Annotated in this window: 31 protein-coding genes; 12 read left to right on the top strand and 19 right to left on the bottom strand. The window is 70.2% G+C overall.

From position 1 onward, the window contains the following. Positions 1-11: 11 nt before the first annotated feature. The 10 genes from ACTIGN_RS27225 to ACTIGN_RS27180 all read right to left on the bottom strand — a co-directional run bounded on the left by ACTIGN_RS27225 (position 12) and on the right by ACTIGN_RS27180 (position 13,846). The gene (locus ACTIGN_RS27225) at positions 12-863 is read right to left on the bottom strand and encodes a site-2 protease family protein (protein ID WP_439629817.1); all 852 of its coding nucleotides are present in this window, start codon (positions 861-863) and stop codon (positions 12-14) included. Positions 864-1,012: 149 nt separating this feature from the next. Beyond that, the gene (gene mgtE / locus ACTIGN_RS27220; RefSeq protein WP_439629815.1) at positions 1,013-2,419 is read right to left on the bottom strand and encodes a magnesium transporter; all 1,407 of its coding nucleotides are present in this window, start codon (positions 2,417-2,419) and stop codon (positions 1,013-1,015) included. 94 nt (positions 2,420-2,513) lie between these two features. Further along, positions 2,514-3,362 (bottom strand): pantoate--beta-alanine ligase, encoded by an 849-nt coding sequence (panC, locus tag ACTIGN_RS27215; RefSeq protein ID WP_439629813.1) that lies wholly within the window; start codon positions 3,360-3,362, stop codon positions 2,514-2,516. A 105-nt stretch (positions 3,363-3,467) separates the two neighbouring features. Further along, positions 3,468-4,679 (bottom strand): hypothetical protein, encoded by a 1,212-nt coding sequence (locus ACTIGN_RS27210; protein ID WP_439629811.1) that lies wholly within the window; start codon positions 4,677-4,679, stop codon positions 3,468-3,470. A 71-nt stretch (positions 4,680-4,750) separates the two neighbouring features. Continuing rightward, positions 4,751-5,803, bottom strand: coding sequence for an ATP-binding protein (locus ACTIGN_RS27205; protein WP_439629809.1), 1,053 nt, complete (start codon positions 5,801-5,803; stop codon positions 4,751-4,753). A 9-nt stretch (positions 5,804-5,812) separates the two neighbouring features. Next, entirely contained in the window at positions 5,813-7,039 is a 1,227-nt protein-coding gene (locus tag ACTIGN_RS27200; RefSeq protein WP_439629807.1) for a cation:proton antiporter, read from the bottom strand. Positions 7,040-7,283: 244 nt separating this feature from the next. Beyond that, a complete protein-coding gene (locus ACTIGN_RS27195; protein WP_439629805.1) occupies positions 7,284-8,051 on the bottom strand; it encodes an AAA family ATPase in 768 nt (255 codons plus the stop codon). A 22-nt stretch (positions 8,052-8,073) separates the two neighbouring features. After that, positions 8,074-9,108: a hypothetical protein gene (locus ACTIGN_RS27190; RefSeq protein ID WP_439629803.1), complete on the bottom strand. Its 1,035-nt coding sequence runs from the start codon at positions 9,106-9,108 to the stop codon at positions 8,074-8,076. A gap of 77 nt (positions 9,109-9,185) precedes the next feature. After that, positions 9,186-11,333 (bottom strand): DUF1549 domain-containing protein, encoded by a 2,148-nt coding sequence (locus ACTIGN_RS27185; RefSeq protein WP_439629801.1) that lies wholly within the window; start codon positions 11,331-11,333, stop codon positions 9,186-9,188. Positions 11,334-11,431: 98 nt separating this feature from the next. Then, the gene (locus tag ACTIGN_RS27180) at positions 11,432-13,846 is read right to left on the bottom strand and encodes a hypothetical protein (RefSeq protein WP_439629799.1); all 2,415 of its coding nucleotides are present in this window, start codon (positions 13,844-13,846) and stop codon (positions 11,432-11,434) included. Positions 13,847-14,073: 227 nt separating this feature from the next. On the opposite strand from ACTIGN_RS27180, the gene ACTIGN_RS27175 reads away from it, so the two are divergent. The 4 genes from ACTIGN_RS27175 to ACTIGN_RS27160 all read left to right on the top strand — a co-directional run bounded on the left by ACTIGN_RS27175 (position 14,074) and on the right by ACTIGN_RS27160 (position 18,518). Then, on the top strand, positions 14,074-15,453 hold the full coding sequence (locus ACTIGN_RS27175; protein WP_439629797.1) for a DUF1501 domain-containing protein: 1,380 nt from the start codon (positions 14,074-14,076) through the stop codon (positions 15,451-15,453). A gap of 269 nt (positions 15,454-15,722) precedes the next feature. Further along, on the top strand, positions 15,723-16,742 hold the full coding sequence (locus ACTIGN_RS27170; protein WP_439629795.1) for a DUF1559 domain-containing protein: 1,020 nt from the start codon (positions 15,723-15,725) through the stop codon (positions 16,740-16,742). A 178-nt stretch (positions 16,743-16,920) separates the two neighbouring features. Continuing rightward, entirely contained in the window at positions 16,921-17,898 is a 978-nt protein-coding gene (locus ACTIGN_RS27165; protein WP_439629793.1) for a WD40 repeat domain-containing protein, read from the top strand. Positions 17,899-17,990: 92 nt separating this feature from the next. Then, a complete protein-coding gene (locus tag ACTIGN_RS27160) occupies positions 17,991-18,518 on the top strand; it encodes a hypothetical protein (RefSeq protein WP_439629791.1) in 528 nt (175 codons plus the stop codon). A gap of 151 nt (positions 18,519-18,669) precedes the next feature. On the opposite strand, the gene ACTIGN_RS27155 is transcribed toward ACTIGN_RS27160, so the two are convergent. From ACTIGN_RS27155 to asnS, 3 genes are all read right to left on the bottom strand, one after another. Next, positions 18,670-19,056: a hypothetical protein gene (locus ACTIGN_RS27155; RefSeq protein ID WP_439629789.1), complete on the bottom strand. Its 387-nt coding sequence runs from the start codon at positions 19,054-19,056 to the stop codon at positions 18,670-18,672. Between the two features lies 1 nt (position 19,057). Beyond that, positions 19,058-20,023, bottom strand: coding sequence for a DUF1559 domain-containing protein (locus ACTIGN_RS27150; protein WP_439629787.1), 966 nt, complete (start codon positions 20,021-20,023; stop codon positions 19,058-19,060). A gap of 461 nt (positions 20,024-20,484) precedes the next feature. Further along, positions 20,485-21,876, bottom strand: a complete 1,392-nt coding sequence (gene asnS, locus ACTIGN_RS27145; protein WP_439629785.1) for an asparagine--tRNA ligase — start codon at positions 21,874-21,876, stop codon at positions 20,485-20,487. A 236-nt stretch (positions 21,877-22,112) separates the two neighbouring features. On the opposite strand from asnS, the gene ACTIGN_RS27140 reads away from it, so the two are divergent. Continuing rightward, positions 22,113-23,201, top strand: coding sequence for a WD40 repeat domain-containing protein (locus tag ACTIGN_RS27140; RefSeq protein WP_439629783.1), 1,089 nt, complete (start codon positions 22,113-22,115; stop codon positions 23,199-23,201). 43 nt (positions 23,202-23,244) lie between these two features. On the opposite strand, the gene ltaE is transcribed toward ACTIGN_RS27140, so the two are convergent. Both ltaE and ACTIGN_RS27130 read right to left on the bottom strand, forming a co-directional pair. Next, positions 23,245-24,270 (bottom strand): low-specificity L-threonine aldolase, encoded by a 1,026-nt coding sequence (gene ltaE / locus ACTIGN_RS27135; protein WP_439629781.1) that lies wholly within the window; start codon positions 24,268-24,270, stop codon positions 23,245-23,247. Between the two features lie 193 nt (positions 24,271-24,463). Continuing rightward, the gene (locus ACTIGN_RS27130; RefSeq protein ID WP_439629779.1) at positions 24,464-25,120 is read right to left on the bottom strand and encodes a hypothetical protein; all 657 of its coding nucleotides are present in this window, start codon (positions 25,118-25,120) and stop codon (positions 24,464-24,466) included. 43 nt (positions 25,121-25,163) lie between these two features. Between ACTIGN_RS27130 and aroC the strand changes: the two genes are divergently transcribed. The 6 genes from aroC (at position 25,164) to ACTIGN_RS27100 (ending at position 34,684) form a co-directional block, all read left to right on the top strand. Beyond that, entirely contained in the window at positions 25,164-26,333 is a 1,170-nt protein-coding gene (aroC, locus tag ACTIGN_RS27125; RefSeq protein ID WP_439629777.1) for a chorismate synthase, read from the top strand. A gap of 36 nt (positions 26,334-26,369) precedes the next feature. Continuing rightward, a complete protein-coding gene (locus ACTIGN_RS27120; protein ID WP_439629776.1) occupies positions 26,370-26,897 on the top strand; it encodes a hypothetical protein in 528 nt (175 codons plus the stop codon). A 446-nt stretch (positions 26,898-27,343) separates the two neighbouring features. Then, positions 27,344-28,165 (top strand): hypothetical protein, encoded by an 822-nt coding sequence (locus ACTIGN_RS27115; RefSeq protein ID WP_439629774.1) that lies wholly within the window; start codon positions 27,344-27,346, stop codon positions 28,163-28,165. A 48-nt stretch (positions 28,166-28,213) separates the two neighbouring features. Further along, entirely contained in the window at positions 28,214-30,748 is a 2,535-nt protein-coding gene (locus tag ACTIGN_RS27110; RefSeq protein ID WP_439629772.1) for a hypothetical protein, read from the top strand. Between the two features lie 118 nt (positions 30,749-30,866). After that, positions 30,867-32,192 (top strand): bifunctional folylpolyglutamate synthase/dihydrofolate synthase, encoded by a 1,326-nt coding sequence (locus ACTIGN_RS27105; protein ID WP_439629770.1) that lies wholly within the window; start codon positions 30,867-30,869, stop codon positions 32,190-32,192. 182 nt (positions 32,193-32,374) lie between these two features. Beyond that, on the top strand, positions 32,375-34,684 hold the full coding sequence (locus tag ACTIGN_RS27100) for an FG-GAP-like repeat-containing protein (RefSeq protein WP_439629767.1): 2,310 nt from the start codon (positions 32,375-32,377) through the stop codon (positions 34,682-34,684). Positions 34,685-34,723: 39 nt separating this feature from the next. On the opposite strand, the gene ACTIGN_RS27095 is transcribed toward ACTIGN_RS27100, so the two are convergent. The 4 genes from ACTIGN_RS27095 to ACTIGN_RS27080 all read right to left on the bottom strand — a co-directional run bounded on the left by ACTIGN_RS27095 (position 34,724) and on the right by ACTIGN_RS27080 (position 41,593). Further along, positions 34,724-35,536, bottom strand: coding sequence for a sugar phosphate isomerase/epimerase family protein (locus ACTIGN_RS27095; RefSeq protein WP_439629765.1), 813 nt, complete (start codon positions 35,534-35,536; stop codon positions 34,724-34,726). A 5-nt stretch (positions 35,537-35,541) separates the two neighbouring features. Then, positions 35,542-36,999: a serine/threonine-protein kinase gene (locus tag ACTIGN_RS27090; RefSeq protein ID WP_439629763.1), complete on the bottom strand. Its 1,458-nt coding sequence runs from the start codon at positions 36,997-36,999 to the stop codon at positions 35,542-35,544. 187 nt (positions 37,000-37,186) lie between these two features. Continuing rightward, entirely contained in the window at positions 37,187-40,558 is a 3,372-nt protein-coding gene (locus tag ACTIGN_RS27085; protein ID WP_439629761.1) for a hypothetical protein, read from the bottom strand. A gap of 177 nt (positions 40,559-40,735) precedes the next feature. Continuing rightward, on the bottom strand, positions 40,736-41,593 hold the full coding sequence (locus ACTIGN_RS27080; protein WP_439629759.1) for a sugar phosphate isomerase/epimerase family protein: 858 nt from the start codon (positions 41,591-41,593) through the stop codon (positions 40,736-40,738). Between the two features lie 97 nt (positions 41,594-41,690). Here ACTIGN_RS27080 and ACTIGN_RS27075 point away from each other — a divergent pair, with 97 nt between their 5' ends. Continuing rightward, on the top strand, positions 41,691-42,293 hold the full coding sequence (locus tag ACTIGN_RS27075) for a hypothetical protein (RefSeq protein ID WP_439629757.1): 603 nt from the start codon (positions 41,691-41,693) through the stop codon (positions 42,291-42,293). The last annotated feature ends 19 nt before the right edge of the window (positions 42,294-42,312 follow it).

Genomic DNA, 42,312 nt, shown 5'->3' with positions numbered 1-42,312 from the left:
CTGAGGACTCGTTATCCCTCGATCACCCGCACGGCGCGACCCCGGTCGTACTGCACCCACACGCGGCGGGCGTCGTCCCACGCGAGGCCGGTGAAGTCGCGGGCGGGCGTTCCGCCCGTTGGCGGTCCCTCGAACCAATCCGCCACCCGCTCCTGCACCTCGCGGGCACGCGCCCGCATCCGCACCGCGGCGAGTTCGCCCTGGCCCAGCAGCCAGACCATCACCGCGACCGCGATCAACCCGAAGTGGCCGTTGAGCAACCCCAGCAGGATGAACACGCCGGCGACGACCGAGCCGACCCCGACGGCGATCTCCGTCGCCCGGACGCGGCTCATCCGGCTGGCGAGCAAGGCCCGCAGCACGCGGCCCCCGTCCATCGGGAAGCACGGGAGCAGGTTGAACGCCGCGAGCACGACGTTCGCCACGAGCAATCGCGCCAGGAACACGTCGAGGCCGCCGGTCGGGCCGGCCAGTGACAGCGGGGCGATCAGCGACGCGCCGAGCAGGCCCGAGAACAGCGACAGCGCGATGCCGATGTTCACCGCCGGGCCGGCGAGCGCGATGGCGATCTCGCGGCCGGGCCGCTCGGGCATGCGTTCCAGCGACGCGATGCCGCCGAGCGCGTAGAGGGTGATGTCGCGGGTGCCGATGCCGTAGTACCGGGCCGCGAGCGCGTGGCCGAGTTCGTGCAGGGCGATGCACCCGAAGACCGCGAACACGAAGGCGAGGCCCGTCCCCGCTTCCGCGAGCCCGGCCCCGGCCGACAGGTCGCTGAACAAGACGAACAGCGGCAGCAGCCAGAACGTCCCGTGGACGTACAGGTCGATGCCGAACACCTTTCCGAGTTTGAGCGAGCCGAACATGGTGAACACCTTTCCGGGGCGGTTGCGCACTGCCCCATACCAGTATTCGATACCGGACGCGGCGTATTGGATTCTCGCAATGCCTGGCGCGCGAAGCCGCAAGCGGCCCGGACCAGGGGCAAGCCGCTTCGGGCTTCGCGGCACCCAACTCAGAAGAAGAACATCGCTACGAATTTGAAGAAGATGACGATGCCGAGTACGTCCGACAGGGTGGCAATGAACGGCGCCGACATCAAGGCCGGGTCCTTGCCGACCGCCTTGATAAGCAGCGGCAGCATGGACCCGATCACCGCCCCGCACAGGCAGATGCCCATGACGGCGAACGTCACCGCCCAGTTCAAGTTCCAGAAGAAGCCGTCCGGCAACTTCACCAGCACGGTCTCGGGCGTAGCCAGGTAGGTCCGGACCACCGAGAGCACCCCGAGCCCGCCGGCCAGCGCGACGGCCATGAGCAACTCCCGGCGGAACACGAGTAGCCAGTCTCGGGTGCGGATCTCGCCCAGGGCCAGGGCGCGGATGACGAGCGTCGAGGCCTGTGAGCCGGCGTTCCCTCCGACCGACAGGCACAGCGGCACGAACACCATCAGGTACGCGACCCGCTCCAGTTGCGACTCGTAGTGGGCCATCGCGTTGATCGTGAACATCTGGAAGAAGAACAGGATGGCGAGCCACTTCCCGCGGCTCCACCACACCTGCCAGAACCCCGCGTCCAGGTACGCCCCCTCGATCGGCCCGACGCCGGCCTGCCGCTGCAGGTCCTCGGTCGCCTCGCGCTGCACGAGGTCGAGCACGTCGTCGTGGGTGACGATGCCGAGCAGGCCGAAGTTGTCGTCCACGACCGGGGCGGCGATGAAGTCGTACCGGGCGAAGAGCTGCGCCACCGCCTCCTTGTCCTGGTCGTACCGGAGGGTGGCGAGGTCCGTCTCCATCAGGTCGCGGACGATCGCGTGCCGCGGGGCGAGGATCAGGTCGCGGAGCGAGATCACGCCGAGGAGCCGCCGCGGGGCCAGGCTCCCGTCGCCGCGGCGGGCCGCGTCGTCCACCACGTAGATGTAGTAGATGGTCTCCTTGTCCGGGGCCTGGGCGCGGAGCTGGTCGACCGCCTCCGCCGCCGTCGCGGCGGCCGGGAGCCAGGCGTAGTCGGTCGTCATGATCGACCCGACCGTGTTCTCCCCGTAGCTGAACAGCGTCGCGATGTCCTTGCGGTCGGCCTCGTCGACGAGCCGCATCACCGACTCGGTCACCCGCCCCGGGAGCCGCTTGAGCAGGTCCACGCGGTCGTCGTGCGACATCTTCGTGAGGAGCTGGCCCATCTGCGGCCGGGCCTTCTCGGCCATTTCGACCTGAGCGGCCGGCGGGAGGTACTCGAACACCGCCGCCTGCGTGCGGATCTCGGCCTGGCTGATGACCTCCCAGAGCTGCTCGGGGGTGAAGTCGTCGTCGAGCGCCTCGGCGACCGTGGCCGGGTGCAGCGACTCGCAGAACTCGCGGAGCCCCGGCGCGTTCTCCTCCGCGAGCATCATCCGGACTTCGGGGCTGAACAGCGGGTGGGGCATGGGAAATCCGAAATTCGAAGCACGAAACTCGAAATGAAATCCGCGGTCCCTCGGGCCGTTTCGGTTTCGGATTTCGTGCTTCGAATTTCGAGTTTTAGTCGATCACGACGTTGTCGATGAGTCGCGTGGTGCCGAGGAACACCGCGACGGCGACCAGCGCCTCGCGGTCGAGCCGCGAAAGGGGCTGGAGCGTGTTCGCGTCGAGGACGCGGGCGTAGTCCACCCGTGCGCCGGGGACCGCGGCGAGTTCCGCGGCGAGGGCCGACTCCAGCCGGGCCACGTCGATCTCGCCGGCCGCGGCACGCGCCTGAGTGTTCCGGAGCGCCCGGTAGATCGCCGGGGCCAGTGCCCGTTCCGCGGGGGAGAGGTAGCGGTTCCGGGAACTCATCGCCAGCCCGTCGGGCTCGCGCACCGTGGGCTCGACCCGCACGGCGACCGGCACGTTAAGGTCGCGGACCATCTGGCGGACGATGCGGGCCTGCTGCGCGTCCTTCGCCCCGAAGTGCGCCGCGTCGGGCTGCACGATGTTGAACAGCTTCAGCACCACCGTGCAGACACCGCGGAAGTGGCCGGGCCGCGCCGGGCCGTCGAGTTCCGCGTCGAGTTCCTTGACCTCCACGAACGTAACGGACCGCTCGGGGTACATCTCCGCGGCGCTCGGTGCGAAGATCAGGTGCGCGCCGGATTCGCTGCACAGCTTCTGATCGGCTTCCAGCGTCCGCGGGTATTTGGCGAAGTCTTCTTTTGGCCCGAATTGCGTCGGGTTCACGAACACCGACACGACCACGAACTGCGACGCCGCGGCCGCCGCCCGCACGAGCGAGGCGTGCCCCTCGTGGAGCGCGCCCATCGTCGGCACGAAGCCGATCGTCTTCCCCGCACGCCGTGCGGCGGCGACGGCCTCGCGGACTTCGGCGACGGTGGTGACGACCGGGGCGAGCATGCGGGACTTCGTGGTTTCTGCACGGTGGCACAGGCCCCTGGCCTGTGGAAACAGCAGCACAGGCCAGAGGCCTGTGCCACCAAACGGAACACGCGGCCAACCGTCTCAGCGGACCGGTTCGAGCTTCACGTCGGGCTTGCCGGCCGCGTCGAACTGGATCTGACCCTTAAACTTCGGCTCGGGCGCCGCGCCGGTCTTGGACGCGACCTTCACGTCGTCGCCGACCTTCTTGTTCGCGGGGACGAACCCGAGCACGAGCGACACGAACAGGTTCTTCTCGTCGCCCCTGAGTGGGTACGCGGTGACCTCCGCGAGCGCCAGGAACGGCACCTTGCCGTTGATCTGCGGCCCGAGCTTCGAGAGGTCCGGGAGGTTCTCGGCCGGGAGCCGCTTCATCAACTCGCGGTCCACCGCCCCGCCGACGAGGTCGAGCAGCGCGTTGAGCTGGATCACGCGGGCGACGTCGAGCCGCGGGAACCCGACGAGCGGCGCGGTCGGGTCGATCCACACCTTGCTCGCGCCCTCCTTGAGCTCGAGCTTCCCGGCCTCGCTCCACACCAGGTCCTTCGTGACGCGGACGCGGAACGTGACCTCGCGGACGCTCCCTGGTTGGGACTTGCTGTCGCTGTGGAACCCGGCCGCGACCTCGCAGGTGAGCGTGTTGCCGGTGACGGCCACGTCGAGCGACTGGATGTCCACCACGTAGATCATGTCGCCGCCCTCGACGATCCGCTCGACGGCGTTCTGCACCACGGGCCGCTCGGCGATCCGTTCGAGGAGCGGGCGGGGGTCCTGCGGGCGGCGGTTGAAGAGCCGCGGGCGGCCGGCCGGCGGCCCCGGCTCGGGGACCTCGCGGACGTCGGGCACCGGGACCGGTTGCGGAAGGGGTTGCGGCACCGGCTTCGCAGCCGGCAGCGGCACGGGCAGTTGACCCTCAACGGGCCTGACCTCGGGGGCCTTCGCGGGCAGAGCCGGTGGCGGCGCGAGCCGCGGGTCGTTGGTCTTCACGATCAGCGGCAGCACCGGCTCGACCTTGGGGTCGGCGTTCGGGTTCGCCTTCAGCGCGATGCCGCGGATCATCTGCTTCTTGAGGTCGGCGAGCGAGACGGTGAGTTCGACGGGGATGAGCGTGACCGGGACCGGGGCGGGCGGCGGCTGGAGCGCGGGCACCTTGCCGGGGGGCGGAACGGGCAACTTACCCGGCGGCGGGAGTTGCGGCAGATCGGCGGGCGGCGCGGCCAGTGCCAGGCACGAGGCGATCAGGCACGCGAGGGCCGCCAACCCGAACACACTGGGTCGAACGCTGGTCCGCGACATCCCGTACCTCCTGTTGAACCGGCGGTGCTTCCCCGAACGCACGAATTATACTCGCGAACGCCGTACCGGTCTCAACTTGCCCCGGGCCGCAAACTTTCCGGCAGCCCGGTCACGGTCCGCAGCGTCCGCAACATCAGGTCGCTCGCCCCGAGTTCGGCCCACTTCTCGACGAGGTCGAGGACGAGCGCGAACCGGTACTCCTCCCCAACGGCCGTGAGAAATGCGTTGACCTTCTCGTGCGGCGTTCCGCTCAACTCGCCGCCGGCGACGGCGCTGCGGGTGCGGGACACGAGGAACCACAGCGCCGTTTCTGTTCTCGGCAGTCGGGCTGCGTCTTCGACGTAGTCCGCCACCGGCCGCAGGTCGCCGAGTCCCTCCTCGCACAGGGCGCAGAACAGCGCCGCGTCGTGCGCCGTGACGCGGCCGAACGCGAGCGCCCGGCGCTCCTCGGCCGATAGCTCGCCGCGGGCCTCCGCGAGGTCGAGGTCGCGCGAGAGCAGCGCCCACGACCGCGGCGTCGAGAACGGCACCGGGTCGGCCGGCACCGGGCGCTGCAGGGCGGTCGGGACGAACTTCACGAACCCGCGCACGTCCGCCCGCACGCCGCTCGCCTCCGCCCACGCGAACCACTCCGCGGCGTCCACGCGAACCGGCAGCACGAACACGCGGTTCACGAGTGCGCTCGAAAGAGTGCGAACGATCGCGCGGTCGACGCCTCGATTTCCGGCCGCGACCACCCACGTGCCCGGCGGCAGCCGGTACTCGCCGATGCGGCGCTCGAGGAGCAGCGAGTAGAACGCCTTCTGCACGTCGGGCGGGGCGGCCGGGAGTTCGTCGAGGAACAGGCAGAACGGCTTCCCGTCGTCGGGAAGGAGCAGCCGCGGCGGGCAGAACACGGCGCGATCGCCGATCACCTTCGGCACGCCCGACACGTCCTCGGGTGCGATCTGCGTTCCGAGGAGGGACCGCACGACGAGCCCGGCGTCGCGGGCCGCCTGTTCGACCGCCGCGGACTTCCCGACCCCCGGCGGCGACACCAGCAACACGCTCTGGGCGTCCGCGAGGCAGCGGAGCAACTCCTTCGCTTCGGCGAGCGTGACGGCGGTCGGCTGGGGGTTCGCCATCGGTGAGCGTCAGGCGGCCGAGGACGCGGCCTCGGGCGGGTGAGGGGTCGGTTCGGCGGCCGGGTCCGGCGGCCCCGCGTGCGCCCGCAGCGCCACCGCGACCTGCGGGAAGACCAGCAGCGAGATCATGCCGGCCCCGACCAGGGCGGCGGCGGTGCCGGGTCGCATCTGCCCGGTCTCCACGCCGACCTCGGTGATCGCGACGACGACCGGCAGCGCGGCGGCGGAGTAGAACGCGAGCGCCAGCCGGTCGCGGCCCCCCAGTTCGCGGCGGTACAGGAACACCGGCAGGCCGCGGACCACGAGGAACAGGCCGAGGAACAGCGGCACGCACGCGAGCGCCTCGCCGCTTTCGAGCAGCGCCTTCAGGTCGAACTTGACGCCGGTGACCACGAAGAAGATCGGGATCAGGAACCCGAACCCGAGCCCGTCGAGCTTGTGGTGGAACGGCTCCGCCTCCTCCCCGCGGGTCACCACGCCGACGATCATGCCGGCGGCGAACGCGCCGATCAACAGCTCCAGGCCGAGCTCCCCGGCGGCGACCACCAGGGCGGCCGTCAGCAGGACCGCGAGCCGCACCGGGAGTTGACTCGTCTTGTGCAGGTGCCGCTTGAGCAGCACGAGGAACCGGGGCGGCTGGACCCGCATCGCGGTGACCGCCGCGGCCACCGCGACGGCCACGAATCCCGCGAGGACGAGCACGTTCCCCTCGAACGTCTTTTCCGCCGTGAGCGGCACCAGCGACAGCAGCAGCAGCGGCCCGAACTCGCCCATCGCACCGGCCGCGAGCGTGAGCGTTCCGAACCGCCGGGTCAACTCGCCCGCGTCGCGGAGGATCGGGAGGAGCGCGCCGATCGCGGTCGTGGTGAGGGCGACGGCGACGAGCAGCGGCGGCCCGATCAGCCCGGACCAGCTCAGGAGGCCCGCCGCGCCGAGCCCGAGCGCCAGCGACGCGACCCACCCGCCGACCGCCAACTGCGCCGGGCGGCCGCGCATGCGGCGGAAGTCGAGTTCGATCCCGGCGAGGACGAAGAGGAAGCACAGCCCGATCGACCCGAGTGCGGTGACGATGCCTTCCGGGCGGACGAGGCCGAGCACCTGCGGGCCGACCACGATCCCCAGCACGATCTCCAGCACGACCCCGGGCACCCGGAAGCGGAACGGCAACTCGGCGATGAGCGGGGCCACGACGGCGATCAGCGAGATCACCAGGACGGGGTGGTAGTGGGGGTCCATCGCGGCCGCTCCGGTTGCCCGTGGACACGGACCCGCGCCCCGCCGTACAGGCGGCGGTTCGCGGGTCGGTCGTAACGGGGTGCGACTGCCTGACTCTACCGGCGAAATGAAGTGGGAACCACCGGATTCCGGCCCCCGCGCCCGTTCCGGCGGGTGCCGGTGGGGGGCTGTAACGCTTGCACCGGGCCGTTCAGTTTAAAGGGGCGTACCGAACGCCAGCCCGTGCCGTGCGAGGGACCGCGGGTCAGGGGAACTTCTCGCCGGCCCACGCCGCGGCGAACCGGCGGGCGTCGTCGTCGCTCACGCGGCCCACCGCCAGCGCCCGGACCAGCGGCCCCGTGAGCACCCCGCGTGCGGCGACGAGGTCGAGCGCCCGCGACAGCGAGGCCCACGCCCGCGGGGTCGAGAACGGCGCGGCTCGGTCCGGCACCGGCCGCAGGAGCGCGTCGGGGTTCTGCTCGATGAACGCCAGCACGTCGGCCCGCACCCCGCTCCGCCGCGCCCATTCGAGCCACTCGGCGACGTCGATGCGGACGTTCAGGATGAGTACGCGGTTCACGAGCGCGCTCGAGATGGTTCGCACCAGTGCCTTATCCTCGGCGCGGTTGCCGGCGGCCACGACCCAGGTGCCTTCGGGCAGCGCGTACTCGCCGATGCGGCGCTCGAGGAGCAGCGAGTAGAACGCCTTCTGCACGTCCGGGGCGCACGCCGGGAGTTCGTCGAGGAACAGGCAGAACTTCTGCGGGTTCTCGGGGAGCAGCACCCGCGGCGGGCAGAACACGGACCGCTCGCCGACGATCCGCGGCACGCCCGAGACGTCCTCCGGCGCGATCTGCGTGCCGAGGAGCGACTTGCACTCCAGCCCCGCCTCCGCGGCCGCCTGCCGCACGACGTCCGACTTGCCGACGCCCGGCGGCGACAGCAGCAGCACGCTCTGCTCGTGCGACAGGCACGCGATGAGTTCCCGCGCCTGGGAGAGCGTGACCGTCTCGGTGAGGGGGCTCGAAGTCATGGTCGTTCGCGAGCGTGAGGGGTCACACCTTCCAACTGTACGGGCAGTGCAGGGGGCGGTCGAACACCGCCTTCTTGGCGAGGTCGCCCGAATCGGGGACGGGTTCGGGCCTCTCGCGGATCTGGTGAATCAACAGCGAGCGCACCGCGGCCCCGTCCATCGCGAAGGCCGCGACGAGCGCGGCCTTCAGCACCTCGAACGCGAGTTGGTGCGGGTCCACGGGGTAGCCGGGCGGCGGCGCGTCGGCGGTCCCCTTGCGGGCGTTGTAGAGGAGGACGAACGCCCACGGGAGCGCCGGCCACGGCCCGGCGGCCCCGGCCGCGGGCGGCACGAGCCACTGCCCGAGCTTGTCGAACTGGCGGACGAACAGCCCCGGCAGCGCCGCGAGGAACGCGCCGCGGGCCGCGAGCAGGTCGGCGAGCGCCTGCACCTCGGGCACCTTCAAGAGCTGGTCGAGCCGCCCGACGCGGCCCGGCGTGTCGGCCCGGAGCAGTTTCCCAATGGCGTCGGCGACGGGGCCGGCGTTGTCGCCGCGCTCGGCCCACTCGAACACCGGCTCCAGGTCGAACCAGAACCACAACTCGCCGAGCACCCGGGGGCGGGCGTTGAGCAGCGCGACGAGGGCGGCTTCGAGGTCGTCGGGCTCCGCGGCGGCGACCGCTCGCGCCGCACCGCGCCAGTCGGCGCATTGGGTGAGGCGCTGACCGAGTTCGTGGAGTGCGGGGAACGGTTCGCGGCTCGAGAGGTGCGAACCGAGGTGCGTTGCGAGCGGGGCGACGTTGTGGCCGGCCGGCTTCTTCTTCTTGCCGCGGCGGCCGCCGGCCGAGTTGCGGCCGGTGAGTTCGTCCTCGAGTTCCTCCGCCGCGCGGGCCTTTGGGTCGAACCGCGGGTCGGGTTCTGCTTCCGAGACCTCGATTCTCTCAAGGTCCGCGTCCCCGGCCAGCCCCGGCAAGTCGCCCTCGCGGACGAACCCGTGCCTCACGAGGTACTGCGCCTCTTCGCGGGTGAGCGCGCCGCGCGTCCAGAAGTGTTGCACCAACTGCTCGATCACACGCATGCGTCGCGCCCCGACGGTCGGCCGACCGTGGCGGTCATTCTATCACGACCGCCGGGAAGTCGGAACGCGAGGCCCGCTCAGTGCCGCAGCAGGAACTCGTTGAGGTTCATGAGCGCGTGCTGCACGTCCTGCAGCCCGGCGGCGCGGTCCTTGACCCCCGCGAGGTGCTTCGTTACCAGCTCCCTCTCGTGGGCGGTCGGGCGGCGGCTCAGGGTCGCGAGGTAGATGTGCTCGACGGCCGCGGCGTCGTCTCGGCCGGCCCTCATGAGTACGGCGACGCGCCCGTCGGCGGCCTTCACCTTGGCGAGCACGTTGGCGTTGTTGAGCAGGTGGAGCACCTGCGGCAGCGCCGGGTCGTCCTCGCGGGCGCACTCGCAGATCACGTCGCGGACCGGCTTCGAGAACGCCATCAGGAACGGGTGGGCGATGCCGCCCTCGGGCAGCGCGATCGCCCGCGTGCCGACCGGGAACCCCTTGAACGTCTCGGGCACGCCGGTCGCGCTCGACACCGCGTCGAGGATCTGCTCGGCGGTCAGCATCCGCACCTGCGCGGCGACGAAGTACCGGTCCGGGCTCGCGGCCTGCTGCGACTGTTGCGGCAGCTCCGACGAGAGCTGGTACGTCCGCGAGTTGAGGACCACGCGGATCAGCGGCTTGAGCTTGTAGCCGCCCTTCGCGAACTCCTTCGAAAGCGCGTCGAGCAGCTCCGGCGAACTCGGCGGGTTCGTGTCGCGGAAGTCGTCCACCGGGTCCACGATCCCCTTGCCCATCAGGTGGAACCACACGCGGTTCACCACCGACGGGGCGAAGTACTTGTTCCCCGGCTGTGTGAGCCAGTCGGCGAACTTCTCGCGGCGGTCGTCGTCCGGGGCGAGCGCGACCGCGGTGCCGAACGCCTGCGGCTGCTGCGGCTTCCGGGTCAGCGGGTTGTTGACCTCGCGGCCCGGCTGGAGGAACACGACCTCGTCGTCCAGCCCGAACTGCGTGCCCTTGAACTGCACGCGGGCGAAGAACGCGGCGAGGCCGTAGTAGTCGGTCTGCGTGATGTTCTCGAACGGGTGGTTGTGGCACTTGGCGCACTGCATCCGCACGCCCAGAAACAACTGCGCCGCGGCCTCGGCCGAGTCCTCGGGGGTGCGGGTGACGCGGTAGAAGTTGGCCCCGGGCTTGTTCAGCGTGTTGCCCGTGCCCGTCAGGAGTTCACGGGCGAACTGCGTCACCGGCTTGTCCTCGGCCATGCTCCGCACGAGGTAGCGGTGGAAGCTGTGGACGCCGCGCTCGCTGATGGTGACCGGGCTCCCGCGGAGCACGTCGGCCCACTTCAGCGCCCAGAACTGCGCGTACTCTTCGCGCTGGAGCAGGTGGTCGATGAGCTTCGCTCGCTTGTCGGCGGCTTTCGAGTCGAGGAACTCGCGAGCGACCTCGGCCGTCGGCAGCGTGCCGGTCACGTCGAGGTACACGCGGCGCAGGAACACCTCGTCGCTGCACACGGGAGCGGGCGAGAGTTGCAGCTCCTTCTGCTTGGCGAAGAGCAGTTCGTCCACGAAGTTCGCCGGGGGCGGGCCGCGGAACTGGTACGCCGGATCGGGCTTCACCCACGCGAGCCGCGTGCTGGTGATCCCGGTCAGGAACCGGGCCAGGACCGCGACCTCGCCGGTGCGAGCAAACGTGACGAGCCCGTTCTTGGTGACCGGGGCGACCGTGGCGTCGTTCGACGAGAACACGGTCATGTTCGTGACGTCGCGGGTCGAGCCGTCGGCGAACGTCGCCCGCACCGCGAGTTGCACGCTCGGCTGGTCGACGGGCAGGTGCCGCGAACCGGGCGACACTTCGACCTTCACCAGCGCCGGCGGGGAGTCGTCGCGGCACCCCTCGGCGACCCACCGGAGGATCGTCTGGTACACGGGTTCGCTGCGGCCCATGAGCGCGCCGCCCAGGTGCCCCACGCGGCCGCTGCCCTTCTGGAGCACGAGGCTGTCGTCGGGCGCGTGGCGGTTCACGCGGCGGCCGCCGGTCTCCTTGACGAGCGTGTTGAAGTCGAACGCCGGGTCGGCCCCGCGGAGCGACAGGCGGAACCCGTTCTTCCCCTGCGGCGACCCGTGGCACGCGCCGGAGTTGCACCCGACCCGCGACAGGGCCGCGATGACGTCCGTGCGGAACGACACGGGCGGCTCGGCCGGCGGCGCGGCAGCAAGAAGGGCGGTCAGTGCGAGTGCGGCGATCATGAGGGACTCCACCATTCAGAACGGTGGGGCGGGCATTCGTGCCCGCCCGCAGCCGCCACGGGGGGCAGGCATTCTCGCCCGCCCCACCAGAGTTCGGGTTACTTCTTCTTGGGCGGTTCGACCTTCTTGATCTCGACCTCGACCGGGTGGGCCCGCACTTCTTCCTCGAAGCCGCCGACCTCGCCCGTCGCGTGAACGCTGATGGGCTGCTTGCGGGGCTGCGCGTCGGCGGTCGTCTTCACGGTGAACTCGACGGCCGTCTCGCCCCTGGGCACGGTCAGGTGCTCGGGGTACTCGGCGCCCTGCGTCGGCGACAGGTGCAGCTTCACCGGGCCGTCGAACGTCTTCAGCCGCGAGACGGTCAGCTTCACGGTGGCGAACTCGCCCGGCAGCAGCGCCACCTTCACCGGCTCCGGGGCGAACCGGAACGCGGTCACGATGTCGAGGTCGAACGTCCGCGTGAGCGCCACGCGGCGGCCCTTGTGGGTGCCGGTCGCGGTCACGTCGACGCGGGCCCTCGCAGTGTTGGTGAGGATCTTCGAGACCACCACGCCGGCCACCGCGGGCTGCTTCGCGGTCGCCTCGGGGAACTCGGCGTACACGCGGGTGCGGCCCTCGGTCTTCGCACCGAGTTGCCCGCCGACCGCGTGGAACGTGACCGGCCCGTCGAAGTCCGCGGCCCGCGTGGTGGCGACCGGGATCGGGGCCGTGCGGTAGCGCGAGAGCGTGACGGTCTCTTCGGGCAGCTCGAACGTGAAGTGGCTCGGCGGCGTGACCTGTACGGCGAACCGGTCCGTGAGCGCCGGCGGGAGCCGGGTCTGGTCCTCGCGGAGCGCGATCGGGATGAGATCGACGTTGTGGTACTTCTTGTCGATCAGCGGCCGGGTGCGGACGGCGACGCGCTCGCGCTCGGTCACCATCGAGAGGGCGTAGAAGCTGCCGCCGGGGGCGCGCCGGAGTTCGGGGGTCTTCTCGTACTCGGCGATCATCTGAACGGTGTGGACGCCGAGCGGCGCGCCGGCGGCAGCTTCGAGCTTGCAGACGACGCTGCTCGCGGTCGCCGGAATCTCACTCGGCGTGAGCCTGAGGCCGGGCGGGTTCCCCGCGAGCGACAGCGTGATCGGCCCCGCGGTGCCGGTCCGGGTCACGAGGATCGGCACCGTCTGGTAGCTGCCCTGCGGAACGGTGAGCCCCTCGACTTCGGCGGTCAGCACGGGCGGGAACGGGTCGCTACGCACCCGCAAACAGAAGGCGTGCGAGTCGCTGCCGTCGCGCAGCACGTCCCGCACGACGATGCCGTACTCGCCGGTCGCCGGGGCGGTGAAGTCAAGAGACGCCTCGGCCCCGGTCGGCCCGTCGGCGGCGCGGCGCTGCTCGCGGCCGAAGCGGTCGGTCACCGAGACTTCGAGGTCGGCGGGGGAGTTCAACACCTTCGATTCGGCCCGCACGAAGATCCGCTCGCCCTTGGCGAGTGGCACAACGAACGCGACCGGCCGGCCCGGTTTCCGTAGCACGCCGCACAGCGAACCCGGCACCGCGGCCGGCGTCGCCTGGAATCGGCCGAGCGCAACACTGCGGGCGAGCGGCTGAAACAGGTTCGCACGCGCCGGCGTCATCAGGAACGCGACCTGCGCCGCCGGCGACGTGGCCTCGGCGAACCCGCCGTCACGCGACTCGTCGAAGTCGCGGGCGACGGTCACCGGCCCCTCGGCCGTCGAGACCGGCACCCACGCCGAGCCCTGATCGCCGGCCCGCTTGGGGCTGGTCATGAACGTGCCGGAGACGCGGTCCGGTACGCTGGCGGCCGGCACCCCCGCGACGCGCTCGGTGGGGAAGCGGCCGACGCGCAAGATGTAGTGGTTGTGTTCCGACGCCTTCAGCCGGGCGTCGCGGAGTTCGAGAGTGTAGGTGCCAGCCTTCGCGAACGTGTGCCCGAACCGGAAGTCGAAGTACAGCCCGGGGTCGTTGTCGCGCTCGAGCACGAACGCGCCGGCCGAGTCGCGGACGGTCAGGAGCGGGTCGGCGTCCTTCCCGAGCCGGTTGGCGACGGCCTCGAAGCACACCCGCTCGCCGGCCGTTACGGTGACCGCGTACCGATCGGCCGCGCCTTCGGTGAACGTGCCGACGACGCACGCCGGCGGGCTCAGTGACACCGGGGTGTCACCCGGGGCGCGCTCCTTTACCGGCAGGTCTTCGAGGTGGAACAGGACGGCGTTCGTGAGCCCGTCGCGGGTGGCGAGCCGCAGCCCGCACACGCCGACGGGCGCGTCCGCGGCGACCGCCAGGTCGAACACGAGCTTCCCGGGCTCGCTGCTCACCGGCCTGGCGGAGATCGCGCCCTTCGGAAGCGCCGCCCACACGTCGAGGCCCGGCCCGAGGTCCTTGCCGACGAACGCGACCCGCGTGGTCTTGCCGACGGCGGCGACCGGCGGCGACGCGCTGTCGACGAACCCCTGGGCCGCGGCGACGGCCGGGAGCGCAACAATGGCCAGGAGCGAGACGAGGGATCGCATGGCGTGTCCGGGCGTGCGGGCTTCGGGCGGGTGACCGTGCGGTCGGCGGGCGGGCAAAAATCGTCGGCGGGAAATACTGGCGGGCGGGTCGGTCGTTATGGTACACTCTCCTTCGTTGGATTGCACGCTGTTTTTCCCGCCTGCCGAAATCGAGGGGACGCACCCGTCCCCGCACGCCAAAGACACACGGGTTCTCGCACCCGACCCGCCACGCCCGGAGTCCTCTCATGCTGAACTTGTGGGGTTCCTCGCCGCTCGACCGCCGCGAACTGATCCGCGTCGGCGGCCTCGGCCTCGCCGGCCTCTCGCTCCCGCGGTTGCTGGCCAACACCCCCGCACCGAGCGGCCCGAAGCCCAAGAGCTTCGGGCAGGCCAAGAACTGCATCCTCCTGTACCTGTCCGGCGGCCCGGCCCAGCTCGACACGTTCGACCCGAAGCCCGACGCGCCCGACGACATCCGCGGGCCGTTCTCGACGATCGCCACGAAGCTCCCGGGCGTGCGGTTCACCGAACTCGTCCCGCACACCGCGAGCTGGATGCACAAGGCGGCGCTCGTGCGCACCATGTGGCACGAGCACAACGACCACGGCCGCGGGACGTACTGGATGGTCACCGGCGTGCCGTACTCCGGTGGCGTCCCCGAGGTGAACAGCATGTCGCGGCAGGACATGCCCCACATGGGGGCGGTGCTGGCGAAGCTCGCCCCGGGGCAGGGGCCGCTGCCGGCGTGGGCGATGGTCCCGCACCGCATGGACGTCGCCGGCGGCCGCCGGGCCGGGCAGTTCGCCGGGTCGCTCGGGCCGAAGTACGACCCGCTCCTCCCCGGCGGCAACCCGAACGACGACGACTTCAAGCTCGACCACCTGCCGCTCGTCGCCAACGAGCGGCCCGACGCGCTGAAGCGGCGGCTGTCGCTCGTCGACCAACTGAACGCCGAGTCGAAGCCGCTGAACAGCCTCGCGATGAGCAGCACGATCAAGGACAGCCAGGCGAAGGCGGTTCAGGTGATCTCGTCCGACCGGGTGCGGAAGGCGGTCGACCTGAGCGCCGCCGACCCGAAGGAGCGCGAGCGGTACGGGCGGAACATGTTCGGCCAGTCGGTGATGCTCAGCCGCCGGCTCCTCGACGCGGGCACCCGGCTGGTGCAGTGCAACTGGCAGCGGTCGCAGGGCGTGGACGGGTTCGCGTGGGACACGCACTGGAACAACTTCGACGCGCACAAGGACTACCTCGTGCCGCCGTTCGACCAGGCGTTCCACGCGCTGATGACCGACCTCGAAGCGACCGGCAAGCTCGACGAGACGCTCGTGGTCGTGGCCTCCGAGTTCGGCCGGTCGCCGAAGATCACCAAGAGCAACGCGGGCCGCGAGCACTGGCCCGACTGCTTCAGCGTGCTGTTCGCCGGCGGCGGCATCAAGGGCGGTCAGGTGTACGGCCAGTCCGACAAGATCGCCGGCCGCCCCGCGAGCAACCCGGTCACCCCGGCCGACTTCCTGGCGACGATCTACCACTGCCTGGGCATCGACCCGCACGGCGAGATGCACGACCAAGGCGACCGCCCGTTCGCGATCACCAAGGGCACCCCGATCGCGGCACTGGTCGGTTGATTGAGACGCGAACGGAAATGACTCGCCCCACCGAAGCCCTCCGTGGGCGAGTCATTTCCGTTCGTGCGAGAGTTCTTTGCCCTGGCAGGATCTTTAGCCCTGTTGACACCCAATCGTGAAGATTCGGGCAGGAAATCTTCTAGCGGTCTTTCAACCGACTCGATAAATTCTGGAGCGAGTCGGAGTTTCACCGATTTCTCACCGGCTGTGGCACCAGTCACTTCTGCCACAGGTGAGGAACCGCCCGGCCGTCCTCTCCGGAGTTGCCGATGATCCACACACGTCGGGGGTTCACGCTCATCGAGCTGCTGGTGGTGATCGCCATCATCGCCATCCTGATCGGGTTGCTGTTGCCCGCCGTCCAGAAGGTCCGCGAGTCCGCCGCCCGGATCAAGTGCTCCAACAACGTCAAGCAACTCGCCCTGGCGTGCCACGCGTACCACGACAACGTCGGGACTCTGCCGCCGTCGATCCTCTTGCGGTCGGGCGAGAGCCGCACCAGCGTCAGCGGCAACTTCGGGCCCAACTGGGTCGTGCTGATCCTGCCGTACATCGAGCAGGGGTCGCTTTACAACAGCCTTCCGTCGAACCCGGCGACCTATCTCTCGGCCGCGACCGCGGACCAGAGTTGGAAGAACCTCAAGGGGACGGTCCTCCCGGGCCTCCTGTGCCCGTCGGACAATGGCAAGGACGTGCAGTACAGCGGCAGCGGGGGCGGCTGGGCGCGCGGCAACTATGCGTGCAACGCCGGTGGCGTTCACGGCGGGTCCGGCATCAGCAGCACCGGCTACCCCAGTTCGGAGGGCGGGGCGACGCCGACGAACGGGACTAACGTGTCGAGCCTTCCCAGCACGCTCGCCGGTGGCGGGGTCATGTGCATCAACTGGGGCGCGAAGCTGACCGGCATCAACGACGGCACGTCCAGCACCATCATGCTCGCGGAACTCCGGATCGGCTCCTACCTCGGGGCCGGCGACCCCCGCGGCACCTGGGCCCTGGGCTACACGGGGGCCAGCGTGATCTCCGGGCAGTCGAGCATGGACTGCCGCCTCCCGAACGGCACCGAGAACCAGGCCGACGACTGCGACGGCTGCGTCAACGACCCCGCGAACGGCATGGGGGCGTGCAGTTGCGGGTTCCAGCAGGCCAACTCCCGGAGCAAGCACCTCGGCGGGGTCGACGTCGCCATGGCCGACGGCAGCGTCCGGTTCGTTAAGAACAGCGTCACCCCCGCTAACTGGTGGTACATGAACATGCGGAACGACGGCAACGTCTGGACCGAGGACTGACCGACCGGTGCGGTGCGATGTGGGTCACCGCGGGCGGCACCTCTGAGGGTGCCGCCCGCTTCGTTTTCCGGTGCGCGTGATACATTCCGGCCGCGTTATGCTATTGTTTTTGTAGGCCGAACCCGCTCGCGGGGTGGCGCCCGCCGTGAGACCGCTCCCTGCTGCCAGGTGACGATTGATGGACGCTCCGAACCGCCCCACCGCGAAGGCCGCGTGGCCGACCACCCCCGCCGCTCTGATGGTGAACCTCAAGGGGCAGACCGGCCGCACCACCGCGGTCGCGTTCTCGTCCGACCGGTGCCTGCTCGCGTCGGGCGCTCAGGACGGCACGGGCCGCGTGTGGGAGTTCGGCAGCCGCAAGCCGGGCGAGCGGGCCGTGCTCAAGAAGGACGGCGACCCGTTCGCCTCGCTCGCGTTCTCGCCCAACAGCCGGTGGCTCGTCGCCGGGTCCGGGGCGCTCAACGGCACCATATGGGTGTTCGACGTCAGCGACAAGACCGCCCAGGACGTCGCCACCCTCCGCGGGGCGAAGGGGGCGATCACCGCCCTCGCGTTCTCGCCGGACAACAAGCTCATCGCCAGCGGCGGCGAGGACCACACGCTCCGCATCTGGGAACCGGTCGCCGGCGGCACCGGCACCCCGAAGGCGATCCTCAAGAACCACACCAGCGCCATCAAGTCGCTCGCGTTCGCCGCGAACAACACCGAGGTCGCGACCGCGTCGCTCGACAAGACCGCGCGGCTGTGGACGCTGAGCCGCATCCGCTCGACCGAGAAGGCGGTGATCCCCCACGAGAGCGAGGTGCTGTCGGTCGCCTACGTCAACTCCTCGACGCTCGCCACCGGTAGCCAGGACAAGGTGATCCGGCTGTGGGATCTGACCTCGATCAAGCCGAAGGTGAAGGCCGAGTTGACCGGCCACACCGGCCCGGTGCGGTTGCTGCACGTGACGGCCGACGGCAAGACTCTGGTGAGCGTCGGCGACGGGCCGAAGTGCTTCAACTGGGACCTCGGGACGAACAAGGTGGCCACCGAGTGGCAGCTCCCGCCCGTCACGACGACCTCGTTCGCGGTCACGATCGACGGCCGCTACCTCGGCCACGGCACCCCCGACGGCAACGTCGACGTCCACCGCATCGCCGAGAAGCGGGCGTAGTGTGGCCGAGCACAACGTTCCGACCACGACGACATCTGGACCGAACGCGAGCCACGGTTCACGCTGATCGGATGTCGTCGTAGGAGGGAGCCTTGCAAATCTCTGCCTACCTCGCCGACTGGGAGCGGCTCCGGCATCACCTGCGAACCCACGGCACGAATCTGTGGGAATCCGACAGCACATGGTTCCGAGCCGACTCGTTCACCGTGTGGAACGACAGTTACTCATTGAATCAGGAGATCGGCGAACTCTTCCTTGAGATCCATGAGCGATTGCCGGAGGGCGCGGGCGAGCGGCTGGGGAAGTTCCTCGTAACGTTCTGCCCTCGGTTGGCTCACGCAGAAAACCTTGAGCCGCCCCAAGACTTGGAGATATCGCCCGCCTGGTTCTACTCCGCTGCCTCACCGCAGGAGGTGCGGCAGCGGCTGGCGCTCATTGATGAGTTGGATCTGCCCCACGTCTTCGCCTTGTTCTACGACCAGTTCCTGGGAGGCCAGCCAGACCTGCGCGAGTTCGCATTGGCACGTGAGCGGGAGGTGGTCGAGGTGTTCTTCATGTGGGCAGCGGCGATGGGCCAGGCAGTGAGCAAGGGGTGGGGACTGGTTGTGGCCCTCGACTGAGCGCCGAACCGCGCTCACGGCCAGCCGACTTGAACAAATCGGGTTTAGTCCGCCAGTTGCTTCGTCGAAATCAATCCTGTCGAGAACCGCTCGGGTGGTTGGTGGGTCGCGTGAGGCCGAGGAGTTCGATCGAGCATTTACCAGCCCTCTTTCACGGCGGCGGGATCGCCACGTCGAAGGTTCCGCCTTGCGGGAGGTCGGCGTTCACCCGGTACTCGCCGGTCGGGGGCGGGAGCGGGCTCCCGTGCGGGTTCAACTCGCCCGCGTTCACCCCGTTGCCGCCCTGGACGCGGACGCGGTACGGGCCGCCGGTCACCCCCTTGCCCGGGTCGGTGCGGTACTGTCCGTTCGTCACGGTCGCCGAACCGGGCGGGCCGTCGTTGCCCTTCGTTGCGTCGGGCTCGAACAGGATCGTCCCCGACGGAAGCGGCTTGCCGTCGTAGGTGACGGTGCCGCTCAGCTCGCGGCGACCGGTGCCGTCGCACCCCGTTGCGAGTGGGGCGAGGACGGCGGCAAGGACGAGGGTTCGGGTCAGCACGTCACGGCACCTCCGCAACTTGCCCGTCGGCCCTCTGACCGAGGCGGCGGTACGCATCAAGCCCGATCGTGTCGCGGACGAAGCTCACCGACCCGTCCACCCGGGCGAAGTGGCACCCGCCCTGGTGGAAGCTCCCGAACGCCCGGGTCTCCCACGACTGCGACGGGCCGCCGGGGTGGGCGTTGATCGCCTCCTGCGTCGCGGCGAGGTTGTGGAGCCGGTTCCAGTTGCTCCCGTGCTGCCGGGCCGCCGACGCCCAGGTGCTCTTGTAGATCGACGCCGACGACGGCGGGTCCTGGTACCGCGTCTCGCCGAGGAGGAACGTGTTCGTGGTGCCGTCGGTCACGTCGGTGAGGCGGACCGTCGAGTTCTGGAACAGCACGCCGTTCGAGTAGATGACCCAGTAGAAGTAGGGCTGCGGAAACCCGCTCTGGGCCGGCGGCGCGCACCAGTTCGGGTCGCCCGACCCGGACCCGCCGCCCATGACGCCGAAGTAGTTGTTGTTGGGGATGTCGGGCCGCGAGTTCGGGTCCGACGGGCACTGGAACGCCGCGTTGGGCTTCTGCTGGAGTGCGAGGTTCTGGGTCCGCTGCGGCCAGCTCGGTTCGTCCGGGATCGAGCCGTGGAACCCCTGTGTCTTGTTGAACTCTTCGAACCGGGCCGACGCCTCAAGGTACGGCAGCACCGTGACCGTCCACGGCGGCCCGGCCAGGTTCTGGATGCCCCCGTTGGTCGTGCAGAGCGGCGTGGTGAACGAGGTCGGGTTGCCGGCGGGGAACTTCCCGTTCGCGTCGTGCGCGACGTGGAGCCCGAGCGCGAGTTGCTTGAGCTTGTTCTGGCACTTCGTGCGTGCCGCGGCCTCGCGGACCTTTTGCACGGCCGGGAGGAGCAGCCCGATCAGGATCGCGATGATCGCGATCACTACCAGCAATTCGATCAGAGTAAAGGCGCGGCGAGAGATGGGCATGGGGAAGCCCGGGCGGGGGAGGGTGGGGCCGGTGCGGACCCGGGACGCATCGGGTAGTCTTGCACGAGATTCTGGCAGAGTCCAGTGCGTTCAGGTCAGTTTGATGGGGGGGGACGGCTGCCGAATTGGGCGAACGTGGAGCGCCAGCGAGGGGGGGCGCCTCACCCCCTCGCTGGCGCTCAGGGTTCGCCGGGCCAGCGGCCCAACTCCACAGGTGCACCCGATGGGGGTCGGGAGCCCCGCGTGAGCCGCAACCGCCCGCGCCTCCCGATGGTTCCGGACTCGATCGGGATTACGTTGTCCCGCGCTGCTCGGCCGCAAAGCACCAGGTGTAAAATGCTTCGGTCAATCTAACAGTAATTATTCCGGTCTTGTGTGGTTGATTCCGGACTTCATAATGGTTCCGGACGTGGGGTGTGTGGATCGTCCGGAACCAATGAGAACGGTTCAAGTGTTCAGAATCAGAACTCGGCATTGCCGGGGGTGCGGGGGAAGGGGATCACGTCGCGGATGTTGGCGATCCCGCTCAGGAACAGCACCGTGCGCTCCAGGCCGAGGCCGAACCCGGCGTGCGGAACGGTGCCGTAGCGGCGCAGGTCGAGGTACCACGAGTACGCCTCGGGGTTCAGCCCCTGCTCGCGCATGCGGGCTTCGAGGACGTCGAGCCGCTCCTCGCGCTGGCTCCCGCCGATGATCTCACCGACCCCCGGCACGAGCACGTCCATCGCCCGCACCGTCTTCCCGTCGTCGTTGCACCGCATGTAGAACGGCTTGAGCGTCCGCGGGTAGTCGTAGAGGATCACCGGGCACTTGAAGTGCTGCTCGGCGAGGTAGCGCTCGTGCTCGCTCTGCAGGTCCTTGCCCCACGCCACCGGGTACTCCCACGTCTTCCCGGTCGCGAGCAGGATCTCGACGGCCTCGGTGTACGGCACCCGGCGGAACGGCGTGTTGAGCACGCTTTCGAGCCGCGTCAGCAGGTCCTTGTCCACGCGCTCCTGGAAGAACTTCATGTCCTCGCCGCAGTGCTTCAGGGCGTCGGCGATGATCCGCTTGATGAACGCCTCGGCGGTGTCCATGTTGTCGGTCAGGTCGAAGAACGCCATCTCGGGCTCGACCATCCAGAACTCGGCGAGGTGCCGCGGCGTGTTCGAGTTCTCGGCCCGGAACGTCGGCCCGAAGGTGTAGATCTTCCCGAGCCCGCACGCGTACGTCTCGCCCTGGAGCTGCCCGCTCACGGTGAGGAACGCCGGCTTGCCGAAGAAGTCCTTGGAGTAGTCCACCCTGCCGTCGACCTTCGGCGGGGCGTCCGGGTCGATGGTACTGACGCGGAACAGCTCGCCCGCCCCCTCGCAGTCGCTCGCGGTGATGATCGGCGTGTGGACGTAGAGGAACCCGCGCTCCTGGAAAAAGTCGTGAATCGACTTCGAGATCTGGTTCCGCAGCCGGGCGACGGCACCGAACGTGTTTGTCCGCGGCCGCAGGTGCGCGATCCCCCGGAGGAACTCCATCGAGTGCCCCTTCTTCTGGAGCGGGTACGTCTCCGGGTCGGCGTCGCCGAGCAACTCGACGCTGGTCGCGAGCACCTCCGTGGCCTGTCCCTTGGCGGGCGACGCCTTCACCTCGCCGTCGATGCTCACGCTCGCGCCGGTGTGCAGGTGCTTCACCACCGCCTCGTAGTTCGGCAACTCGCCGGGGGCGACGACCTGCACGTTCCCCTGGCACGAGCCGTCGTTCAGTTCGATGAAGCTGAACCCGCCCTTCGAGTCGCGGCGGGTGCGGACCCAGCCCTGGAGCCGGACGCGCTTGCCGACGGCCTCGACCCGGCGGGCGTCGGAGACGGAGATCTTGTCCATGATGCACCTGCGAGCAGAAGCGGATGGTTGGGATATGGTACGCGGAAAATGCCCCTTGCGGCCGGCCGCGGGTGGCGGACAATGTGCGGCGTGCCCCGCCTCACGGAGCTTTGCTCCGAAATCCGAAATTCGAAGTACGAAACTCGAAATCAGTCTGGTGATTCGCTGTCTTCGTTCGTGCTTCGTACTTCGAGCTTCGGATTTTGCTTCAAAGCCGCCTCACGGAGTTCCCTCCCATGACTCGCTTCAAACTGGCCCTCTTCGCGGGCCTCCTGCCGCTCGTTCTGCCCGCTTACGCCGAGCAACCTACCCCCGCCAAGGCCCACGCGGCCCTCGTCCATGCCGTCGCCGTGTCGCCCGACGGGAAGACCGTCGCCACCGGCGGGTTCGACAACGTCATCAAGCTGTGGGCGGTCAACCCCGACGGTACCCTGAAGGAAACGAAGGAACTGAAGGGCCACACCGGGCCGGTGTACGCGGTCGCGTTCCACCCGACGGAGCCGGTACTGGTGTCGGGCAGCCAGGACAAGACCGCGAAGGTGTGGAACATCGCCGACGCGAAGGTGACGGCCGAGTTCAAGGGCCACACCGACATCGTGGACGCGGTCGCGTTCGCGCCCGACGGCAAGACGGTCGCCAGCGGCTCGGCCGACAAGTCGGTGAAGCTCTGGGATCCCAAGGACGGCAAGGAACTGAAGGCGCTGGGCGTCCACGGCGGGTCGGTGTACGCGGTCGCGTTCTCGCCGGACGGCACGGCGCTCGCCTCGGCCTCGGCCGACAAGGTCGTGAAGGTGTGGGACGTGAAGGCCCAGAAAGAGCTGAAGCAACTCGTCGGGCACGAGGAGGCGGTCACCGGCGTGACGTTCGCGGGCGACGCCGACACGGTCGTCTCGGCCTCGATGGACCGCACCATCCGCGTGTGGAGCGTGAAGGCCGTCAAGGAAGTGAAGGAGGTCAAGAAGGACCCGCCCAAGGAGGTGCCCAAGGACAAGAAGGACGCGAAGGACGTGCCCAAGGACAAGAAGGACATGCCCAAGGAGCCGCCGAAGGAAGTGAAGGACCCGAAGGACGCCGGCGAGATGAAGCGGCTCGGGCCGACGACCGACGACCCCTACGCACTGGTCTGGTCGTCGGACGCGAAGACGCTCGCCGTGTGCGGGTACTCGGGGCAGGTGACGACATGGGCGCTCGACGCCGACAAGCCGAAGTTCGTGAAGCCGATCAAGTCGCCCGGCTACTGCGTCGCGTTCACCAAGGACGGCAAGGCGGTGCTCACGGGCCACGACAACGGCACCGTCGTGGTCACCAGGCTGGACGGGAAGTAGGCGGCGCCCGTCGAGCCACGGGGTTCAGTTCACCCCGTGGCTCTCACTTCGCGAGAGCCCGCACCGCGGCCGCGGCCGTCTCGCACTGGTCGCGGGTTACGTCCAGGTGCGTGACCATCCGCACCACCTTCTCGCCCAGCGCCGCCACCAGCACGCCGGCTGCCTTTAGGCGGTCGGCCACGGCGCGAGCGGTTCCCAGCTTCCCACCGACCTCGAACCACACGAGGTTCGTCTCGACCGTGTCTGGGGTGAGCGTGAGATCGGGAACGTCTCGGACTGCCGCCGCGAGGATCTGAGCGTTCGCGTGGTCCTCGGCGAGCCGGTCGATGTGATGATCGAGGGCGTACAGGCACGCCGCGGCGAGGAACCCGGCCTGCCGCATCCCGCCGCCGAACAGCTTGCGGTAGCGCCGGGCCTGCTTGATGAGATCCTTCGGCCCGAGCAGCGCCGAACCGACCGGCGTGCCGAGCCCCTTGCTGAAGCAGACGCTCACCGTGTCGAACATGCCGCCCCACGTCTTCGCGGGCACGCCCGTTGCGACGATCGCATTCCAAATGCGTGCGCCGTCGAGGTGCATCGCGATCCCGTGCTGCCGTGCCCACTTCGAGATGCTGATGACCGCTTCCGGCGAGTAGACCGTCCCGCCGGCGCGGTTGTGCGTGTTCTCCAGGCTCACGAGCCGCGTGCGGACCGCGTGCACGTCGTCGGGCCGCACCTTCCCCGCGAAGTCGCCCTCGCCGAGGAGCCCGTTGCGGCCGTCGAGGGTGCGGCACGTCACGCCGCTGAGCGCCGCCGCGCCGCCGGCTTCCCACAGGTAGATGTGGCTGGTCGTTTCGAGGAGGACCTCGTCCTGCGGGCGGCAGTGGACGCGCACCGCGATCTGGTTCGACATGGTGCCGCTGGGGACGAACAGGCCGGCTTCGTGGCCGAACAGCGCGGCCGTGCGCCGCTCGAGTTCGTTGACCGTGGGGTCTTCGCCGAACACGTCGTCCCCGACGGTTGCCGCGGTCATCGCCGCGATCATCCCGGGCGTCGGCTTCGTGACGGTGTCGCTTCGCAGGTCGATCATGAAGAAACCAGAGAAGAGTGTTGATCCGCAGATTACGCAGATGGACACAGATTAGAAATCAGAAGATAGAAGCAGAGAGCAATCGAGGAGAACTGCGTTGCTTCGCCGTCCTCAGCCCCGATTCTTTGACTTCAAATCTGCGTCCATCTGCGTAATCTGCGGATCAACACTCTTCTCTCTTCAAATTCCGCGGCTACATGCCCTCTTTCTTCGGGGCGGGGACGGGAACCATCGGCGGGGGCGGGGCGTCCTCGTGGCGGTTCTCCAGGAACCACCGGTCCTCGATCTTGCGGAGGTACAGCGCCTTGTCCTTCACGTCCGCGTGGGTGATCTTCGCGCCGGTCTCCGTGTCGGCGACCGCCCCGTCGCGCAATAGTTTCTGCAAGTCCTTGATCGCGAGCGGGTCGTCGAGGAACTTCTGCTGCACGTCGCGGACGAGTTGCTGGAACCCGCGCTCGCGGCTCTTCTCGGTGATGAGAACGTTGAACTTGGGCCGGTCCGTCGGCAGGCGGTCGGAGGGCGCGAACTTCTCGGGGTTGCGGATCTGGAAGTCCCGCAGCCGCGACAACTCGATCTCGACGTCCGCCTCGTACTGCTTGGCCCGGTCGTTCACCCGCAGGTCCACGAACCCGGGGTCCATCAGGTGCGCGACGATGTAGTTCCCGTCGCCGCGGTCGATCGCCTCCAGCGCCGACAGGAGCGCCTTTTTCGGGGAGTCCTGCGGGTAGTTGCGGACCTTCGGCGGGACGCCGTACCGGACCGGGATCTCCTTGGGCAGGTCCGGGTTCTTCGGCTCCTGCGCCAGGGCCACGGACCCCGCCACGAGTGCGAGCGCGACGACGAGCCTCATCGGGGAACCTCCCGGAACCGGCCCGCGGCCGTAGAATGGCCGCATGGCAGGTAACACGTTCGGTAAGCTGTTTCGGGTCACCACGGCCGGCGTCAGCCACGGCCCCGGGTATCTTTGTATTATCGACGGGTGCCCCGCCGGACTTGAACTGTCCGTCGAAGATCTGCTCCCCGACCTCGCGCGCCGCAAGCCGGGGCAGAGCAAGCTCACCACCCAGCGCGACGAGGCCGACACCCCGGAGATCATGTCCGGCGTGTTCGAGGGGAAGACCGACGGCACCCCCATCGGGCTGCTGTTCCGCAACTCCGACCAGCGGAGCGGCGATTACGGCGACATCAAGGACAAGTACCGCCCCGGGCACGCCGACTACACCTTCGACGCGAAGTACGGGTTCCGCGACTACCGCGGCGGCGGCCGCAGCAGCGCCCGCGAGACCGTGTGCCGCGTCGCGGCCGGTTCCGTCGCGAAGAAGCTCCTGGCGCGCGAGGGGATTCGCGTCCTCGGGTACGTCACCCAGGTGGGTGGCGTGAAGGCCGACGTCCCCGATCCAACGGCCGTCACGCTCGAACAGGTCGAAGCCACGCCGGTCCGTTGCCCGGTGCCGGACAGGGCCGCCGCAATGATCGACCTGATCGACGCCGTCCGGAAGGACCGCGACTCGATCGGCGGCGTGTGCGAACTGGTCGCGGTGGGCGTCCCGCCGGGGCTGGGCGAGCCGGTCTTTGACAAGCTCAAGGCGGACCTCGGGAAGGCGCTGCTGTCGCTGCCGGCGGTGCTCGGCTTCGAGTACGGGGCCGGGTTCGCGGTCGCGAGCATGCGTGGCAGCGAGGCGAACGACGTGTTCGTGCCCGACGAGCGGCCCGCCCCCGAACTCGCGCCGCCGGGCGCAAACGACCTCTCGCCGGACTGCAACGAGGCGGTGTGGACGCCGCAGCGCGGCCCCCGCATCCGCACCGAGACGAACCGCCACGGCGGGATGCTGGGCGGGATCTCGTCGGGCGAGCCGATCGTGTGCCGGGTGGCGATCAAGCCGACGAGTTCGATCCCGCGGTCGCAGCGCACCGTCACCCGCACCGGCGACCCCACCGAGATCCTCGTAAAGGGCCGCCACGACCCGTGCCTGCTCCCGCGGTTCGTGCCGATGGGCGAGGCGATGGTCGCACTCGTGTTGATCGACCACCTCCTGCGCGCGAAGTGCAGCCGGCTCGCCTGACGGTACCGCTATTCCCGAACATGAGATGGACGTGACATGCCGGCGATCGCGAGCTACTCGTCCGTTGAACCCGTGCGGGGGAACCGCTGGGAGTACGAACTCTTCCCTGAGGCGTTACACGTTCGATCCATCGCACCCTGGGAGACGATCGAAACCAACATCCCACTCGATGCGTTCTCGGGCGAGGAACTCCGCCGCACGTTTCGTAAGCCGTTCCTCCCGTGGTCCGACTTGGAGCAAGGTGGCTTCTTCTGTGGGTGCGCGCTCGTTGTGAGTTGGTTGACGGTCGAAGTCACCGGCGCGTTGCAAGGGGTGTGGCAACGCTGGCTGTTCGCGGGGTTCGGCTGCGGGCTAATGCTTCTGACCGGCGGCCTACGCGTGGTCCGGCACCTGCGCCACGACTGGCGGGAATGGACGTCCGTTGAGTTTCGGTGCCGACGCGAAGCTTCTGACTTTGGGAGCGTCGCGATCGCGGGGGACGAACACCGCCGAGACGAACTGGAGCAGTTCCTTGGTGTGTTTCGGAGGCACATTCAGCAGGCGCGTTCTTTTCAAGGCACTTGAGCGCCCGGAGGCGGCACTTGCGACTCGACGGCTCGCAACCCCGCAACCTCTCGTCTCGCATGGCAACTCCATCTCCGCTTCACGCCTCACCCATAGTTGGTGGCCTCGCGCCGACCCCCACGGGGGCGCAGCACGGCGGAACGCCCGCACATGCCACGTCGCGTGGGTGTGCGATGGGCAGTAGTGCGGTCGAAGGTCCGACGGAAACCTGGGGTTGTGGCTGACGACGCCGGGCGGCCGTGGGCGGAAGAGGAACGCCCGACGGCCGGTTGGGGCGGCGTCCGGACCTCCGTTCGGTGGCAGGCCTACTGGTCGCTGGCCTCTTGACCCCCAGAGCACCTGGTTACACGCCGCAACGAAGCGGCCCGTCAATCGGGGTTGAAACCGCGGTTCCGGTCGGCGTAGCATCGGTGCGAATTCCCCAAGCCCCGCACGGAAGCGGACCCGTGGCCGACAAGCTCACCCAGCAGATCCTCGACGCGCTCACCCGGGCCGCGGCGCACCCCGGCGGCCAGCCGCTGTACGCCTCCAAGACCGACGCGGGCCTGTTCCCGAACACGTCCGCGGCCAAGACCGCGGTGAACAAGTGCGTCGCCGACGGGTTCGTGCGCCTCGTCGCCGCGGACCCCGCGAAGGGTCGGGCCGGCCGCGAACTGTACGCGCTCTCCGACGCCGGGTGGGAGTACCTGCTGGCCCAGGTGAACCCGAAGCAGGTGCTCGAGGACTTCGTGCGTGTGCTGGAGGACCGCCGCGGCGAGGTCGGCGAACTGCTCGCGACCGCCCGGCACATGGCCGACAGCTTGCAGGGGCTGAAGGACGCTGTGGCGCGCGTGCTGCCCGCGGTGACCGCGGCGCGCGTCACGCGCGAGCCCGACCGAGCCGCGGCGTTCGCCCCATTGGACGATCGCGCTTCGATTCAGACATCGGGGGTGAACGCCGCCCGCCCGGAACCGGCCCCCACCGATCTCGCGCCGCTGGTTCTGGCGCGGCTCGCGGACTGGTCCGAGGCGACCGACTGCACGCTCCCCGAACTGTACCGCTCGTTGTCGGTGCTCGACCCGGCCCCGACAATCGGCGCGTTCCACGACTGCCTCCGCACGCTGTTTGCGGCCGGCACCATCTCCCTGCCGGCGTGGACCGGCCCGCTGTACGCGATGCCCGAGCCCGCGTTCGCGATGATGAACGGCCACGGGATCGCGTACTACGCCTCGCTCCGCCAGGCCGGGGTGCGGCCCGAGTTCGCACGGGCCGCCCGCGGCACGCTCTGAAGCCCCCCGACGCCCGACCCCTGACTTCCGACACCCGGAGGGAACCGGATGACGACCGCAACCGCCACCGCCGAGCCGATCCTGAACGGCCGCACCCGCGACGTCCTGAAGCGGGCCGGGAACCCGTTCCGCAACTACTTCGCCCGCAACCCGGACGACGAGGTGTGCGCCCGGTACCACGTCCCCGAGCTGTTCGCGGGGGAGCGGGACCTGCTCCACGCGATCATCGACCTGTACCGGTACGACCCGGGCACGCACAGCGAGGTCGTGCCGGTCCTCGGCAACAAGGGGGCGGGCAAGACGCACCTGCTCCACTCGATCAAGCACGGCACCGCCGGGCAGTGGCAACTGCTCGTCACCCCCGGCGTGTACCAGAAGGACAGCGACTTCCTCGAGTACCTGCTGTTCCAGATCATCGACACGCTCCTCGGCGGCGGGAAGCAGAAGGGCGTGCGGCCGCTCGAGTACGTCGGCGACCAGCTCGTCCGCCGGCTCCTCGGGGTCGCGCTCCGCGAGATGACCCCGGCCGACAAAGTCGAACTGTTCCCGCCGCCCGGCCTGGGCCGGTGGGCGCGGCGACTCGGCCTGGGCACGCAGCAGGCGCAGGAGCGGGTCGAGTGGCTCGCCGAGAACCTCTCGGGGTACTCGAGCTTCGCCCGCATGCCGGTCCCGCTGAGCCGCGCGCTCGAGGAGGCCGGGCTGACGCCCCAGAAGGCGTTCGACCTGCTGGCGGCGCACGTCCAGAAGACCGAGGCGCACAACACCGCCGGGCTCATGCGCCGGCACATCTACCAGGGGTTCGCCCGTGCGGCGCTGCTCCGCGACGAGGCCGACCTCGCCGGGTTCCTCACGTTCGGGTTCGCCGAACTCGAGTTCCACGTCCGCCCGACCCGGCAGGACCTGGTTCTCGCGCTGTTCAAGACGCTCATGGAGGTGTTCCGCAGCCTCAAGACGCCGGTCGTGGTCGCGTTCGACCAGCTCGAAGACCTGCTCCTGGCCCGCCGCAGCGACGACGCGCACCGCACCGCCGAGTCGTTCTTCGCCGGCATCGTGCAGGTGATGCACCAGATCGACGGGCTGTGCTTCCTGATCTTCGCCGAGCGCGGCCTGTGGAACCGGTTCGTGCCGAGCCTCGACGGGTACATCCAGGACCGGCTCAACAACCCGGTCCACGTCCCGAAGCAGGGCACGGTGAAGGCGATCCGCCTCGAAGCGCCGTCCACCGACCTGTTCCGCCGCGTGTGCGAGGCCCGGCTGCGGCCGTGCCTCGACGAGCTGCCCGCGGGCGGCGACCCGGTGCCGGACGTGTTCCCGTTCGCCGACGAGCAGGTGGTGCGGATCGCGAAGACCGAGCCGACGCTCCGCGACATGCTCCAGCAGTGCCGGCACCTGTTCGACCACCTCGTGTATGGCCCGGACGACGCACCCGCACCAGTGGCCGCACCCGCACCCGCGGCCCGGCTCCCCGAGGGGTTCATCGAACTGCTGGCCCCGACCCCGACCGAGTCGGTCGCCGCGGCCCCCACACCGATGCCCGCCCCCGCGGCGGCCGAACTGCCCGAGTCGCGCGTCTCGGAGTTCCTGCCCGAGACCGAACCGGCCGCCGAGCAGCCCGTCAGCCGCGTGTCGGCGCACCTCGAAGAACCGGTCGCGGAGCCGACGGAGATCACGCTCAAGCGGGTCGATGTCGTCGAGATCGTCGCGCAACCGGGCGACGAGTTCCCGATGGCCGAGGAAGTGGTCGCGCGAGTCGCGGACGTGAGCCCCCCGAGTGAGGCCCAGTCCACCACCGAAGAAGTCCCGCCCGCTCTGGAGCCGAACCCCGGGGGGCTCACGCCCCCCGCTCGCCAGGAACTCGCGGCTGTCGCGGCCGCGGAGGTGCCGACCCCGGTGCCGTTTCCGGCTCCGGTGGTCGCCCAAGAACCGCCCGCCGCTGTGGTAGAGCAGCCGAGCCGCACCGCCCCGGCCCCCGGCGAACTCTGGGACCAGGAGCAGCGCGCCGCCCGCCGGAAGCTCGAACCCGAGGGCGCCCTCACCGGCGCGGCCCGCGAGCTCCAGGCCGGCCTCGGCGCGTTCCTGAGCACCTGCCACGAGCACGGCGTGAAGGTCGGCCCGTGGCGGCTCCAGCACGTCGTCCCCGAGTTCACGTTCGGCGAGCACCCGACCTACGGCGCGGTCACCATTGCGCACTGGGCGTGCAAGGACGGCCAGCCGTGGAAGGTCGGCATCGGGCTGTTCCTCGGCCGCGCCAACGGCAAGCCGAAGGACCTCGAAGTGAAGCTCGGCGTCATGAGCACTGAGCCGGTCGTGGTCGATTTGCTGATCCTGTTGCGCCCCGAAGACGACCTCGCGATGACGGGCAAGAGCAAGACGCTGTGGCAGGACGCGGAGCGCCGCGGCAAGAACGTGCGGCTCGAAGCGGCCTCGCTCGACGGGCTCGCGCAGCTCTACAGCTTCCCCCGGTGGCTCGCGGCCGTCCGCGAGTCGCTCCCCGAGGGCACGCCGCTCCCGAACCTCGCCGACCTGATCCAGGAGAAGGCCGAGAAGGTGCTGGAACAGGTGTGCATGCCGGTGCAAGGGTAGGCATTCACCGCGGAGAACGCAGCGGACGCGGAGAACAGCCGGGGGAGAAACACGGGACGAAAGTCCTATTCTCTCTCTGGTTCTTCTCCGCGTTCTTTGCGTTCTCCGCGGTTCATCCATGACGTATGACGAGGCCATCGCGTTCTGGTACGGCCGCATCAACTTCGAGGTGCGGGCGGCCCAGCCCGCGGACCTGAAGCTCGAACGGATGGCGGCGCTGCTGCGGCTCCTCGGCGACCCGCACGACCGCGTCCGCACCGTCCACGTCACCGGCACCAAGGGGAAGGGCTCGACCTGCGCGATGATCGCGCAGGTGCTCCGCTGCGCCGGGTACCGCGTCGGGCTGTTCACGTCGCCGCACCTCGAACACGTCGAGGAGCGCGTTCAAGTCGACGGCGCCCCGATCTCGCGCGCCGAACTCGCGGCCCGCGTCACCGAACTCGCGCCGGCCGTGCGGGAGCTCGAAGCGGGCAGCGGCCCCGGCATCTCGTTCTTCGAGATCGGCACCGCCCTCGGGTTCCTCCACTTCTGCTACCGGCGCTGCGACGTCGCGGTGGTCGAGGTCGGGCTCGGCGGCCGGTTCGACAGCACGAACGTGTGCCTGCCGCTCGTGTCGGTCGTCACCAACGTGGGCCTCGACCACACGGCCCAACTCGGCAACACGCTCGAAGAGATCGCGTTCCAGAAGGCCGGCATCATCAAGCCCCGCGTGCCGGTGGTCAGCGGCGTGACGCAACCCGGCCCGCGTGACGTCGTGCGCCGGATCGCCGCGGAGATGCGCGCGCCTCTGTGGGAAGTCGGGCAACACTTCGGGTCCGATTCGGTGGCGCGCCCCGGTGGGCAGGAGGTGACGGTGAGCACGCCACACCGGACCGTTACATCGCTTCCGCTCGCATTGCTCGGCACGCACCAGGCTCAGAACGCGGCTACTGCGTTGGCCGCTCTGGACCTGCTCCGCGCGAGCGGAATGCCCGTGTCGGACGCCGCGGTGGAGCGCGGCCTCGCGACTGTTCGCTGGCCGGCGCGGATCGAACCCGTGTCCGAGCGGCCGGTGGTGATCCTCGACACCGCTCACAACGCTCCGAGTGCCGAGGCGCTCGTCCGCACGCTCCGCGACTCGTTCCCGGGCGCCGGACAGAAGGCGGTCGTGTTCGCGGTCTCGGCCGACAAGCAGTACCAGGACATCACGCGCATCCTGGCCGGGTACTTCGACCGCTTCTACCTGACGCGCTACGCGAACCCGCGGGCGGTGCCGCCCGAGAAGCTCGCCGCGGTGCTCGCCGAGGTCGCGCCGGGAAAGGCGTTCACCACGCACGCCAAGCCGGCCGACGCCTGGGCCGCGGCGCGCGCCGCGGCGGGCGTGAGCGACCTCGTGTGCGTTACCGGCTCGGTGTTCCTGGCCGGGGAGCTGCGCCCTCTGCTGGCCGGTTCTGCGCCCGTCTGAACGTCGGGTTTCTCGACAGGCACCTGCCACAAAATCCGTCAGGGGGGGTTGGCCCCCGCCCCTGCGTACATTAGAGTTCGGGCACGCGACCGCCCGCGGCCCCACGCACGTCGAACCCGGGACCGCACCGCGCGGCGCGAACCGATCCCGTCCCGTGATCGCCCCAGTCAAAGGGCTATCCCTTGCGACACCTCTCGCACCGTGCCCGCCTGCGCGTCCACGAACTCGAAGCCCGGTACGTCCCGACGTTCCTCGGGAACCAGGTGTTCCCGCTCGACAACCCGTGGAACCAGGTGATCGCGGCGGCCCCGGTCGCGTCCAACTCCGACGCCATCATCAACCGCATCGTGGCGCTTCACCCCGCCCGCAAGCTGCACGCCGACTTCGGCAACCCCGCGACCGACGGCGCGCTGTACGGCATCCCGATCACCGTCGTCGACAGCACCGTACCCAAGGTGAACGTCGTCGTGCCCTCGTTCGGCTACCCGGACGAGAGCGACCTCGTGCCCGTGCCGATCCCGGCAGCCGTGGTGATCGAGGGCGACGGCGCCACGGGCCCGGCCCCGTCGGCCTCCCGCGGCGACTCGCACCTGCTCGTGTACGACAAGACCGCGAACGTCCTCTACGAACTGTACCAGGCGGTCCGGCCAAGCGAGACCGCGTTCCCCTACGGCGGCACCAAGCCGGTGGGGCAGTGGGGGGCGTACCAGATCTCGGTCTGGGACCTGAAGGTGAACAGCTTCCGCACCATCGGCGCGACGTCGGCCGACGCCGCCGGGCTGCCGATACTGCCGGGGCTGGTGCGGCCCGACGAGGCGCTGCCGGTCTCGGCCGGCGGGCAGGGGGTCATCAACCACGCGATCCGCATGACCGTGCAGCAGACCCGCGACGCGTTCGTGTACCCGGCGTCGCACGAGGCCAGTTCGCTCACGTCCCTCGACCTGCCGCGGATGGGCGAGCGGTTCCGGTTGAAGTCCAGCTTCGTGATCCCGGCGACCTGGTCGCCGGAGGCGAGGGCGATCGCGCAGGCGATGAAGGACTACGGGATGATCGTGGCCGACAACGGCTCCGACATGTACTTCCAGGGGACGCCGTCCACGCAGTGGAACATGAGTGCGGTCCTGCAAATCCAGCAGATTGCGGCGACGAGCTTCGAGGTCGTCGATCTCACGCCGGTCGTTGGCGGGCTGAGCATTTCGAGCGGGCCGGTCGGCGGCGGCACGTCGGTCACCATCACGGGGAAGAACTTCTCCGGCGCGGCCGGGCAACTCCACGTCCTGTTCGGCACGATCGAATCGACGTCGGTCACGGTCGTGTCCGATTCGCAGGTCGTGGCCGTCGCGCCGCCGCACGCGAGCGGGCTGGTGGACGTCCGGGTCCAGAGCGGCACCAACCGCACCGACACCAACGGGCAGCAGGTGTTCTTCGGGTACGGCACGTCGGCGAACACGCCGGCCGACGACTTCACCTTCAACGGCACTTCACCCCCGCCTCCTCCGCCCCCCCCGCCGCCTCCTCCGCCCCCACCTCCTCCGCCACCGGCCGTTGTCGGGCAGCGGTTCGCCGTCGGCACCGCGGGCGGGCAGGTCGGGAAGGTGACGATGTTCAACGCCGACCGCACGGTTCGGTTCACCGCCACGCCGTTCGGCACGGGCTACACCGGCGGCGTTCGCGTCGCCGTGGGCGACGTGACCGGTGACACGGTTCCCGACGTGGTTGCGGTCACCACCACGGGGCCGGCGCAGGCCCGCGTCATCGACGGTTCGACGGGCGCCCTGGTGGGACCGCAACTCCTCGGGGCCACCGCGTACACGGGGGCCGTGTTCGTCGCGGTGGGCGACGCGACCGGCGACGGGATCGCGGATGTGGCGCTGGGCACCAACGAAGGCGGCCCGCGGGCGCATGTGTTCCGCGGGGGCACGTTCGAGAAGCTCGCGACCGTTCAGAACACCGCGTCGAGGTTCGTGGGCAACACGCAGGTGGCGCTCGCCGACCTCGACGGGGACGCACGGGCCGATTTGGTCGTCTCGGCGCTGTACGGGGCCGGCACCCGGGTGTTCGGGTACAAGGGGCCGAGCCTGGCCCCGGGCGCGACCCCGGTGAAGCTGTTCGCGACGTTCACCCTCGGGGGGGCGTACGCCACGCGCGGGTTCACCGCGGCCGGGGACGTGAACGGCGACGGGTACGCGGACCTGATCCTCGGCAGCGGGGGGGCGGCCGCGGTGAACGTGTCGGTGTTCTCGGGCAAGGCGCTCGTCACGACGGGGGTGCGAACGAAAATTGCCACCTTCGCTCCCCCGGCCGGTAGCAAATCGACGGGCGTGCGGGTCGCGGTGCGGGACGTGAACGGGGACGGCACCGCGGACCTGCTGACCTCGTCGGGCGAGCGGGTGTCCGCGTTCAAGGGCGGGGCGCTGCCCGGGTCGGGCAGCCCGCCGTTGCTGTTCGCGTTCGACCCGGACCCGCTGACCGGCGGCGTGTGGGTCGGGTGACGGTCGGGGCCGGTGGGGCGACCCGCGGAAGGGGGCGCTTCACGTCGCCAGCAACCTCACGACGGCCTGGACCCCGAGGCTCACGACCTGCTGCGCGTTCGTCTGCCACAGGACCGGGTCCATCAGTTCGAGCGACACGGCCCCGTCGTACCCGATCGTCTTGAGCCGGTCCACGATCGGCGCGAGGCGGAAGTCGCCGTCGCCGGGCATCACGCGGTCCGCGTCGGTCATCACCTCGCGGGGCACCCCGGCCACGTCGCACACCTGGACGTGGAACAGGTTCGCCGCCGTCACCCGCTCCAGGTCCTCGGGCTTGCTCGGCCCCTTGTAGTAGTGGAACGCGTCGAGGCACACGCCGACGTTCGGCTCGCGGCACTGCTCGACGAGGGTGAGGGCCGTGTCGAGCGACGAGCAGAACGCGTCGCCGCGGAACTCCAGCGCGAGCCGCACGCCGAACGCGGCGGCCCACTGGCCGGCCTGCGCCAGCGACACGACGGCCCGGGCCAGCGCCTGCGGGTCGGGCCGCTGCGCGAAGTCGGCGGCGAGGACGAGGGTGCGGACGCCGAAGAACTGGCACAGGTCGAGCCGCCGCTTGAAGTGGTCGAAGTGGGCCGCCCGCTGCTCGCCCTGACTGAGGAGCAACCCGCCCTGGTACGCGGCGGCGGCGAGGGTCACGCCCCGCTGCTGGAGCGCGAGCCGGGTGCCCTCGGCGGGGACCGATTCGAGGTGCTGTTCGAGCTTCGTGAGCCAGACCTCGACGGTCCGGCACCCGGCGGCGGCGTAGTTCTCGACGTCGTCGGCGAACGAACCGGGGAGCGTCGTCGCCTGGGAGACGCATGCGTGCATCGGCATGGCGGTCAGGCCTTCTTCTTGGGCTTGCCGCCGTCGTTCGCCTTCTTGGTGGGCTTTGTGGTCTCGGGCTCGGGCTCGTCGCTGCTCCCGATGCGGTCGAAGACGCCGGTGAGCCACAGGACGAGCATGAGCATGGCGGTAATGTGGAGCGCGCCGCCGAGCATGAGGAGCATCCGGCTGCGGCGCTTCTCCTCGGTGCTCATCGTGCGGACCTTGCGGGGCTCGGACGCGGCCCCGGCCTGCGCGCTGGCGAGTTCGGTGTTGCTGACGCCCCACTCGTCGCTGAGGTCGGCCCCTGGGAGCCCCTCGTCGGGCACCGGAACCAGTTCGGGCTGGCCGTGCGCGGCGTAGCCGTTCACCCCGACGGCCGACGCGGGGGCGGCGAGCGGGGCCATCTTGGGGGCCGACGGTGCACTCGCCTGGCGGCAGAACTTGTTGAGCGCGTGCTCGACTTCGACGGCGGTCTGCGGCCGCTTGTCGGGGCTCTTCTCGAGCACCGAGTTGATGAGGGCGACGAACTCGGGGGGGAGGTCGGGCCGGAGCTGCGCGAGAGGGGTCGGGGCGTTCTCGCGGATCTTCTTGACCAACTCGGGGCCGTCGCCGGAGAACGGGGGGCGGCCGGTGAGGAGGAAGTAGAGGGTCGCCCCGAGGGAGTACAGGTCGCCGCGGGACTCGTGGGTGGGGGAGTCGAGCCGCTCGGGCGGGAGGTACGGGGACACGTTGACCGGGAAAGCCGCGACCGGGGGCCGCATGGGGACGAGGCCGAGTTCGGCGAGCCGGACCACCGCGTCCGGGGTGGGGCGGCGGCGGGCCTTGCCCTGCGCGTTGGTCTTGGTGCTGAGCGGGCCGATGACGAGGTTCCCGGGGCGGACGTCGCCGTGGGTGCCCCCGTGCTCGTGTGCGGCCCGGAGGGCCGAGGCGATCCCCCGCCCGTACTCGGCCGCGAGGAACCCGGGCATCGCCCCGCCGATCTCCTTGGAGAGCGTCTCCAGGTCGGCCGACTCGTGCGTCGCGTCGATCACGAGGTAGATCTGGTCGCCCTGCGTGCCCGCGTCGAGGAGCGGGACGACGTTCGGGTGCGCCAGCATGCCGAACGCCCGGGCGCGGCCGAGGTAGTTGGTCGGGTTGTCGATCGGGGCGAACCACTCGGGGGAGAGCCGGCGGAGGACGATCGGGGTCCGCAGCGACGGGTGCAGCGCCCGGTACGCGGTGCCGCCGGGGCACGGGCCGACCTCGTCCACCACCGGGTACCCGCCGTAGCTCAGTTCGTGGCCCCGGTGCTCCCGGAGCGCCGACGCCTGGAACCGCGTGAGGACGCCGCGGGTCTGGAGGTACTCGCAGAACGTGTTCAGGTCGGACTGGGGCATGTCCGGCTGGGTGATGAGCTGCTGGACCTGCTCAGGGAACAGGACCCGGCTGGCCTGGGCCCGGTCCAGGAACCCCGCGACGGATTCGGAAGGCATGTCAAAGCGTCTCATAGAAGGTCGGCGAGCCTGTGTGGAGGATTGTAGCCCATTCCGGAGCGGATAGCGACTTCCCGCAACGGTTTCCCGCGGCCGCGGGCCGGAAACGGGAGTTGGACGCCGCGGCCGCGGCCGCGCTCCCGAATCGGGCCGCTTCCCAGCACTTTTGCGGGCCGGCCCGCCGCGACTACCGGGCCGCGTTCCAGTGCCCGCCCCACTCGGCCCACGACACCCGCCGGGTCAGTCCGCCGAAGTCCCCGCCCCGCGGGGCCGCGTCGTCGCCCCGCGGGTCACCGTTGACCCGGTCACTCGCGCCCATGTCCAGCACGCCGCGGAGGGCCGTCGCGAACGCCCGCCGCTGCGCCGCGGTCAGCTTGTCGGCCCACCCGACCTGCTCGACCCGCGCGTCGATCTCCCCCCCGACGTTCTCGAACCCGAGCACGAAGGCGTCGCGCCCCAGGGACGGCGCGAGGAGGTCGATGGTGACCCGCTGGCACCCGAGCCGCACCGCCCCGACGGCGAGCGCGACGCCGCTCCAGTCGGGGCACCGCGCGAGGAGGTGAACCAACTCGCGGTCGACGAACCGGTGGACGCCCTCGGCCGCGTGTTCGAGGTCGTGGTGCAGGCGGCCGGCCCGCGCCCGGTCCGCGGTGCGGAGCTTGCGGAACAGCTTGGGGACCGTGCCCGAGTGGAACCCGGGGCGCAGGAGCCCGCGCATCGACTCGCCGTGCGACCCGAGGGTCACCGGCCGCAGCCGGTCGGCCCGGTTCGCCGCGTACAGCCGCCAGTTCGAGAGCAGCTCCCACGCGATGAACCCGAAGATGCCCGGGACGCCGGCGACGATCCAGAACGCCCAGAAGTTCGCCTTCTCGACCCCCCACCCCATCTGGCCCACGAGGAGCGCGCCCAGCGTGGACGGCTCGCTCACCGGGTGCTCGCTCACCACCAGCGGGAGCAGCAACTTGTGCGACACGGTGACGACCGGGAAGTGCTTCACCGGGTTGACCTGCGGCTCGATGAGCAGGTAGAACGCGAACCGGAACACGTAGGCGACCGGGAACCACGCGAGGCCCAGCACCGCCTTCGCCACGAGCGACCCCTGCGAGTCGCCGCCGCGGAACCGGAGCCGCTCGTCGACCGCGTACAGCTTCCGCTCGACCCAGTTGCCCAGGCGGCGGAACCAGTCGAGGATCGTGGCGATGAGGCCGGGGATCAGGTTCACCCGGATCACCCGCCACCAGTCCGACACGGCCTCGGCGACGCGGTCCTGCACGACCCAGCCCCACGGCGTGTTGTACGCGAGCGTGAGCGCGGCCCAGACCGCCCACCCCCACTTCGCGAGGAACCGCGGGTTCGCCCCGAACAGCAGGAGCCCGCCCACGATCACGCCCGTCAGCAGCAGGGGGCTCCAGAAGTACCGCCGCAGCACGCGGACCGGGCGGCTGAGCCGGAAGTCGCGGACCACGCGCGACCGCACCACGCGGGTCGGCACGTCCCAGAGTGCGGTGCGGACCACCAGCCACAGCGCGCGTGCGGTCGCGACGACCCCGCGGCGCACCGGCGGGGCGTGGATCATCAGGAATATGAACACTCCGGCCCCGGCGACCCAGTCCCACGGGACGTGGAAGTGGGTCGCGTTCCCCTCCTTCTTGGTCGAGACCTGCGACGGGATGAGGACGTCGCGGACGATGTTCACCGGGTGCGGCGCGTCCTCCCACTGGAACTCGCCGGTCTCCTCGTCCACGACCACCTCGTCGCTGGTGGCCCGGCCGTCGGGAAGGGCGACCACGGGATCGGCCCTCGGCGGCTGAGGCACCGGCGGGGGTTGTGGTGCGGGCGGGGGCGGCCAGGGCTTACCGGTCACCGTCTTCGCGGCGAACCCGTACACCTTCTCGCCGATGTGCAGCATCTCCTGGCCGCCGATGACGACCATGAACGCGCCGACGCACGGGAGCACCAGGTACAGGAACAGCGCCCGGCCGAACGGCGTGGCGAAGAACAGCGAACTCGCGCGCTGGAGCAATCTCAGATAGACCTCGCCCCGGCGGTAGACGCCGTCGAGAGACACGGCGAGGGTCTGGTCCGCCCTCAGGAGCGGGTCGCCGCGGACGAACTCGCCGGCCCCGCGGAGGTCCGGCATCTTCAGCCGGTTCCGGGCGATCGCGTCGCGCAGGTCGCCCATCCGCAGGTAGCCCGAAGCGCAGACCCGGTCGAGCAGTTCGGCGACGAGCTTGTCGCGGGCGACCTCCTCGACGGTGTTCGCCGCGACCAGCCCCGCGTCGGCGAGGGCCGCCCCCACGACCGGCCCGAGGTCGCGGCGGATCTCGTGTTCGAGTTCGTGGAGCTGGTGGTGGAGCAAGCGGTCGACCCGCAGGTGCGCCGCGGGGCCGAGCGCCGCCCGCACGAGTTGCCCGTGAGCCCGCCGCAGCCCCATCAGGATGAGGACCGGCTTGGCCCGGGGGAGCGGGCGCTTCACCGGCCTCCGGCCGAGGGTGCGGATCGACTCCGCGAGGTCCACGGCGAACACCTCACGGGACAGGTCCGCCGGGATCTTCTGGAGCTCGTAGAGGCACCGGGCGGCCCGGGGCCACACCCCGGCCCACGCGGCGTCGAGCACCGGCCCCAGCGCCTGCCGCCACTCCTGCCGCGTGTCCCGGTCCCAGTGGAACATGTCGCCCAGTGCGTCGACCAGTTTGCCGAGTGACTCGCGGGCACCGGCCAGCGCCTTCTCGCGGCCGTCCCCGGTGGCCGCGGCCGCGACGTGCGAGCGCAGGATCGCGGCGCGTACGTTGTTCCCCTTGCGCTCGGCCTCGGCGGCCCGGCCCAGCAACTTACTCGGCTCCTCGGGCGGCCCGGCCGCGACCTGCTGAACCGGGTCGGCGCCCGACCACCGCTCGTCCGGCGGCGGCTCGGCGTGCGGAGCGGCGGCCCCGGCCGGCCGGGTCGCTTCGAAGAGTGCCGCGGCGTCCACGTCCCCGGCGAGCGCCCGCTCGACCGACCCGTCGTGCGGGAGGCTCGGGAACAGGTCTTCGAGCCTGTGGTGCGAGAACTTCGCCGTCGCGAGATACGTCGCGGCGAACGCCCGGTAGCGGGCCGGGTCGGGGGCCTCGGGCGAGACGAGGTGCTCGGACTCCAGGACGTACCGCACCTCGCGGGCGGCCGGCGGCCCGAACTGCGCGAGGCGCTTCGAGCAGTCGCCCACGGTGAGCGCGCCGGTTTCGAGCTTGCGGTTGATCGCCCGCATCACCGCGGCCTCGAACAGTACCTCCCAGTACGTGAGGAGCTGCTCCTCGCGCGGGAGCCGCTCGATCATCCGGTCGTTCGGGTCGGTGACGAGGAGCAGGGCCGGCTCGGTCCCGGCGAGGACGTGCGCCGGCAGCACGGCCGCCTCTTCGAGGTCGGCCCGCGCCACCCACAGGGGCAGCTTCGTGTTCGTCGGGAGTGCCGCGCCGGTGTCGATGAGGTAGTTGCGGACCTGCCCGAGGTGCCGCTCAGGGACGAGGCGGACGGCCGGTTCGACGGCCCGCAGAACGGGCTCCAGGCTCAGGTCGTGCGACACGCGGGCACCACGAAAGGGGAAGCGGAATACCTGCTGAGGAGACCGCGGGGAACGACTCCGGACGAACCCTGAGCGCCAGCGAGGGGGTGACGCTCACCCCCTCGCTGGCGCTCAGGGTTCGCCACCTGCTATCTGGGCGGTGTCCGCTCCACTTTTGTCCTCCCTTGCCGCGCCCGGTCACCCCTCCGAGCCGCCGGAGTCGCGGAGGATCTTGCGGAACGCCTCGACCGCGTACGGGAACAGGTCCGGGCCGGTGACGCCGCCGGTCGGGCCGCCGCCGCGGAGGTGCGGCTCCATCACCGCGAACCCGCGGTACCCGCGCTTGACCGCGTCGCGGGTGCTGTGCGCGATGTTGCCGTCCCCGGTGCCCGCGATGACCCCGTGCTCGTGCCCGGCCGCCGGCCCGCCCCGCTTCCAGTCCTTGATGTGGAAGTGCGACGTGAACTCCTTCGTCTTCTCCCACCCCTCGACCGGGTCGAAGTCGCCGTAGGCGTAGTTCGCGGCGTCGTACGCGGCCCGCAGTGCGGGACTGTTCACCGACGCGAGCACGTCCCGGACCCGGTCCGGCGAGTCGCCGAAGATGCGGTGCTCGTTCTCGTGGAACAGCACGACCTTGCTGGCCGCGGCGAGTTCGGCCATCGCCCCCATGCGGCGCACGACCTCGTCGCGGTGCGCCGGCCAGTCCGCGGGGTTGAAGTTGTGGTCGTTGCCCGGCGGGTAGAAGCTGAACACGCGGATGTTCGGCGTCCCCAACACGCCGCACAGCTCGACCGCCCGCTTCAACTTGTCGAGGTGCGGCTCGAACGGCGAGTCGATCGCGATCTTGCCGACCGGCGACCCGATGGCCGACAGCTTGAACCCCTCGCCGTCGAGGAGCGCCTTGAACTCCTTGATCTGCGCGTCCGTGAGGACGAGCACGTTGGTCTTGTAGATCGACCGGAACTCGATGTGGCGGACGTTGCACGCTTTCAGGACGGAGAGCTGCTCGCGGGGGTCCGGGGAAATCTCGTCGGCGAACGCGGAGAGCGTGAACATGGCGGCCTCGCGGGTGGCAGTGTGGTTGCAGACAGAGTAGGCTTGAGGGGTGAAACGGCGAGCGGCCGGTGTCCGTAAGTGTGTGGAGCCCCCGCGAATGCGAACGGCCCTGCTCGCGCTATTCGTCGCCCTCGTCGGCTGCTCACGGCGCGACGCCGCGGGTCCCGGCGTGCAAATCGCGCCGCATGATCCGACCGCACCTTCCGTGGGTGACGCGCCACAACCGCCGACGCTCCTCGAACTCGATTTCCTGGGGCTGTGGGACCGGACCGCAACGCCGCGGCCCTCAGTCGAGGAGCAGCAGCGGTTGTACCACGGCCTCGTCGTATACGCCGACCATCCCGAAGAGTGCCTCGCGGCGGAGATCGTCGGGGGCGGGTTCGCGACGCCGCTCGCCGTGTGGGGCCGGCACCAGGCGCAGCGCGCCGTCGTGAAGCGGGTGCGGGCGGCCGCCGAGCAACCGCCGAGCGTCGCGCCGGTCGGCGGCCTGATCGCCCGCAGTTGTGACGGGACGCGGACAGTAACCGTTATCGCGGTGGTCGATGAACCGGCCGCGGCCCGCGAGCGGTTCCGCGAGTTGGTCGAGCAGGGCGTGGTGCCGGCCGTCGCCGCGGCGACCGGGAGCACCGTCGCCCCCGAACCGCTCGCGGGCGCGCCGTCGGGGGTAGGGCTCACGCACTATGAAGTAGTGGGCGTGTAAGGGTTTGTGTGTATCACGG

The organism is Gemmata sp. (assembly GCF_051859125.1).
In the GTDB taxonomy this organism is placed as follows: domain Bacteria; phylum Planctomycetota; class Planctomycetia; order Gemmatales; family Gemmataceae; genus Gemmata.
The sequence above is the reverse complement of the archived record's forward strand: the minus strand, read 5'-3'. Positions and strand labels throughout refer to the sequence as shown.

What these genes read in the sequence shown, in the direction of transcription:
- ACTIGN_RS27205 (WP_439629809.1), bottom strand. Translation starts at nt 5,803, where the DNA reads ATGGCGAACCCCCAGCCGACCGCCGTCACGCTCGCCGAAGCGAAGGAG.
- ltaE (WP_439629781.1), bottom strand. Translation starts at nt 24,270, where the DNA reads ATGATCGACCTGCGAAGCGACACCGTCACGAAGCCGACGCCCGGGATG.
- asnS (WP_439629785.1), bottom strand. Translation starts at nt 21,876, where the DNA reads ATGGACAAGATCTCCGTCTCCGACGCCCGCCGGGTCGAGGCCGTCGGC.
- ACTIGN_RS27210 (WP_439629811.1), bottom strand. Translation starts at nt 4,679, where the DNA reads ATGTCGCGGACCAGCGTTCGACCCAGTGTGTTCGGGTTGGCGGCCCTC.
- ACTIGN_RS27200 (WP_439629807.1), bottom strand. Translation starts at nt 7,039, where the DNA reads ATGGACCCCCACTACCACCCCGTCCTGGTGATCTCGCTGATCGCCGTC.
- ACTIGN_RS27175 (WP_439629797.1), top strand. Translation starts at nt 14,074, where the DNA reads ATGCTGAACTTGTGGGGTTCCTCGCCGCTCGACCGCCGCGAACTGATC.
- ACTIGN_RS27090 (WP_439629763.1), bottom strand. Translation starts at nt 36,999, where the DNA reads ATGCCTTCCGAATCCGTCGCGGGGTTCCTGGACCGGGCCCAGGCCAGC.
- ACTIGN_RS27225 (WP_439629817.1), bottom strand. Translation starts at nt 863, where the DNA reads ATGTTCGGCTCGCTCAAACTCGGAAAGGTGTTCGGCATCGACCTGTAC.
- ACTIGN_RS27150 (WP_439629787.1), bottom strand. Translation starts at nt 20,023, where the DNA reads ATGCCCATCTCTCGCCGCGCCTTTACTCTGATCGAATTGCTGGTAGTG.
- ACTIGN_RS27105 (WP_439629770.1), top strand. Translation starts at nt 30,867, where the DNA reads ATGACGTATGACGAGGCCATCGCGTTCTGGTACGGCCGCATCAACTTC.
- ACTIGN_RS27140 (WP_439629783.1), top strand. Translation starts at nt 22,113, where the DNA reads ATGACTCGCTTCAAACTGGCCCTCTTCGCGGGCCTCCTGCCGCTCGTT.
- ACTIGN_RS27180 (WP_439629799.1), bottom strand. Translation starts at nt 13,846, where the DNA reads ATGCGATCCCTCGTCTCGCTCCTGGCCATTGTTGCGCTCCCGGCCGTC.
- ACTIGN_RS27195 (WP_439629805.1), bottom strand. Translation starts at nt 8,051, where the DNA reads ATGACTTCGAGCCCCCTCACCGAGACGGTCACGCTCTCCCAGGCGCGG.
- ACTIGN_RS27170 (WP_439629795.1), top strand. Translation starts at nt 15,723, where the DNA reads ATGATCCACACACGTCGGGGGTTCACGCTCATCGAGCTGCTGGTGGTG.
- ACTIGN_RS27120 (WP_439629776.1), top strand. Translation starts at nt 26,370, where the DNA reads ATGCCGGCGATCGCGAGCTACTCGTCCGTTGAACCCGTGCGGGGGAAC.
- aroC (WP_439629777.1), top strand. Translation starts at nt 25,164, where the DNA reads ATGGCAGGTAACACGTTCGGTAAGCTGTTTCGGGTCACCACGGCCGGC.
- ACTIGN_RS27130 (WP_439629779.1), bottom strand. Translation starts at nt 25,120, where the DNA reads ATGAGGCTCGTCGTCGCGCTCGCACTCGTGGCGGGGTCCGTGGCCCTG.
- ACTIGN_RS27080 (WP_439629759.1), bottom strand. Translation starts at nt 41,593, where the DNA reads ATGTTCACGCTCTCCGCGTTCGCCGACGAGATTTCCCCGGACCCCCGC.
- ACTIGN_RS27165 (WP_439629793.1), top strand. Translation starts at nt 16,921, where the DNA reads ATGGACGCTCCGAACCGCCCCACCGCGAAGGCCGCGTGGCCGACCACC.
- ACTIGN_RS27185 (WP_439629801.1), bottom strand. Translation starts at nt 11,333, where the DNA reads ATGATCGCCGCACTCGCACTGACCGCCCTTCTTGCTGCCGCGCCGCCG.
- panC (WP_439629813.1), bottom strand. Translation starts at nt 3,362, where the DNA reads ATGCTCGCCCCGGTCGTCACCACCGTCGCCGAAGTCCGCGAGGCCGTC.
- ACTIGN_RS27110 (WP_439629772.1), top strand. Translation starts at nt 28,214, where the DNA reads ATGACGACCGCAACCGCCACCGCCGAGCCGATCCTGAACGGCCGCACC.
- ACTIGN_RS27190 (WP_439629803.1), bottom strand. Translation starts at nt 9,108, where the DNA reads ATGCGTGTGATCGAGCAGTTGGTGCAACACTTCTGGACGCGCGGCGCG.
- mgtE (WP_439629815.1), bottom strand. Translation starts at nt 2,419, where the DNA reads ATGCCCCACCCGCTGTTCAGCCCCGAAGTCCGGATGATGCTCGCGGAG.
- ACTIGN_RS27075 (WP_439629757.1), top strand. Translation starts at nt 41,691, where the DNA reads ATGCGAACGGCCCTGCTCGCGCTATTCGTCGCCCTCGTCGGCTGCTCA.
- ACTIGN_RS27095 (WP_439629765.1), bottom strand. Translation starts at nt 35,536, where the DNA reads ATGCCGATGCACGCATGCGTCTCCCAGGCGACGACGCTCCCCGGTTCG.